Origin of the sequence: Pseudovibrio sp. Ad26, assembly GCF_001623285.1 — a bacterium.
GTDB lineage: Bacteria > Pseudomonadota > Alphaproteobacteria > Rhizobiales > Stappiaceae > Pseudovibrio > Pseudovibrio ascidiaceicola.
In genome coordinates, this window is sequence record NZ_LMCE01000049.1 from 57,672 (window position 1) to 115,342 (window position 57,671).

46 protein-coding genes (2 of these 46 cut by a window edge) are annotated in these 57,671 nt (G+C 52.3%); 21 read left to right on the plus strand and 25 right to left on the minus strand.

Features of this window, described 5'->3' with window-relative positions:
- On the plus strand, nt 1-598 hold the 3' portion of the coding sequence (locus PsAD26_RS09255; RefSeq protein WP_084403626.1) for a LysR family transcriptional regulator. The gene continues 326 nt to the left of window position 1, outside the view; 598 of the gene's 924 nt are visible here — the last part of the coding sequence; its start codon lies off the left edge, out of view; it ends in the stop codon at nt 596-598.
- Between the two features lie 81 nt (nt 599-679).
- Here the strand turns inward: PsAD26_RS09255 and PsAD26_RS09260 are convergent, their stop codons facing one another.
- Nucleotides 680-1,936, minus strand: a complete 1,257-nt coding sequence (locus PsAD26_RS09260; protein ID WP_063310163.1) for a hypothetical protein — start codon at nt 1,934-1,936, stop codon at nt 680-682.
- A gap of 1,030 nt (nt 1,937-2,966) precedes the next feature.
- Between PsAD26_RS09260 and PsAD26_RS09270 the strand changes: the two genes are divergently transcribed.
- Entirely contained in the window at nt 2,967-3,290 is a 324-nt protein-coding gene (locus PsAD26_RS09270; RefSeq protein ID WP_153041478.1) for a hypothetical protein, read from the plus strand.
- 685 nt (nt 3,291-3,975) lie between these two features.
- On the opposite strand, the gene PsAD26_RS09275 is transcribed toward PsAD26_RS09270, so the two are convergent.
- The 4 genes from PsAD26_RS09275 to PsAD26_RS09290 all read right to left on the minus strand — a co-directional run bounded on the left by PsAD26_RS09275 (nt 3,976) and on the right by PsAD26_RS09290 (nt 7,509).
- Nucleotides 3,976-5,304 carry a TRAP transporter large permease subunit gene (locus PsAD26_RS09275; protein ID WP_063310166.1) on the minus strand — a complete coding sequence of 443 codons (1,329 nt, stop codon included), beginning with the start codon at nt 5,302-5,304 and terminating at the stop codon, nt 3,976-3,978.
- On the minus strand, nt 5,301-5,840 hold the full coding sequence (locus tag PsAD26_RS09280) for a TRAP transporter small permease (RefSeq protein WP_063287755.1): 540 nt from the start codon (nt 5,838-5,840) through the stop codon (nt 5,301-5,303). Before PsAD26_RS09280 ends, PsAD26_RS09275 begins: the two co-directional genes overlap by 4 nt.
- Before the next feature lie 77 nt (nt 5,841-5,917).
- Nucleotides 5,918-6,937: a TRAP transporter substrate-binding protein gene (locus PsAD26_RS09285; RefSeq protein WP_063310167.1), complete on the minus strand. Its 1,020-nt coding sequence runs from the start codon at nt 6,935-6,937 to the stop codon at nt 5,918-5,920.
- 41 nt (nt 6,938-6,978) lie between these two features.
- The gene (locus PsAD26_RS09290; RefSeq protein WP_063310168.1) at nt 6,979-7,509 is read right to left on the minus strand and encodes a gluconokinase; all 531 of its coding nucleotides are present in this window, start codon (nt 7,507-7,509) and stop codon (nt 6,979-6,981) included.
- Nucleotides 7,510-7,619: 110 nt separating this feature from the next.
- On the opposite strand from PsAD26_RS09290, the gene PsAD26_RS09295 reads away from it, so the two are divergent.
- Nucleotides 7,620-8,618 carry a LacI family DNA-binding transcriptional regulator gene (locus tag PsAD26_RS09295; protein ID WP_063304559.1) on the plus strand — a complete coding sequence of 333 codons (999 nt, stop codon included), beginning with the start codon at nt 7,620-7,622 and terminating at the stop codon, nt 8,616-8,618.
- 27 nt (nt 8,619-8,645) lie between these two features.
- Here the strand turns inward: PsAD26_RS09295 and dld are convergent, their stop codons facing one another.
- From dld to PsAD26_RS09310, 3 genes are all read right to left on the minus strand, one after another.
- Nucleotides 8,646-10,331, minus strand: a complete 1,686-nt coding sequence (gene dld / locus PsAD26_RS09300; RefSeq protein WP_063310169.1) for a D-lactate dehydrogenase — start codon at nt 10,329-10,331, stop codon at nt 8,646-8,648.
- A 9-nt stretch (nt 10,332-10,340) separates the two neighbouring features.
- A complete protein-coding gene (locus tag PsAD26_RS09305; protein ID WP_063310170.1) occupies nt 10,341-12,407 on the minus strand; it encodes a TRAP transporter large permease subunit in 2,067 nt (688 codons plus the stop codon).
- Between the two features lie 102 nt (nt 12,408-12,509).
- Nucleotides 12,510-13,574: a TRAP transporter substrate-binding protein gene (locus tag PsAD26_RS09310; RefSeq protein ID WP_063310434.1), complete on the minus strand. Its 1,065-nt coding sequence runs from the start codon at nt 13,572-13,574 to the stop codon at nt 12,510-12,512.
- A gap of 339 nt (nt 13,575-13,913) precedes the next feature.
- Between PsAD26_RS09310 and PsAD26_RS09315 the strand changes: the two genes are divergently transcribed.
- Nucleotides 13,914-14,699, plus strand: coding sequence for a FadR/GntR family transcriptional regulator (locus tag PsAD26_RS09315; protein ID WP_063310171.1), 786 nt, complete (start codon nt 13,914-13,916; stop codon nt 14,697-14,699).
- 74 nt (nt 14,700-14,773) lie between these two features.
- Here PsAD26_RS09315 and PsAD26_RS09320 read toward each other — a convergent pair whose 3' ends face one another.
- Together PsAD26_RS09320 and PsAD26_RS09325 are read right to left on the minus strand one after the other, a co-directional pair.
- Nucleotides 14,774-15,259 carry a DUF2478 domain-containing protein gene (locus PsAD26_RS09320; protein WP_063299854.1) on the minus strand — a complete coding sequence of 162 codons (486 nt, stop codon included), beginning with the start codon at nt 15,257-15,259 and terminating at the stop codon, nt 14,774-14,776.
- Between the two features lie 191 nt (nt 15,260-15,450).
- Nucleotides 15,451-16,719 (minus strand): hypothetical protein, encoded by a 1,269-nt coding sequence (locus PsAD26_RS09325; RefSeq protein ID WP_063310172.1) that lies wholly within the window; start codon nt 16,717-16,719, stop codon nt 15,451-15,453.
- A gap of 266 nt (nt 16,720-16,985) precedes the next feature.
- Between PsAD26_RS09325 and PsAD26_RS09330 the strand changes: the two genes are divergently transcribed.
- The 5 genes from PsAD26_RS09330 to PsAD26_RS09350 all read left to right on the plus strand — a co-directional run bounded on the left by PsAD26_RS09330 (nt 16,986) and on the right by PsAD26_RS09350 (nt 22,001).
- Nucleotides 16,986-17,891: a ThiF family adenylyltransferase gene (locus PsAD26_RS09330; RefSeq protein WP_063310173.1), complete on the plus strand. Its 906-nt coding sequence runs from the start codon at nt 16,986-16,988 to the stop codon at nt 17,889-17,891.
- Between the two features lie 270 nt (nt 17,892-18,161).
- Complete coding sequence (locus PsAD26_RS09335) at nt 18,162-19,151, plus strand: ABC transporter substrate-binding protein (RefSeq protein WP_063306686.1); 990 nt, start codon at nt 18,162-18,164, stop codon at nt 19,149-19,151.
- A 90-nt stretch (nt 19,152-19,241) separates the two neighbouring features.
- Nucleotides 19,242-20,012, plus strand: coding sequence for an ABC transporter permease subunit (locus PsAD26_RS09340; protein ID WP_084403638.1), 771 nt, complete (start codon nt 19,242-19,244; stop codon nt 20,010-20,012).
- Nucleotides 20,002-20,814, plus strand: a complete 813-nt coding sequence (locus PsAD26_RS09345) for an ATP-binding cassette domain-containing protein (protein WP_063310174.1) — start codon at nt 20,002-20,004, stop codon at nt 20,812-20,814. The genes PsAD26_RS09340 and PsAD26_RS09345 overlap by 11 nt, the downstream gene beginning before the upstream one ends.
- The gene (locus PsAD26_RS09350; RefSeq protein WP_063310175.1) at nt 20,811-22,001 is read left to right on the plus strand and encodes an NnrS family protein; all 1,191 of its coding nucleotides are present in this window, start codon (nt 20,811-20,813) and stop codon (nt 21,999-22,001) included. The genes PsAD26_RS09345 and PsAD26_RS09350 overlap by 4 nt, the downstream gene beginning before the upstream one ends.
- Nucleotides 22,002-22,256: 255 nt before the next feature.
- Here PsAD26_RS09350 and PsAD26_RS09355 read toward each other — a convergent pair whose 3' ends face one another.
- Complete coding sequence (locus tag PsAD26_RS09355) at nt 22,257-24,854, minus strand: ATP-binding protein (protein ID WP_063310176.1); 2,598 nt, start codon at nt 24,852-24,854, stop codon at nt 22,257-22,259.
- Entirely contained in the window at nt 24,851-25,624 is a 774-nt protein-coding gene (locus tag PsAD26_RS09360) for a response regulator (RefSeq protein ID WP_063310177.1), read from the minus strand. Before PsAD26_RS09360 ends, PsAD26_RS09355 begins: the two co-directional genes overlap by 4 nt.
- Before the next feature lie 313 nt (nt 25,625-25,937).
- On the opposite strand from PsAD26_RS09360, the gene PsAD26_RS09365 reads away from it, so the two are divergent.
- From PsAD26_RS09365 to PsAD26_RS09380, 4 genes are all read left to right on the plus strand, one after another.
- On the plus strand, nt 25,938-26,960 hold the full coding sequence (locus PsAD26_RS09365; RefSeq protein WP_063287769.1) for an ABC transporter substrate-binding protein: 1,023 nt from the start codon (nt 25,938-25,940) through the stop codon (nt 26,958-26,960).
- Nucleotides 26,961-27,066: 106 nt separating this feature from the next.
- Complete coding sequence (locus PsAD26_RS09370) at nt 27,067-29,274, plus strand: iron ABC transporter permease (RefSeq protein ID WP_063310436.1); 2,208 nt, start codon at nt 27,067-27,069, stop codon at nt 29,272-29,274.
- Between the two features lie 23 nt (nt 29,275-29,297).
- Nucleotides 29,298-30,368 carry an ABC transporter ATP-binding protein gene (locus tag PsAD26_RS09375; RefSeq protein WP_063310178.1) on the plus strand — a complete coding sequence of 357 codons (1,071 nt, stop codon included), beginning with the start codon at nt 29,298-29,300 and terminating at the stop codon, nt 30,366-30,368.
- A 192-nt stretch (nt 30,369-30,560) separates the two neighbouring features.
- Nucleotides 30,561-31,652, plus strand: a complete 1,092-nt coding sequence (locus PsAD26_RS09380; protein WP_063310179.1) for a DUF2235 domain-containing protein — start codon at nt 30,561-30,563, stop codon at nt 31,650-31,652.
- A 53-nt stretch (nt 31,653-31,705) separates the two neighbouring features.
- On the opposite strand, the gene PsAD26_RS09385 is transcribed toward PsAD26_RS09380, so the two are convergent.
- From PsAD26_RS09385 to PsAD26_RS09415, 7 genes are all read right to left on the minus strand, one after another.
- On the minus strand, nt 31,706-32,311 hold the full coding sequence (locus PsAD26_RS09385) for a cytochrome b/b6 domain-containing protein (protein WP_063310180.1): 606 nt from the start codon (nt 32,309-32,311) through the stop codon (nt 31,706-31,708).
- A gap of 2 nt (nt 32,312-32,313) precedes the next feature.
- Nucleotides 32,314-32,775, minus strand: coding sequence for a cytochrome c (locus PsAD26_RS09390; RefSeq protein ID WP_063310181.1), 462 nt, complete (start codon nt 32,773-32,775; stop codon nt 32,314-32,316).
- Between the two features lie 266 nt (nt 32,776-33,041).
- Complete coding sequence (locus tag PsAD26_RS09395) at nt 33,042-33,758, minus strand: ATP-binding cassette domain-containing protein (protein WP_063310182.1); 717 nt, start codon at nt 33,756-33,758, stop codon at nt 33,042-33,044.
- Between the two features lie 11 nt (nt 33,759-33,769).
- Nucleotides 33,770-34,945: an FtsX-like permease family protein gene (locus PsAD26_RS09400; RefSeq protein WP_063310183.1), complete on the minus strand. Its 1,176-nt coding sequence runs from the start codon at nt 34,943-34,945 to the stop codon at nt 33,770-33,772.
- Complete coding sequence (locus PsAD26_RS09405) at nt 34,942-36,171, minus strand: HlyD family efflux transporter periplasmic adaptor subunit (protein WP_063310184.1); 1,230 nt, start codon at nt 36,169-36,171, stop codon at nt 34,942-34,944. Before PsAD26_RS09405 ends, PsAD26_RS09400 begins: the two co-directional genes overlap by 4 nt.
- 181 nt (nt 36,172-36,352) lie before the next feature.
- Nucleotides 36,353-38,032, minus strand: a complete 1,680-nt coding sequence (locus tag PsAD26_RS09410) for a methyl-accepting chemotaxis protein (protein WP_063310185.1) — start codon at nt 38,030-38,032, stop codon at nt 36,353-36,355.
- Nucleotides 38,033-38,043: 11 nt separating this feature from the next.
- Nucleotides 38,044-39,060 (minus strand): cytochrome c peroxidase, encoded by a 1,017-nt coding sequence (locus PsAD26_RS09415; RefSeq protein ID WP_063310186.1) that lies wholly within the window; start codon nt 39,058-39,060, stop codon nt 38,044-38,046.
- Nucleotides 39,061-39,611: 551 nt separating this feature from the next.
- On the opposite strand from PsAD26_RS09415, the gene PsAD26_RS09420 reads away from it, so the two are divergent.
- The 3 genes from PsAD26_RS09420 (at nt 39,612) to PsAD26_RS09430 (ending at nt 43,532) form a co-directional block, all read left to right on the plus strand.
- A complete protein-coding gene (locus PsAD26_RS09420; RefSeq protein ID WP_063310187.1) occupies nt 39,612-40,223 on the plus strand; it encodes a hypothetical protein in 612 nt (203 codons plus the stop codon).
- Between the two features lie 93 nt (nt 40,224-40,316).
- Nucleotides 40,317-42,338 (plus strand): autotransporter domain-containing protein, encoded by a 2,022-nt coding sequence (locus PsAD26_RS09425; RefSeq protein WP_208985600.1) that lies wholly within the window; start codon nt 40,317-40,319, stop codon nt 42,336-42,338.
- Nucleotides 42,339-42,431: 93 nt separating this feature from the next.
- Complete coding sequence (locus PsAD26_RS09430) at nt 42,432-43,532, plus strand: TIGR03032 family protein (RefSeq protein ID WP_063310188.1); 1,101 nt, start codon at nt 42,432-42,434, stop codon at nt 43,530-43,532.
- A gap of 55 nt (nt 43,533-43,587) precedes the next feature.
- Here PsAD26_RS09430 and PsAD26_RS09435 read toward each other — a convergent pair whose 3' ends face one another.
- The 5 genes from PsAD26_RS09435 to PsAD26_RS09455 are packed head-to-tail and all read right to left on the minus strand — an operon-like array spanning nt 43,588 to nt 50,433.
- Nucleotides 43,588-45,294 carry a dihydroxy-acid dehydratase gene (locus PsAD26_RS09435; protein WP_063310189.1) on the minus strand — a complete coding sequence of 569 codons (1,707 nt, stop codon included), beginning with the start codon at nt 45,292-45,294 and terminating at the stop codon, nt 43,588-43,590.
- Entirely contained in the window at nt 45,294-46,742 is a 1,449-nt protein-coding gene (locus PsAD26_RS09440; protein ID WP_063310190.1) for an NAD-dependent succinate-semialdehyde dehydrogenase, read from the minus strand. Before PsAD26_RS09440 ends, PsAD26_RS09435 begins: the two co-directional genes overlap by 1 nt.
- Before the next feature lie 2 nt (nt 46,743-46,744).
- Complete coding sequence (locus PsAD26_RS09445; protein ID WP_063310191.1) at nt 46,745-48,619, minus strand: thiamine pyrophosphate-dependent enzyme; 1,875 nt, start codon at nt 48,617-48,619, stop codon at nt 46,745-46,747.
- Between the two features lie 17 nt (nt 48,620-48,636).
- Nucleotides 48,637-49,704 carry a Gfo/Idh/MocA family oxidoreductase gene (locus tag PsAD26_RS09450; RefSeq protein ID WP_063304582.1) on the minus strand — a complete coding sequence of 356 codons (1,068 nt, stop codon included), beginning with the start codon at nt 49,702-49,704 and terminating at the stop codon, nt 48,637-48,639.
- 3 nt (nt 49,705-49,707) lie between these two features.
- The gene (locus PsAD26_RS09455) at nt 49,708-50,433 is read right to left on the minus strand and encodes an IclR family transcriptional regulator (RefSeq protein WP_057462437.1); all 726 of its coding nucleotides are present in this window, start codon (nt 50,431-50,433) and stop codon (nt 49,708-49,710) included.
- Between the two features lie 280 nt (nt 50,434-50,713).
- On the opposite strand from PsAD26_RS09455, the gene PsAD26_RS09460 reads away from it, so the two are divergent.
- From PsAD26_RS09460 to ugpC, 4 genes are all read left to right on the plus strand, one after another.
- Nucleotides 50,714-51,985 carry an extracellular solute-binding protein gene (locus PsAD26_RS09460; RefSeq protein WP_063310192.1) on the plus strand — a complete coding sequence of 424 codons (1,272 nt, stop codon included), beginning with the start codon at nt 50,714-50,716 and terminating at the stop codon, nt 51,983-51,985.
- Nucleotides 51,986-52,126: 141 nt separating this feature from the next.
- Nucleotides 52,127-53,008, plus strand: a complete 882-nt coding sequence (locus PsAD26_RS09465) for a sugar ABC transporter permease (protein WP_063310193.1) — start codon at nt 52,127-52,129, stop codon at nt 53,006-53,008.
- A complete protein-coding gene (locus PsAD26_RS09470; RefSeq protein ID WP_063310194.1) occupies nt 53,001-53,879 on the plus strand; it encodes a carbohydrate ABC transporter permease in 879 nt (292 codons plus the stop codon). Before PsAD26_RS09465 ends, PsAD26_RS09470 begins: the two co-directional genes overlap by 8 nt.
- 11 nt (nt 53,880-53,890) lie before the next feature.
- Nucleotides 53,891-54,946 carry a sn-glycerol-3-phosphate ABC transporter ATP-binding protein UgpC gene (ugpC, locus tag PsAD26_RS09475; protein WP_063306701.1) on the plus strand — a complete coding sequence of 352 codons (1,056 nt, stop codon included), beginning with the start codon at nt 53,891-53,893 and terminating at the stop codon, nt 54,944-54,946.
- A 6-nt stretch (nt 54,947-54,952) separates the two neighbouring features.
- On the opposite strand, the gene mbfA is transcribed toward ugpC, so the two are convergent.
- The gene (gene mbfA, locus PsAD26_RS09480; protein ID WP_193758278.1) at nt 54,953-55,903 is read right to left on the minus strand and encodes an iron exporter MbfA; all 951 of its coding nucleotides are present in this window, start codon (nt 55,901-55,903) and stop codon (nt 54,953-54,955) included.
- Between the two features lie 369 nt (nt 55,904-56,272).
- Between mbfA and PsAD26_RS09485 the strand changes: the two genes are divergently transcribed.
- Nucleotides 56,273-57,671: the 5' portion of a hypothetical protein gene (locus PsAD26_RS09485; RefSeq protein ID WP_063310195.1), read on the plus strand. The gene runs 905 nt beyond the window's last position; the window shows 1,399 of its 2,304 coding nt (coding positions 1-1,399); the start codon lies at nt 56,273-56,275; the stop codon falls past the right edge of the window.

Sequence of the window (57,671 nt, forward strand, 5' to 3'; positions counted from 1 at the left end):
CTTCAGTAATGCTATCCGGGCCGTGAGAGATCGTTGGCCAGATACTAATCTGATTGTTTCTGTGGGAGGACGGGATACTCAGATTTGGAAGCTGCGCAGAGGGGAAATTGACCTTGGAATAGGAACTCCTAAGCTGCCCCATCCAGATATTGAAAGTGTGGTTTTGACCACCTTGCGGATGGTGGGCATCATGCCAATTACGCATGAACTTGCAACTCAGAAGAAAGTTTCAGTGTCCGATTTTGGCAAGTACCCGAGCATTTTACCGTCAGAATCTACATTGTATGGTAAGCTCATTTTGAGAACCTTGGAGCATGTGGGTGTCGTTCCAGATACCAGGATCAGCGCGGATGCGCCGAGCCAACTGCCATTACTTGTAGATTCATTAGAATGCTTGAGCATTCTTGATATGATAACAGCCTTTCATCCACCTAAAGATGCCGCCATCAAAGTTTTGCCGTTAGATGTGTCCATGGACTACAACGTCTGCGTCAATCGGATCCAGGGCCGTGTTCTTACACCGCAAGCCGAGTTCTTAATTGAGAAACTTCGCGAAGGGTTGTCACAAGAAAAGCAGCGCATGGAGTGTCAGCTTTAAGGTTGCGGCCTGATTTTGTACATGAACTCAGTGATTTGAGTGGAAAGGCGGCGCAAGATAAAGACGCCGCCTTTAAGATACTTACCACTCAGCACAAGGCTCTAGGCAGAGTTGGTCATCTTCTCTGCAATAACCTGGAACGCATTGCGGACCGCCATAGCCAGTCGGAGGATTGGAGACGCAGGTATAATCTTTTGTAAAGGTGGTTCCTGTGCAATTTAAGCTCTCCAGACAACTCTCGGTTGTCTTTGTCAGGAATTGGAAAAGTGCGCGATTGCTGGCCTGCTTGTCTGGATTACAAATAGCAGTAAAGGTCTCTGTCACAGAACGAGATAGCGCCGTTTGGAAATTCTCTGACAATGCAAAACTCACCGATACCTGTTCGCTGACCTTTCCACCAGCGCCTAGAACCTCAAAACTCTCCTCTACAGATTCTGTGACCGTGGTCGACCAGTCTACCGTCGTAGACCAGGTATTAGTACGTGTGGTGCCGGTAGCAATAGTTTCCAAAATCGAGCATCCCTTACCGTTACAGGATCCAACTTTAGACCATTGCCCAAATGTACTGATTGCCGACGGTGCTACGGCCATCCAATAACAACGCTTGGTTTTGTGGATCGGATTAGTCCCAAATGTCTCATTGTTGCACGCATAGGTGTTGGTCGCTGCATGTACAAAGCGCCAATCAAATTTATCGTCGATACCATAGCGCATGAGAACTACATCCCCCACTTGGGGAGCGCAGCTTTGTCCTTGGGTAGCGCATTCTGTAAGTGTATCGTTTTCTGACAGTGTGTAGTATGCATTCTGGCTATACTGGCATACTTTGGTGGTGCCATCGCTTGGATTGTAATTGAAGTAGTCGTTAGTGCACGCGACTGACTGCTCACCGTTACCTGACATCACGGTGTACATCCACTTGTTGCCACTCCCATATCTAAACCAGTGCATCTTGCCTGTATAAGGCAGTTTGAACGTTTCGCCTTGGTTTGCGACGTCAACATAACTGTTTTCAGAGGCAACATTCAGTAAGTTAGTGGTAGTGTACGCGCACTTCTTGTTCTTACCGTCGGACGGATTACCCCAAAAATTATTACAGGAAATTCTATTTAAACCCTGGGTGAGGATGTAGGTGTAATTGTCTCCTTCACCGTATCGCATTGTGATGACGCCATCACTGTCAGGGTAGCAGTGTTTGCCTTCGTCAGCGCAGTTCACCCAACTCGGAGTGCCCGTTTGGTCTGCCTGTTGGGTAATAGGGGTGGCGTGTACGGAGATGGTGCCCAAGGTTTGAGTTACGAGCACAATGCTCGCAACAGTCAAAAAAGTTCGTAACACAGGGTAATCCTTTCAAGAAAACATGCTAACTGTAAAATGGCGCAAGCTACGTTTTGTAAGCACGAAGTAGGGTACGCCGTTCCAGTTTTTGAAGATCTGTTCAACTGAAGGGAGGGGACTGCTTATTTTTAAGAATAAGATCTAAATATCGCTGACCTTAAGTAAAACTACAATAAAATATATTCATATTGCATTAGTCACAATGCAAATAATTTTAATTCTGTATTGCTAAGAGTTATGCGTGAAATTATATAATTTAAAAATATTAATATACATAATCTTATGATAATATAGCTATTTGTTATTTAAATAAAAAATATATACTTAAAATGTAATGATTTTTACTATGGTATGATGAAATCGTGATTTAAAAACAAATAGAGAATATTTTGGGAGAAATGCCAAAGTAATATGTAGAGGCTCCTCAGAACTATAGATAGGGCCACTCCTGCAAGCGAAGTCATTGGGTACTTCTTCGTTTCTTGGCGACAAGGGGGTGTCATCAAGTTGCTAACTGGCATTTCTCCCAAGCCAAAGCTAATTGCTCAGGCTAATACTCTTCTCACTCCGATTAAATTTAGCAATAACAGAACCTGGATCTGTGCTTATCATTTTGATGTCATCGGTGATTAAGTATTTGAACAACAATATGCTTACAACGCAAAAAAGTTATGTGTCACTTTGCTTTAGGCTATACGGTAAAGTTTAAGGTTGAATGTTTTGGTGTTGAGCAAGGACTGCGTGACCGGAACGATGTGCCAAATGCTGGGCTTTGGCATTCAACAAAATTTGACAGAGACGATGCAGGTAACGCAGTTAAGGTCCTGGGGTTTGCAGCGGTTGAAACTTTTTATTCCCGATTTATGGACTGACTACAGAACACCATCAATCGCGTCCTGATGCCACCGAAGCGGGCTCTCTTTCTTTTACTCAGGACAGTCTGATTGAGGAAGGTGAAGCTCGGTCTGTACTGAAAGATGTGGTTTCAAATCCGCATTATAATGGCCGAGGCGTACACTCCAAGCGGCAAGTGACCGAAAAAGACAACCGAAACCCTTTTGGTGATGTGCGTAACGTCTTGGCGCAGCGTGCAAAAAATGAGTCAAAAGGCGATGCTGCATTTGCGATTATCGAGCTGGGCAAGCAATGTAAAACGGTCATCAGAGCTGAAAAACAGGGCAACTTAGACAGTTCAGTTCTGGGAAGGCTGCGTGAACTGGTTTCTAAGACCTATCATACACTCTCTAAATTCTCTGCTCATCACAGCACAAGTGCGCGAAAGCTGAAGCCTATGAGGTTTCATGAATTTTATCGCATGAAGTGTCTGAGTTTAAGCAGTTTGATCCTCCTTTGATGACTGAGCCCAAGCTAAAGAATTTGCATGAGTTAGAGTTGTTGAAGACCCACCTTACAGCAGGATTGGAATTAACTATTCCTGCTGACAGACGATCTAAAATGCCGCTAGACGATGTGTTGGTGAGTCTTTATTATTTGACTGGTTAACAGATTGAAGTGCGAGATGCTATTTCTCAGTTGAAAGAAAGTCAGGCAAAAAAGAAGCTTATCAATAAACTCATAGCGAGTAAGATCTCTCTTGGTTGCCTGTGGTAGAAGAAGCACTGCAAAATTTTGAGGCGACGCATCCGCGAGTTGTAAGCAGCTGGTGCCATGAGGCTGAATTGCATGCCAAAGTTAATTCAGAAATTGCGCAGAAGACTGGGAGAAAGTTGAGCATTTGCAGCCTGAGCTGGAACGTTTGTCTGAAGATCTAAAATCTATGCTCTCGTTGCTTGCTCCAGCTCCCTACCGACAGATCGTTTGAGTGCTTTGAGAGAGGACTATTCCAAGAAATTGGCACTGTAGATATGCTGCTTCGTGTAGAGCGGGAATGGGTGATCTAGCAAAAAGAAATAAGAGGGACTGCAGATAACAGACGATACAGCAGTGTGTGATTGCCTGAAGACTTTAGGCTTAAATAGTAAAAGAGCCTGCGGTGGCCGCCGCAGGCTCTTTCTTCAGCGTGGTTATTGTTGTTGTTCTTAGCTGACTGCAATCCCGGGGAAGATGATCAGCAGGGCCACGGCGACAATCTGGATCATGATGAACGGCAGTAGTGCCCTGAAGATTTCGCCCAGACTTATATCGGGCGGTGCCACACTCTTCAGATAGAAGGCTGCGGGGCCGAATGGTGGTGACAGGAAGCTGACCTGCATGTTCATGGCGAAGACAACACCAAACCAGATTGGGTCATAACCAAGCTGTGAAACGATTGGTACGAAGATCGGCATGGTAAGCAGTGCGATGCCAACCCAATCTAGGAACATGCCAAGCACAAACAGGATGAGCATCATGAATAGGATCACGATGGTTGGATCATCGGAGATACCTGTGATCAGGGCCTGAACAAAGCGGATACCGCCCATCAGGTTGAACACGCCGACCAGTGCAGAGGCCCCTACTCCAATCCAGACGATCATACCGACGGTTGAAAGTGTTTGTTTGGCCGCTCCCATGATGAGCTTGACTGAAAATTCACGGCGGATGATGGTTGAGATAGTTACACCGAGCACACCGATTGCAGAGGCCTCGGTCACACTTGCGATACCGCCATAGATGGAGCCGAGAACGAACACCACAACGAGGATTGGGAGGAACAAGCCTTTCAGGAGGCGCATTTTTTCCGCTATTGAGATCTCGCCAGCTTCCGGAATTGGTGCGACTTCTGGGTTGGAATAGGCGCGGAACAGAATATAGGCGGCGTACATGCCTGCAAGCATCAGGCCTGGGAAGAACGCTGCCGTGAACAGATCTCCAATGGAGACACTGGCGGTCAGACCATAGATGATCAGCACGATGGATGGCGGGATCATTGTACCCAGAGCGCCACCTGCACAGCACACGCCAATGGCAAGTTTGCGGTCGTAGCCGAGGCGCAGCATCTGTGGCAGGGCGATCACGCCAAGCAGAACAACCTCACCACCAATGATACCGGACATAGCCGCCAAAACAACAGCCACGAGAAGCGTCTGGATGGCGATGCCACCGCGCAGACGCCCGCCAACGAGGCGCATGGCGTCAAACAGGTCCTTGGCTATGCCCGATCGATCCAGGATCGCGGCCATGAGCACAAACATGGGAACGGAGACGAAAACGAAGGAATTCACAAAGCTGAAGATGCGGCTGACGATCAGCGGCACGGCGCCCGGGCCGAACCAGCCCAGTGCGAAAATGAGAGCAACAAGCAGTGTGACGAAAGCAAGAGGCATGCCTGTCAGCAGCAGCAGAAGCAATGAGCCGAACATCAGAACCGTAGCCAGCTCGATGCCCAGAGCTTTAAAATCCGGGATCAGGACGAGTAAATCGGTCATTTTTTCTTAGCGTAGTTGACGGCCAGAATTGCAAATTGCAGGCACATGAGAATAAGGATACCAAGCAAGAACAGCTTTAGCAGACCTGGTGTTGGCGGGTTCCATGCAGAGCCGGAGGTCTCCAGACGGAAATCGCCGGCGGGTGTCCAGATTGCGCGTTTTACAACGAGCCAGCCTGCCCAGGAGAACAAGGCGCTGGCGAGTGCACAGGCAATGGAGATAGCAACGTTAAAGACACGCCGAAGCTCGGGAGAGAGTGCATCGTAAATCAGAACCACACGGATGTGTTTGTTTGTCGATGCGCAGTAAAGACCACCAAACAGGAATGTTGTCGCCGTCAGGAAGATGACGGTTTCGTGGGCCCAAATGGTTGGTGAATTAAACAGATACCGCATAGCGACTTCAAAAATCAGAATTGCCGCAGACGATACGATTGCAAGTGAAAAGAGTGCGCTGAGTTTTGCTATTATGCGCCCGAACAGCCCCGCTTCAGGTATGGCTCTTTGGCCAGCGTCTTTTTCTTCGTGATCTGACATTCACCCTGCCTCCCCGCTAGGTACCGAACCGTCGGGGAATTTGACGGTCCGGTATGTTTCACGCGATTTAAATCAGCTTACTGAGCAAGCAGACCCTGCTCTTTCAGGTAAGCAGACAGTACCGCGTAAACGCGTTTTGCGTTATCAGATTTCGCAGCAACTTTTTCCCACTGAGAGCGTGCAATTGCACGGAACTTAGCACGCTCTTCTGCAGACCAATTGTGAACGGTGATGTTTGGATCTGCAATAGCTTCTGCCACTGCAACAGCATCACGCATGGATAGTTGAGCAGTAATGTCACGTGCGTAATCACGCACAGACATTTCCAGGATTGCCTGAATGTCGGCTGGCATGCTGTCCCATGTTTCTTTATTCATGGAAACTTCAACCAATGGCATGGAGTGGAAGCCTGGATACACCGGATGACCTGCTACAGCGTGCATGCCCTGCTGGTGGTTGGTTGAGAACACTGTGTAGTCTGCTGCGTCGATCACGCCTTTATCCAGCGCGGTGAACACTTCAGAACCAGGCAGGTTCACAGGTGCTGCGCCTGCTGCAGCGAATACGTTCTGTACCAGACCTTCTGGTGCACGCATTTTCAGACCCTTCAGGTCATCAACGCCGTCCAGAGGAACTTTGGAGATAAAGGCTTCGAGCCCCGGAGTGCTCGCGCCGATGAACTGAAGACCATATGGGTTCAGCAGTTCGTTCATCAGCTGCTTGCCGCCGCCGTACTCCATGAAGTTGAGCATTTCGGATGGAGAACCGTATGCGCCAACCGGGTTTGCGATCAGACCGAAGGCTGCATCTTTACCGGTGAAGTAAGAGGTGTCGGTGATGTGACCGTCAATGATGCCTGCTGCAACAGCGTCCTGAGTTTCAGTGTGCTGAACGATTGTGCCAACAGGCAGCATTTCAACATTAACGCGGTCGTTGGTAAGAACGCCAACACGTGCTGCCCAAGCCTGCTGAAGTTCAAAGTTTGGGTTACCAGCTGGGTCAGAAGACTGGAAACGCAGAGAATAATCTGCTGCAAGTGCCGTTGTGGCGGTGGATGCTGCAATGACTGCTGCAGCTGCAAATTTCAAAAACTTCATACTCACAGTACCTCCCTGAAGAGTATTCGATATTGGCGGCCTTAGGCCACAGTTTCCGGCATGATCTGGCGCAAAGTTTGATTGATGATGTCAGTTTTAGCGCCACTCACGTCGACGTTGATGTGCAGCTCGTCCAAAGACGGAGGCTGCAAAATTTCTAACTGGCTATCCAACAGCTCAAGTGGCATGAAATGATCCTGCCGATTGAGCATTCTTTCGCGAATGATATCTTTTGATCCTGAAAGGAAGATAAAACAGGCATGAGGCAAATAAGTGCGGATGATGTCGCGGTAAGACCGCTTAAGGGCGGAACACGCAACAACAACTGCAGGTGTTGCTTCTTGTTTGTTTAAGTCAACGATCGCTTGCGAAAGATCATTCAGCCAAGGTCGGCGCATATCATCCGTTAGCGGATGCCCCCGACCCATTGCTTCAATATTGCCTTCAGGATGAAAATCATCGGCCTCGACATAGGTCGCCGGTAAACACGTAGCCAAAGCGCGTGCCACTGAAGTTTTGCCGACGCCACAAACACCCATGACGACAAATACTGATTTTTTATAGTCTTCCACGGCCCTAATTTTCCTCCTAAGAGAATTTGATCATAAATGATTGCGCAATCATTTTGCAAGAGGTATCTGAAATATCTACAAAGGCGCTCAGGAATAGGGAGAATTTTTTGATGCCAAAACCAACGCTTGTAGATGTTGGACGAGAAGCTGGCGTTAGTGCAATCACAGTTTCCCGCGCACTTCGCTCACCGGAAAAGGTGTCTGAGGCATTGCGTGCGAAAGTTGAAATTGCTGTGAAAAAACTTGGCTATGTGCCAAACCAGTCTGCTTCTACTCTTGCGTCAAATAAGTCCAGCTCCATCGTGGTTATGGTCCCTTCCATCTCGAACAACGTGTTTACTGATGTGCTTGGCGGAATCAGCGATGCGTTGCACGGATCGCGCTTTAATATGCAGATCGGTTACACCAATTACGACTCGCAGGAAGAAGAACGCATCCTGCGATCATTCCTGAACCCTACTCCCTCCGGCGTGATCATTTCTGGTCTTGAGCAAACTGACGAAACCAGGCAAATGCTTGAAAATGCAGGTGTTCCCGTCGTGCAGATTATGGACATCAGCCCGAAACCCATCGATATGATTGTTGGTTTCTCACATGATCAGGCCGCAGAGACGGCGACGCAACATCTGATCGATTCGGGTTACAAAAACATCGGCTTCATTGGTGCGCAAATGGACCCGCGTTCTCTGAAACGTCTGGCTGGCTTCAAAAAAGCAATCAAAGACAATGGCGAGTTACGTGAGCAGTGCATTGCGGTGACGAACGAGCCTTCCAACGTGCGGTTGGGTGCAACCCTGCTGGATAAGCTCACCTCGCAGTTTCCCGAGTGCGATGCAGTTTTTTGCAACAACGATGACTTGTCTGTGGGTGTGCTGTTTGAATGTCAGCGACGCGGCATCAAGGTTCCTGAAGAGCTTGGCATTTGCGGTTTTAATGATCTGGGCATCTCATCCGAGACCGTTCCAAGCATCACCTCGGTGACCACTCCGCTGCGAGAGATCGGTCGTCTTGCCGGTGCAATGGTGATTGGCGAGGAAGGTGCACCTTCGACTCCGATTGTTGATTTGAGCTACACAATCTCCGCACGCGAAAGCACAAAAAGAACATAAGCCAGAGTGGTCACTCTGGCCTTTTAATCAGTGGTAGTGTTTGCAACGGGATGTTTTACCAAGACCCGGATTGAAGCTGTTTGTGGGGTCTATGGACTTATAGAACTCGACCAGATCGGGTTTCGCTTTATAGATGTGTCCGACATTGTGTTCCGCCGGATATTCCGCGCCGCGTGTGTCTAAAATCTCAAGCATCTCTTGCTTGAGGGCAGCTACATCCACACCTTTTTTCACGATGTAATCCTGATGTAGCACATGGCACATGAAGTGGCCATAATAGAGCCGGTGGATCAGCTTGTCTTCGATATGTGCGGGTAATTGCTCAAACCAGCTTCGATCATCCCGGCGCAATGCGATGTCCAGCGCAAGAATGTCTTCCGCAGCATCTTCGTGCACTGCTTTGTAACGGATTGCAGCACCTGCCGCAGCAAAGCGGTGAAGTGCAGCCATCTTGCCCTCCTTCGCATCACAGGCGAAAAAGTCACCTGAGCGTGATGCAAAGAAGTCCTTCAGGAAAGTTCCCGCTTCATCGATGCCTTCATCGCTCATCTTTAGGATGAGATGGTGTTCATAATCTCTGCGGTACTGGCTCATGCGTTTTGGCAGAACATCCGGCCAAACCTCCGCAAATACTTGCATAAAGCGATCTGTCAGGTTTTTGGGCAGGAAGCTGATTTTGTTCAGATAAGCATCCACGGCACCCTTTAGGGCAAAGAAGGTTGGTAGGCGATCTGTGCCGAGGTGGTTGATCATCACCACGGTGTCTTTGCCGTACTTCTCTGAGATGTCATAGGCTTCGCGGTGCATGTACTCCGCTGAAATCGGAAGGCTCGCAAAGTGCGACAGGATATGGCGGCGCAGTTCAGTCAGTTCTGCCGGATCATTGGTGCCGATGTAGAAAGTCTTTTCAGCACCCGCTTTGGGGAACGTATCCAGACGAACAGCAAATACGCCAAGCTTACCTGCGCAGCCGCTGGCCTCATAAAGACGGCGTTTATCCGCATTAAAACGCGCTGGTGTGGCAGCATCCACATCGCGAACACGGCTGTGGTATTCGCTGTCTGATGCTTTCTGGTTGGTGTCATTCACATCAGCTGGAACGTAATTGCCACTTTCCAGATTGCTCAGAATCTCCTCAGCTGAGTTGCCAAGTTCAATACCAAGATGGTTGACGAGAACCAGTTCGCCATCCGCATTGAGTTGAGCGAATAAAGAAAGCTCGGTGTAGGATGGGCCGCGCTCAATGAGCGATCCGCCAGAGTTATTGCATACACCACCAATGATAGAGGCACCAATGCAGGACGAGCCGATCACTGAATGTGGCTGGCGGCCCAGTGGAGCCAGCATTTTCTCCAGATCAAACAAAGTAGAGCCGGGAAAGCTGATGATTTGCTTGCCGTCATCCAGGGCCTGAATCTGTGTCATCCGGTTGGTGTTGATGAGCACCACATCGCGCTCATACGTACCCTTGGGCGTAGACCCTTCCGTCAGTCCTGTGTTCGCAGCTTGCATGATGACGATCTTGTCTGCTGCAACACAGGCTTCCAGTATCTTCCATTGCTCCAACAGTGTGCCGGGACGCACAACTGCAATCGCCTCCCCTTCTCCAGAGCGGAACCCTTTACGGAAACGCTCTGTCTTTTTTGGGTCACTGAGAACGTGGCGAGTGCCCACGATACTCTCAAACTGCTTGATCAGGTCTGCGTTGTTCATCTCGGCATCCTAATAGGCGACGGATGGCAGCCATGTGGCCAATGGAGGCAGGAAGTACACCAGCATCAGGCCCAGCAACTGCAGCAGCACGAACGGAATGATACCGCGGTAGATGTCTGTCAGCTTGATCTCCGGTGGGCACACACCTTTGAGGTAGAACAAGGCGAAGCCAACGGGGGGTGTCAGGAACGAGGTTTGCAGGGTCACAGCCACAAGGATCACGAACCAGATCAGTGCAGGCTCATCAATCACACCGTAGCCACCAATGTCGAGGCCAAGGCCGTTGATGATTGGACGCATTAGAGGCAGCACGATCAGGGTGATCTCAATCCAATCCAGCACGAAGCCGAGCAGGAACACGATGAACAGGATGAACAGGACTGTTCCGTTGGCACCAAAGCCGGTGGAAGCCACCATCTCTTCGATCAGTGCATCACCGCCCATTTCACGCAGGACGTAAGAGAAGATGGTGGCGCCAAGGAAGATGGCAAAGATGTAAGCAGTGGTGTTGAAGGTGGACTTCAGAACGTTGACCAGCTTGCGGAATGTGAGCTTGCGATAGCCGAGGGCCAGCACAGTCGCACCCAGCGCGCCGATGCCGGAAGCTTCCGTTGGTGTGGTCAGGCCAGCGAAGATAGAACCCAGCACGGCAAGGATCAGCAGCAAGGTTGGCAGCGCTGCAATCATTACGTCTTTGATGGCGTGCCAGTCTGGTGCCTTCGCACCTTCAGGTACTGGAGCCGCATCCCGTTTGATCAGGGCAATCACGAAGATGTACACGAGGTAGAGCATACCGATGATGACGCCAGGGAACACCGCCGCCATGAACAGATCACCAACGGACAGTGCCATCTGGTCTGCCATGATCACCAGCATGATGGAAGGCGGAATGAGGATGCCCAATGTACCGGATGCAGACACCACGCCCGCAGCTAGTGACTTAGAGTATTTCTGCTGCATCATGGACGGCAGAGAGAGTACACCGAGCAGCACAACAGAGGCACCGATGATGCCGGTGGAGGCAGCAAGGATGATGCCGATGAGCGTTACTGTGATTGCGAGACCACCACGCACTGTACCGAACAGCTTCTGCATGGAGGTCATCAAGCGCTCGGCCACGCCGCTTTCGTCCAGCATCAGACCCATGAAGATGAACATAGGTAGAGCGACAAGAACAGCGTTGGACATGGTCGCGTATACACGGTTCACGGTAGCGCCCAGTGTCAGATAGTCGAGACCGGTGAAAGTGCTCTCAAGGCCAGTCCAGGCCATATGGTCGTTGTCGAACAGATAAGCCAGACCGCAATAGGCGATGCCGACACCTGCCAGAACCCAGGCAACTGGGTAACCGGAGAAGAGCAGCGCAATAAAGCTCAGGAACATCGCGATGACGAGTTTCTCTTCAGTGGTCTCGACGAGGAAAGACAAGCCATACGCAACAATAGCAAAGCCAAGGAATGCGAGGAGGATCAGGCGGATGCCCTTCCCTTTCCGCTCGCTCTCACTGTCGACCCAGATTGCATGAACGTCGTGAATAAGGCGGGCGAGTGCTGCAACTCCCAGCAGAACAAAGCTTAGCGGGATCACCGCTTTGAGTGCCCAACGCGCAGGCAGGCCAGTTGGGCTGGAGGAGCGTTCGCTCACGCGGAAACTGTCGTAGAAATAGTCATAGCCCTGATCCACCATGAGGTAGATAAAAGGAACTAAAAGCGCAGAAATGCCGATGATTTCAATGAAGCGCTGTGTCCGCGGGCTCAGCTGCATGTGCAGCAGATCCACACGTACATGACTGTCTGTAACCAGTGCGTAGGAGATGCCCACCATGGTCACCAGACCGTAGATATGCCACTGAAGTTCATCAAGCTTAGGGAAGTTGTAGTTAAACAGATAACGCATTGTTACCTGAGTGACGATTGCAAGGATCAGTAGCAGGTTGGCCCACATTACAACGTGGCCAACGCCTTTTACAAAGTGATCCAGTGCAACGGCTATGGGTTGTGTGTCAGTGTCTTCGTGCTCGAGAATTTCTTCAAAGAGCTCAATTGGATCTGAAGTGTCCTGAGGATTTTGTATCATAGCATTCACTCTTGCAGGTCAACGCCGCAACTATCTGGTCTGGAAGGCTGAGGCCAATAGTAGAAATGGGAGCGGCAAAGAAAAGCCGCTCCCAAGTTTTTATTACTTACGCGGCAGGAACGCGTTTTCTTTCCAGATTTTGTAGTTATCGCGGAACTGGTTCAGGTCAGTCAGAACCTTTGCGAAGAATGCATCGTTTGCAGCTTCTTCCTGAGCAACGTCGTTCCATGTTGAACGGAACACGTCGAGCATTTCAGGAGACCACTGCTTGATCTGAACGCCGTTGTTGTTGACGTTGTCGAGCAGAGCTTCGTGCTGGATTGCTTCACCTTCAGCGAAACTGTCGGTGACAGATGCCTTACATGCGTTCTCAATGATCGCTTTGTGAGTGTCGCTTGCTTTGTTCCAAACATCTTTGTTGATCAGCAGTTCAAAGACGGTCGCCTGCTGATGCCAACCTGGGAAGTAATTATACTTTACCAGTTTGTGGAAGCCGAGGCGTGCGTCAATGGCAGGCATGGAGAATTCGGTCGCGTCAATCGCGCCTTTCTCAAGCGCCGGGAAGATTTCACCGCCTGGCAGCAGGGATGTTGCAACGCCGAGCTTCTGCATGACTTTACCGCCAAGGCCGAAGAAGCGCATTTTCAGGCCCTTCAGGTCTTCAGGAGAGTTGATCTCCTTAGCGAACCAGCCGGATGTCTCTGGAGCGATGATCGCACATGGCAGAACTTTTACGTTGTAGCCAGCCTGATCGTACATTTCCTGATACAGAGACAGGCCGTTGCCGTAGTAGAGCCAAGCCGCGTATTCACCAGCTTCCGGGCCAAAAGGAACGGCTGAGAACAGTGGAGCTGCAGGAATTTTACCAGCCCAATAGCCAGCTGTTGTGTAGCCGGAATTGATTTTGCCTGAAGAAACAGCGTCGAGAATTTCAAATGGTGGAACCAGCTTGCCCGGCTCATACACCTTCATTTTGATGGTGCCGCCAGACATCAGCTTCAGCTGGTCAGCGACACGAGGAATTGGGCTTCCCAAGCCTGGCAGAGAGGTTGAGAAGGCAATTGGCGTCTTCAGCAGCAGCTTGTCGGCTGCGTTTGCGATAGGAGCTGCGAGCACAGATGCAGCTACAGAGGCGGCGAGAGCAAGGCTTAAGACAGATTTTTTCATGTTTCCTCCAAATGGCATTCGGCTGCTAAACGCGCTTTTGCGCTGTCCTCCCAAGCAGCTGATTAATGGTAAATAATATTGACCTCTGAAATAAATCAAGAAATATATTTTGCAGTTTTAGCCGTTTTTCGGGCTTGACACGCGGGTAAATACTAATGGTGTGGATGCGTAGGATTGTTGGGTTTGCATACCTAAGGGGTAGAAAATTCGCTGTAAAACAACGTATTAGTGCGTAATACATGCTTTGATATATCAATATTGTGGCTCTCGGCGCTCTTCCCCTTGAATTGGAAAATAAAATCGACCAATATTGGAATTGTGACCGGCAGGAAGTGTAAAATGGTGTCTGTAGATTATCTTTTTGAGCCTATCGACCACGATACAGTGGTGGATTCTGTAACTGAGCAGATTGAGGGACTCATTTTGGCCGGCGTGCTGAAAGAGGGGACTAAGCTGCCCTCTGAAAGAGATATTTCTGAGCGTATGGGTGTCTCTCGTCCGAAGGTTCGTGAAGCGCTCAAACGGCTGGAAGATTCCAATCTCATTGCTATTCGTCACGGTGAAGGTTCATTCATAGCGCCACTCATCAGTGCAGCTATGAGCCCTGCGTTGATCAATCTGATCAGCCGCAATCAGACTGCCTTTTATGACTACCTTGAATATCGGCGCGTTCAAGAGGGATTTGCGGCTCGTCTGGCCGCTGAGCGTGCAACCAAACTGGATCTTGAGCGACTTGAGGCTATTCTCGTAAACCTACGGGAAGCGCAGTCCAATGGGGACGATATTGCTTCAAAGAAGAATGATATTGCGTTCCATTTGGCGATTGTGGATGCAGGTCACAACGCCATGCTTATTCATATGATGTCTTCCATCTATGAGCTGACGCAGAAGGGTGTCTTCTATAATCGCGAGTTCTTGCGCTCGATTGATGGAACTGGGGAGCAACTGTTAGACCAGCACGAGGAGATCGGCAGGGCTATCTTCACGCGAAATGGTGCAAAGGCTGAAGAGGCGGCGCATCGGCACATTGATTTCGTGGAGACATCTTTCCGCCTTGGGCAGGATCAACAGCGCCGTGAGCTTATTTCCTTAAAACTCTTTGCGTTGCAAAGAGGTGAAGAATAATTACCACTCTTACGTATTGGGAATAGAGAGGATCATTCGCAAAGGCCATGGCGAATGATCCGCGTTATCAATGCCTAGCGATTCTCAACCCAAGCTGTGAGATCAGCAACGTTTGGCTCAACAAATTCCGCCATACCGCCGGAGAATTCTTTAAAAGCGTCGATATTGATATGGTTGGTGCCAACGAGAACGGACGCTCCGCTCTCTAGCGCCTTCACGATCAAATCCCGAAATCCGCTGCCATTGGCCTCTTGCTCACCAAACTTGTTAAGGATGAACACGTCAAACGGTTCGTTGATCCGCTGAGTAACTTCGCCTGCAGCTTGCGCGAGGGCTGATGTGTCCAGTCGGCAGCCGGAAGACTCCTTGCCAAGGGATTGAGTGATGGAGATTTGTGGCCCGTCTGGCAGGACCAGGACGTCCATATCGCAGCGATGGCGATCTTCGTTGACCGTATCTGCCTGCACAATACCGCAAGTCCGTATGCCGTTTTCCCGAAGTTTCTCGGAAAGCTCTGTCAGCACCAGTTTCCCTTTTGGTAGGGTGTAAGCAATTCTCATCTGGGGTCTTCCTTGCGCTTCTGTTTTTTCAGCTATGTGAAAACTCTCATATCAAACTGTAATAATACTGGTTTGATCTACGCAAGGTTACCCCTGCGGCGAATGCGCACAATTATTATGAGGAATGTGTTTTTGCGCATTTACGCAAGAGAGGACAGCCCGATTTCTTGTGGTTTAGGTGGCTCTTCACCCTACCCTACATGAGTAAACTGATCCTCTTGATAGTTGGGCGCTTTGTGGAGTGTATCTTCTTTTGAAGATGGCGTCGTCTGCTCGTTTGTCAGCATAGCCATAATGCCAGGCGATGATGTTGGGTCGTATCGAACTGTAGCATCTAACTCTCCTGTGAGGGTTATAGACTGAATCCGAACTGGCTCTGTCTGCTGATCTTGTCGGAGAAGCTGGAGTTCTTTCCCTTCGAGTAATTCATATGGCCTTTCTGCTGTAAGGTGGATCCGATCCTCCTCTATGCGGCGGACGATGATGGGTGTCCTGTTGCCAGTACTCGACCGGATGATGCCCGTTGTGTTTGCGTCAATGAGCGCTGTTGCCTTTGAAAGTTTGTGACGAGCGAAAACTTGGTCGTAGTTACTGGAGGAATAGTGGCGGCGAAGCAGTTCGAAGTCTTCTTGCGTGATTGAATTTGCGCCTTGAATTGGTCCATGCAGGAGGTGATTAAGGTTTTCTGGTCGCCAGCGATTGCCGTTGTAGGTTGTGACGGCTGTGCTGAGGCTGCGAAAGGTGTTGAACTCGTATTCCATGTAATATTTGAACACGTTTCGTTCGTCTGGGACGCCTTTGTACATCGCGGCGTAGTCTTGGTGCATTTCCGTGAAATTGAGATAAGCTCCTGTCGCTGTTGTGCCGTTTACGTAGTCAAACGCGTCAATCACCTCCTCACTAAGTCTGCGAAAGAGCAGCAGTGCCTCATAGAAAACCATGTGTTTGGGAGTCGAGGCCATCACGAGATCGTGGACACCCAAATCTTCGCGGGCAACTTGAAACATGTACTTCAGTAGAGCGTGAATGAGTGCGCCATCCTGAGAGCGATGGTTAGGATGAATGGTCAATGAGGATGCTTCGGCAATCCGGCGGTTCCAGCGTTGAATGTGTTTGAGTGAAAAAATCTGCTCCACGGGGAGTTCTTCAAGAGATTTGATGATGATGGTGGTGGTGCCAATGACGGTATCACCCTGCTTTGCGATGAGGGTGTAGCAGGATGGGAGCACATAAAACGGGGTGAACCGATAACCGCTTCCGTCCTCCTTCATGTAACCTACTTGAGTGTAGGACTCGTAGAGCAGTCTGCATACCTGAGAGAGTTCATCGGGTGTATCTGCAAGCTTGAAAATGACATTCTCAGGCGGTGTGTTTTGCAATCTTACTCTTCTTCTGTGAATGGAAAAACGACGTGCTTTCGTGGCGTTTTGGGTCGGTTTTGACCTAATTGTATTGCTCATGCTCAATAACCTTTACTTGAACAATGTCGTGCAAGGGAGAATAAAAATCGATATTACGTAAAGTTATAATTCTGTAATGACTGGATTGATTCGAATAGAGCAAAAATATTATTAACGTTAATATTGTAATTAATATTGACATATACTTAGTATGTGGCAAATCATCTTGTTTAGGTTGTGTAATAAATTTGTATGCAATCGATAAATATTTGTACGCGTGTGGTTTTATTGTTCACGCTAACTAAAAATTTTATTGGTGGAGGAAGATGTTGACTGTTTTAGCTACATCTCAAGCACAAAGGCCTTCAGCGGACGCATGTGCAGGCTTTTCATATGATGCTGCTTTTTCCCGCAACATTGGCTGGGTAACGCCAGAGGAGCAACAAACTCTGCGTGGTAAGCGTGTTGCGATTGCTGGTATGGGCGGTGTAGGCGGCATTCATGCCGTCACATTAGCGCGATTGGGAATTGGTGCGTTCAGCGTGGCTGATTTTGATCACTTTGATATCGTCAATTTTAACCGTCAGATTGGAGCCACTGTCAGCACCCTGCAAGAGCCTAAGGTTTCAGTGATGGCTGAACAGGTGCGTAATATTAATCCAGAGGTGGATCTGCGGGCTTTTCCGGATGGTGTAACCGATGAGAACATAGATGCCTTTTTGGAAGGCGTTGATATGTTTGTCGATGGCTTCGACTTCTTTGTGCTGGGTATGCGCAGAAAGGTTTTTGCAAAGTGTCGCGAACTCGGGATTCCAGCGGTTACGGCTGCTCCGCTTGGTATGGGCACTGCTTATCTGTGTTTTACTCCGGATGGCATGAGCTTTGAGGACTATTTCCAGTTTGAAGGGGAAGACGAGTTACATCAGTACTTCAAGTTTTTGTTGGGTTTGGCACCAAGCGCGTTGCATCGCCATTCACTGGTGGACACCTCTCAACTGAACCTGAAGGAGGAGCGTGGCCCATCGACTGCTGCGGGTTGCCAGTTGGCTGCTGGGGTGGTTGGAGCGCAAGCCATTAAGCTGCTGCTGGGTCGCGGGCCATTGAAGCCAGCGCCGTGGTATCATCACTTTGACGCCTATGAGGGTAAGTTCGTGACCAAGCGCCTCCCCTCCGGAAATGGCAACTTCTTCCAAAAGCTGAGACTCAAAAAGACCATGCAACAGTTTACCTAGTTTCTGCATAATTGCAGGAACATAGGTGCGTGGGAGGCTTTCCCTTACAAAGAGAGATTGTGCGATTTCGGGCAAGTCGCACAACGCTCCCGCGCATCTTGGAGCCTTTAGGCAGGGTTTCACATCTTAAATTGCTTTAATATGAGTTTAATCTTCAGGTTATTGACTTTTGTCAAATAAGCGAAGGAGTGATCGTGATCTACAGTAATTGCAATTCATTCGCATTTGCGAGCTGTTCGCTTTCTATCCCGTTTCGATGGAAACTCAAAAATGATCACACGTCGTTCTTTTCTTTCGCACACTGCAGGGTTTACCGCTGCAGCATCTCTGGGTAGTACGCTGCCATTTGTGGCTCAAGCGGCCAATCCGGCGCTGGCTCTGCATGGCCCGCCAGTGGGGCCATCGGTGGTGTTGTCTTACATTGCTAACAAAGGTTTGCTTTCTGACTTTACAGAGAAAGTAGATTTCTCCGTTTACAAGTCACCAGATGTCCTGCGCGCTGGTTTCGTTTCCGGTGACTGGAAATTGGCGGGCACCCCGTCTTATGTTGCAGCGAACCTTGCCAACAAAGGCCTTCCCGTGAAGATGCTGAACATCATGACCTGGGGCATGCTTTATGTGCTCAGCTATGATGGTTCTGTGAAGTCCCCTGCGGATCTGGCCGGTGAGAAAATCGGCATGTTCTTCCGAAATGATATGCCGGACCTGGTGTTTGGCCGTGTCATGGAGCAAAACGGGCTGACTGAGGGCAAAGACTACTCCTTGCACTATGTCAGCACCCCGTTTGAAGCATTACAGCTTCTGCTCTCAGGTCGCATCAAGCATTGCGTTCTGCCAGAGCCGGCTGCGACAGCGGGTATGGTCAAAGGCAAAAAGATGGGCAAGTCGATCCATCGTTCCATCGATTTGGCCAGTGAATGGTCGTCTGTGACGGGTGGCGAAGGTCGCTTCCCGATGGCAGGCATGATGGTGCATGATGACTTGCTCAATGCGCAGCCAGAGCTGATTGAAGGCTTCCACAAAGCCTGTGTCACCGGCACTGAGTGGGTGAAGGCAAACCCCAAGGAAGCGGCGGCTGTTGCATCTGAAAGCATCACATTGCCAGCACCCGTGATCGCTAAGTCCATTCCGCATACGCACCTGACAGCAGAACGTGCCAAAGACATTCAGGCCGAGTTGGAGCAGTTCTACTCCATTCTGGCGGAAAAGAACCCATCCATCATTGGCGGAAAACTGCCAAACGCAGACTTCTATCTGTAGCGAAGCAGGCTTGGCAGGCTGCGCAAAGGTTACGGTCACCTGGTCTGCTGAGCCCAACACACAACGAGAACATACCTGATGATCCATCACATGCTATCGACGTTAATGAGTAAACTTTGGAGTGGTTGGGGCACACTTGCCGGGGTATTTCTCATTTTCGCGCTATGGCAAGTCGGTTTTGAGACCTTCGGGTCTTTGGTGTTGCCTGCGCCATTGGAAGCATTGAGCCGGTTGGTGGATCTTGTCGCTTTGCCATCCGGGCTCGAATACATTCTGATCACAGCCAAGCGAGCCTTTGCTGGTTTTCTGCTTGCGAGCGCTTTCGGTATTTTCTTCGGTTTGATAGCCGGTTGGTCCAATACACTGTCGCTGCTTTGTAAACCGTTCATCACTGTGGCCCTTGGGGTGCCGCCAATTGCATGGATAGTGCTCGCGCTGCTTTGGTTTGGTGGCGATGATGGCACGCCGATCTTTACAGTGTTCATTTCCACGATCCCGCTCATTTTTGCAGGAGCTCTGCAAGGCGTGCGGATGCGGGAGAGGGAGCTGGATGAGATGGCACAGAGTTTTCATGTGCCGCTGGTTCAGCGGTTCTGGCAGGTGCAGGCACCGCAAATCGTCTCCTACCTCTTTCCGGCATGGGCAACAGCGTTGGGGTTGAGCTGGAAAGTTGTGGTGATGGCAGAACTTCTCTCCAGTACGCGTGGCATTGGTGCTGGCCTTGCTGAAGCACGCGTCAACATCGATACCGCGTCCACTATGGCGTGGATCGTTGTGGTTGTTGGTCTGTTGCTGGTCATCGAAGGTATGTTGCTCAACCCGGTGAAAGATTATGTGGAGGGTTGGAAGCATGCTGAATGATACAGCTCCCCTGCTCTCCGTCGTGCCAAGTGGCGCAGCAGACACAAAGCCAACCGTTTTATCTGTCTCAGTGGAAGACCACCGCTATCATCCTTTGCAGCAAACACTGGCGCCGAGTGCGCTGGAGCTGAAAAAAGGGGAAGTAGTCAGTATCATCGGCCCATCTGGATGTGGGAAGTCGACTTTTCTACGCATCGCAGCTGGGTTGATTGAGGCAAGTTCCGGGAAGATCTCAAGCGCTGCAGATCGAACGGCGATCCTGTTTCAGGAGCACCGGTTGTTGCCATGGAAGAGCCTTCTGAACAATATCAGCTTTGGTCTTCAGGGACAAAAGTTCTCCAAGTTCCAGCGTATGAAGAAGGCACGGGCCGTCGCTTATGCCATGGGTTTCACTGAGGATGATCTGATCAAGTATCCCTCAGAGCTCTCCGGTGGCATGCGTCAGCGTGGCGCGTTGGCGCGTGCGCTCGCAGTAGAACCTGATTTGCTGTTTTTAGATGAGCCGTTTAGCGCTCTCGACATTGGCCGCCGCCGCGATCTTTACCGGTTGGTGTTGCATGAAGTTGATGAGAAACAGTGTTCCGTTCTGATGGTCACTCACGATGTGACAGAGGCTTTGGCTTTGAGCGACCGTGTTTTGGTCATGGCGCCGGATCCGGGTCATTTTGCCAAGGAATATGAAGTGCCACTGGCTCGCTCCGAGCGTACGCGTCGAAACCTTTTGGAACTTGAAGCCAGCTTGCTGGCAGATGATCGGATTGCGCAGCTGTTCAACATGAGCAATTGGGAGCAACTCGTATGACTGAGCTTTCCCATGTGCCTGCACAACAGGTTTCTTTTTTTGATGCTCCAGTGTTTTCTGAAGGGTTCCGCGTCTTCTTTCCACTGTCAGCGCTTTATGCGGTGTTCTCCATCGTCGTATGGGGGCTTGTGCTTGCTGATGTGTTGCCAGTTCCGCTGGATGCAGATCCTCTCCTCTTCCATCAATATGAGATGTTCTTTGGCTTTTTCACAGGGGCGATGGCAGGCTTTTTGACCACTGCTGTCCCCTCCTGGTCAAACACACCAAAAATTGCAGGCGCACAATTGGCGGGGCTTGGCGCGCTTTGGCTGGCGGGCCGCGTTGCTTTCTGGATGCTTGGCGTGCTTTCGCCAACTGTTGTCTTTGCAGTTCAGGCTCTCCTTCCTGCAGCATTACTGATTGTTATTTTGCCAAGGCTCTGGCGTGCCAAGATGCGCCATCTCATGTGGCCGGTGCTTCTGCTTTGCGTGGCGCAGCTTGTTTGCTTTTGGGAGTACACGCAGATTGGCGTTCTTAATCAGGGGCTTGCGATTGCGGAGGGGGCGTTTGTCCTGATGGTCCTCACCGCGCTTGCACCTGTTTCCATGGTGATTGTGAATGATGCTTTGTCCACGCGAGATGATGGCGCCGTTTTTGTTCCGCGCCCACCAATGAGGCGTGCAGCGCTGTTCTGCATCTCTGCGTTTACTCTTGCCAAGGTGCTGGGTGTTTCTGATGCGTTGCAAGGATGGCTGGCGCTGGCGTCTGCCTGTGCAGTGCTCAACATCCTGCAGGACTGGCATATGGCTGGCGCTTTACGAACTTCCTTCGCAAAAGCGCTTTATCTGGTTTACTGGTTCTTTGGAGTTGGCTTTGCCTTGGAGGCTGGCGGATTGCTTGGACTGCTGTCAGCTGGCTCTTATGTTTCCGGTCAGCATATGATCTTCATCGGCGGTTTATCTCTGGCGACCTTTATGGTTTTGACCATCGCGGGACTGCGGCATGCGGGATATTCGCTGAAGCTTTCCAAGCTGCTTGGAGCCGCGATCCTCTCCCTCATAAGCGCTTGTCTGGTCCGTTCGCTCGGCCCACTGCTTCTCCCAGATCTGGATGTAATGCCACTGGCCTGGAGCCTGTTTGCGCTCGCTTTCACTCTTTACCTGATCCATTTCCTGCCCGTGGTTCTCCGCGAAAACTTCGTAGAATAAAGGCGACTGACTATGCTTTCTTTATCAAGATTGTTTGAACCGAAGAAAACCGACCTTTCTGAAGGCCTCGCTTCGCATGCCCTTGAACCTGAGTGCGGCGCAGCGGCATTAGCTGGCAAGGGTTGCAGTATGAAAGACAGAGAGTTTTGTCATGATGCTCGGTGTTATGCTCTTTCGCAGGCTTGTCATGCAGGTTGTGATCAACATCAATTCATTGATGCGCTTTGGGCAGAGAACAGGCACTGATGCAAAGCCTTAGTCAGCAGCCTCAAACTGCTTTATCTGGCTGAGCAAAGCTTCGGCCAGTTGCTCCTTGCTGTAAGGCTTAGCCAGTCGTGTAATCCGCTCCAAACTCTGTGTTTGTGGTTCCAGTGCTTTGGGGAAACGGCCTGAGGTGACGACCACTTTTTGGTCTGCGCAGGCTTTGATGCTGGCTTCAGCCAGATCCCATCCGATTTTGCCATCTTCAAGCTGAACATCCGTGAAAAGAATGTCAAACTTGGTTCCGTTCTCGATAAGGACCTTGGCAGAGCCGTAGCTGTTGGCTTCGATGCAGATTAGCTCCATCTCCTGCAGCATAGTCTTGGCGCGTAATAGAGTTTGCAGATCATCCTCAACCACCAGAATGCGGCGAGGCTGGTCAAATGTGATCGCGGTGTTGGGTACAAAATCTTCCATTGGAGCCTGCGGAATGACGAGGGTTACTGTTGTCCCCTCCTTCTTCTCGCTGGTGATACCCATTTCCCCACCAGATTGCTTAATGAAGCCGAAAACCATACTCAACCCAAGCCCAGATCCTGCAGAGGTGCGTCGGGTAGTGAAGAAGGGCTCATAAACATGCTCCAACGTTTCCTGATCCATACCGCACCCATCATCAGTCACACTGATGGAAACGCTCTCGGACCCATTGACGACGACGTGAATAGAGATGGTGCCTGCATCAGAAATGGCATGGGAGCTATTGATGCAAAGGTTCAGCAGAGCGCTTTCCAGTTGGCCGGGATCGATGCGCACATAGGTTGTGCCCTCCGGTAAATCTGTCGTCAGGATAATCCGCTCATCGATGCTCAAGGAAATGATCTCAGCCACACTCTTAATGAGATGGTTGATCTCAACGACCTCTGGCTCAAGGTGCTGTTTGCGGGCGAAGGCAAGCAAGCGCTGTGTCAGGTTGGTGGCCATCTCTACTGCGCTGTGAATGCGCTGGATGTTACCTTTCAGATCAATGAGTTTTGAGCTTTTACGCTCAATTATTCCGACACTGCCAGAGATGCTGGTCAGGATGTTGTTGAAGTCATGGGCCACTTCACCCGTCAGCTGCCCAAGGCTTTCCAGCTTTTGTTTTTGTTGCGCCTGTTCCTGAACAAAACGACGGTCCGTTGCATCAGAAAATGACCAGACTGCACCACCTTCAGGTAGCGGGCTTTTGCGCACTTCGATCAGGATACCGTCATCATCTATCAGTTCTGCAAAGCGAAAGCGCGTGCCATGTGGGCGGACGTTTTCATCCTTCCATCTGAACCCTGAATTCTGGATGAGCACACGAATGTCTTTGGCCGTATCGATCTCCGCCTCACTGATGCGAAGCGTTTCTGCCAGACGCGGGTTCCAGGCCGTCATATCATGGGCATCGTTGGTCAGAACCAGCCCTTCAGCAATGCAGTTAAAGGTGGTCTCGAACAGCTCTGTCTTACGCTGCAACTGGCCATAAATGCGGCGCAACCGGATGGAGTTAGCGCGGAAAATGCGGAAAGAGTGCAACAGCCGTGTGATCTCATCATCCTGCCGTGCAGGACGTGGGAGTACGGTGGTGTGATTGCCCTTTGCCAGACTGGACATGGCATGGGAGATGCGGTTGATGTTTTTGGTTACATATCCGGCGATGTAATGTGCCGACATTAAAGCCAGCAGAATACTTGCGATGCCTGTGAGCAGAACAACAAGCTGTGCGCTGGAGATGTAGGAGGATGTTTCCTGTCTTTGCTTGGCGATTTCGTTGCCGGACAGACGTACGAATTCAGCCACCAGCTGGTTGATCAATTGCGCGCTGGATTTGATTTTGAAAAGTGCGTTGCGAGCTTCCAGTTGTCCCGCCATCGCCAGATGACGAATGGCATAAAGGCCTGCGTTGTCCTCTGCGATTGTCTTCAGCGCTGCAACGGCTTCCTGAACCTCAAGGGCAGATATGCCCTCCAGATCAGCCATTTGCAGATGATAGCGGCGACGCAGCTCGCCCAGACTGAGGAAATCGGTCACATGAGCTGCGGAAATCAGCAGATTCGCTGCTTGCCCAATCCCCTGCCACGCCTCACGTTCCTCTGCATTCTGGTAGAACGTAGAGGAATTTTTGACTGCGACGCGCTCCATCTTAGTGAGATCAACAAGCAGGGTGCGGACCTGATCCTCAGACTCGCTGATTTGCTGAGCTGCGTTGACCAGCACAGCCACCTGAGAGCGCATGAGTGAGAGGTTTTGCTGCACTTGCGGCAGAAAACGCCCAAGACTGCCCTGTTGTCGTGCAAGTGGGAAATTGTCTCGATATTGCTGTTCTGCCTTACTCAGCTCAACAAGCAAGCGAGAGCCTTCATTTTCGATCTGATAGACCGAGGAAAGATTCAGGATGAAGGGAGCTGAACTCACCAGACCTGCTGATTTATTAGCCAGTTGGAGTGAGCTTGCGATTGCTTCAATGGTTTTTTGGTAGTGCCCAACGAGTTTCACGTTGGCTTGGTCCAGCCAATACCAAGCGATCGACCCTGCAAACAGTGTTGCAAAAGTCAGCAGTGTGATGGCTGCCAGCAAACGTGTTTTGATGGAAAGCAGAGCTTTCAAGCGTTGAGGCAGAAGGGTCATGGCAGATCTACAGCGGCTTCATCCAGTGCGAAGACATAGCCTTTGCCGCGGCGGGTCTGCAAAAAGACGGGCTTGGATGGATTGGCCTCAATCTTCCGGCGCAAACGCAGGATCAAAACATCGACGGTGCGGTCCATATAGCGGGAAAGATCGCCCCCTAGATACTCCAGCAGTTCTACGCGATCAATCGGGCGGTTCGGGTTCTCTATGAGAAACTCCAGAAGGCGTAACTCAGAGTTTGTCAGGCTAATTTCCCGTAGGTTCTTGTCCAGTAACCGCCGCTCATCGCAGATGAAAGAGAGTTCACCGAGAGGAATGATCCCAGCGTTGGGAGTTTGAGGTGCAGCGAGCGCGACTGTGGGCTCCGGTTCTGCAGGAACGTTGCGCTTGTAACGGCGCAGAACGGCACGAATGCGAGCGATCAGTTCGCGTGGATTGAACGGCTTCATCAGAAAGTCATCCGCACCCGTTTCCAGTCCGACGATCTTGTCTACTTCATCACCTGTGCCGGTGAGTAGGATGATAGGAAAATCGTAGGATGTTCGCAGGCGTTGAGCGAGCATCATGCCGCTTTCACCATCCAACTTCAAATCTATGATTGCCAGATCAAGGCTTTTCAGCTCTTTGAGCGCGATAAGCTCTTTGCTTCCGTGGCATGGCAGTGCCTGAAACCCGTATTCATGCAGCAGTTCCTGCAAGACCTCGCGAATAGCCGGGTCGTCATCAACGACAGCTACCTTTGAGGGTGACCCATCCCAACTCTCGGTCATTTAAGTAACCTTCCTCGCAACCCGTACCATGCTCCCAGACGCATACTTGGAGGTCGTTTTTGATTTTCTTCAGATTGCGGCGACAATGCACGGGAAAGTGCCTTGTCATCAATAATTCTAATATTTCATATGTAACTCATTTCTGTAATAAATGTAACATTTAAAATATATATCTGCTAAATAGGAACATACTTAACTGTAAATCATAAGCACTCCTGTGATGTTTCATGTAATTTTCTAATCAAGTTATGGGATTATGTGGGTGTACTTGTAAGTTGTTACACCTACATGCGTTTAGACTTGGGAGAAGATAATGAAAAACGCTCTTTTAGGTGGTCTTGCTGCTGTGGGCCTCCTTGCTGCACTTCCAGCAACAGCTTCTGCTGAAGAACTCAACATGGTCTGCGGTGCTGAGCAGGACTGGTGTGAGTTGATGGCACGCGGTTTTGAGGATGAAACCGGTAACGAAGTACTGATGGTTCGCAAAAGCACTGGCGAAACACTCGCTCAGGTACGTGCAGAAGCAAGCAACCCTAAGATTGACGTATGGTGGGGTGGTACTGGCGATCCACACCTGATCGCTGCATTTGAGGGCCTGACACAGGATCCGGGCGTTGACACCAGTGACCTGTTGGGTTGGGCATCTAACATGCACAAAATCTCAAACGGCGGCACTGTTGGCATCTACGCTGGCGCGCTCGGCATTGCATATAACGCCGAAGTTCTGGAAGAGCGCGGCCTGCCTGCACCAGCTTGCTGGAAAGACCTGACAAATCCTGCCTACACTGGTGAAATTCAGGTTGCTAACCCGAACAGCTCCGGCACGGCTTACACTGAGCTCGCAACCTTCGTTCAGCTGTTTGGTGAAGATGAAGCCTACCGTCTGTTGACTGAAATCGGCAAGAACGTGAACCAGTACACAAAGTCCGGTTCCGCACCAAGTAAAGCTGCAGCTCGCGGTGAAACAACCATCTCCATCGGCTTTATGCATGACATGGTGAAACTGGCTGGCTCCGGCTTCCCGCTGAAAATCGTAGCGCCTTGTGAAGGCACTGGTTACGAAGTTGGTGCTGTGAGCGTGATCAAAGGTGCAAAGCATCCTGAACTGGCGAAGCAGTTTGTAGAATATGCTCTGCGTCCAGACGTTCAGTCCCGTTCTGTTGAAGTGAAGTCTTTCCAGGTTCCTTCCAACTCCAAAGCATCCGTTGCTCCTGAGTCCCCAGATCTCGCAAGCATCAAGCTGATCGACTACGACTTTGCGACATATGGTGAGCGTTCCACTCGTGAGCGTCTGCTGAAGCGCTGGAACGAAGAAGTTAAAAACGCTTCTCACTAAGTAAATCGAGCGTTGAAGGGCGGACTTATTCTCTGTCCGCCCTTCACCCTATATGCGTTGCATCGTATTCGTGCTTGCGCCAATACAAAACTCTCGGATCAACATCATGCGAAAGACAATTGCGCTCTGGTTCGCCGCCGGAATAGTGGGATTTTGCATATTTCCCTGGTACTCAGTAGAAAGCGGCTTTTGGTCTTTTCGCTGGTTGTTCAGCGAATTCCTTAGCGAAGACGCCGCACCTGCCCTCTTCCAAGCTCTGCTTTATGGCCGCTGGTGGTTTGTTCCATTAGCATTGGCATTCGTCGGCATAGGTCTGTCGTTTGCTTTGCTGGAAGACGAACGAACCCGGGCAAAGGCCCTTGTTATTCTGTCTATGACAGGCCTTGCTCTGTTGTTTGCGCAGGGCTTTGCAATTGGCAGAGTCGGACCAGAGCTATTCATTGATACTCTCAACTTCGGCTCAGCTGCAGCAGGTCAGGTTGGCTTTGGCTCTGGGGCGATGATAACCGCCGGTGCTCTCCTCTTTATCCTCACCACCAGCATTTCTGGTCTTGGTCAGGGCCGCGGTGATGCGTTCATCGTTGGCAGCATCGGCCTCATTATTGCTCTGGTGACCACCTTCGTTTTCTATCCGGTTTCCCAGATCCTGATCCGCGCGTTTGAAGCAAGTGATGGAGGTATTGACATTGCCTTGTTCTTCACACGCTTCTTCTCCAGTGATATCTGGAGCCTTGCCTGCCTTGCTGGTGGCAAAACCTGTGGTCCGGCCTGGAACTCTGTTTTCCTCGCAGTGCTCACCGGTGCTGGTACAACCCTTCTCGGCCTTGCCTTTGCGCTGGTCGCGACCAAAACCGCGTTTCCTGCGAAAAAGCTGCTGCGCATTCTCACCATTATTCCAATCATCACTCCTCCCTTTGTGATTGGTCTGGCGCTGATCCTCATGTTCGGCCGTGCTGGTGTAGTGACAGATGTGCTGCATGATGTTTTTGACATCTCGAAAAGCCGTTGGCTCTACGGTTTCTCAGGCATTTATCTCGCGCAGCTGCTTTCCTTTACGCCGATTGCCTTCCTCGTGCTCATCGGTGTGGTTGAGGGCGTCAGCCCTTCCATGGAAGAAGCCTCTCAAACCCTCAACGCTACTCAGTGGCAGACCTTCAAGAACGTCACATGGCCTCTGATGCGTCCGGGTTTGGCGAATGCCTTCCTGCTTGGCTTCATTGAAAGTATCGCCGACTTCGGCAACCCGCTGGTGCTGGGGGGCAACTTCAACGTCCTGTCTACTGAGATCTACTTCGCCATTGTTGGTGCTGTGGCTGACCCATCCAGAGCGGCTGTTCTGGCTGTTGTCTTGCTCATGCTCACCCTGTCTGCCTTTGTGGCGCAGCGCTTGTGGCTCGGCAAAAAATCCTATGCGACTGTTACAGGCAAGGCTGACTCCGGCCAGCATTCGCCGCTGAACTCTGCGCTTAAATGGACATGCTACGGCTTTGCATTGCCATGGGCAGCGTTCACAGCCGTCGTCTATTCCATGATCGTATTCGGCAGCTTCGTGAAGCTTTGGGGTTATGATAACACCTTCACGCTGGATCACTACATTCGGGCATTCTCTGTCAGCTTTAACAACGGTATCCGCTGGACGGGTGTGGCGTGGGACAGTTACTTCACCACGCTGACCATCTCCACCATTGCAGCACCACTTACTGCTGTTGTTGGCCTGCTCACCGCTTACCTGCTGGTGCGTCAGAAGTTTGCTGGCAAGAACCTGTTTGAGTTCAGCACAATGCTCAGCTTTGCAATTCCGGGCACTGTGATTGGTGTGGCTTACATCATGGCCTTCAACACACCACCAATCGAGCTAACCGGCACAAGCATCATCCTGATCATTGTGTTCGTATTCCGCAACATGCCTGTGGGTGTTCGTGGTGGTATCGCGGCTATGTCTCAGCTGGATAAGAGCCTTGATGAAGCCTCCATCACGCTTGGAGCAAACAGCTTCACCACTGTTCGCAAGGTGATCCTGCCTTTGATGGGGCCAGCGATCCTTGCAGCTCTGGCGTATAGCTTCGTTCGTGCCATCACGTCTGTGAGTGCGGTGATCTTCCTGGTGAGTGCGCGTCACAACATGGCAACCTCGTTCATCGTGGGCCGTGTTGAACATGGTGAGTACGGCATCGCGATTGCGTACTCCTCTGTGCTGATCATCACCATGCTCGTGGCAATCCTGCTGCTGCAGGTCGTCATTGGACAGCGCAAGCTGCGTCGTCAGAACCGTCTGCAAACCTCAAACAAAAACAAAGAGCTGGCTTCAGCTTAATCCTAGAGTTTCTGGAGTAAATCATGTCTATTATGCAAAAAGCAGGCTCTGTACAGTTCCGGGATGTCGTCAAAAAATACGGTTCTGTCACCGCACTGAAGCCTCTCAACCTGGAAATCCAGCAGGGTGAGCTTGTCACTCTGCTCGGCCCAAGTGGTTGCGGAAAAACCACCACTCTGCGTCTCATCGCCGGGTTGGAAGCCGCAACTGAAGGCACCATCTACATCGGTGGTAAGAATGTCACTCACCTGACCGCAACGTACCGCAATGTGTCCATGGTGTTCCAATCCTACGCACTCTTCCCGCATATGAGCGTGGTCGACAACGTGTCCTACGGCCTGCGCGTCAATAAGGTGCCTGCCAAGGAAGCCAAAGCCAAAGCAGAAGAAGGCTTGGCGATGGTTGGTCTGGCTGGTTACGGCGAGCGCCTGCCAAGTGAGCTTTCCGGTGGTCAGCAGCAGCGCGTGGCAGTTGCTCGCGCTGTTGTGCTGGAACCGGAAGTGCTGTTGCTCGATGAACCGCTTTCCAACCTTGATGCGAAACTGCGTCGTCACGTGCGTGAAGAGATCCGCGAAATTCAGCAGAAGCTTGGTCTGACCGCTGTCTATGTGACGCACGATCAGGAAGAAGCGATGGCTGTTTCTGACCGCATCATCGTGATGAACAAAGCGGAGATTGCACAGTCTGGTACTCCGCGAGAGCTCTACAACCAGCCGAATTCCGCGTTTATTGCGGACTTTATTGGTGATGCAAACGTGGTGGATTGTGAGATTGCAGGTTTCAGTGAAGGGACAGTTTCACTGAAAGTTGGTGGGGCTTCTGTTGTTCTGCCTTACTCCGGACCGGCATGTCAGCATGGTAAGCTGGCGATCCGTCCAGAAGGCATCACTGTGACACAAGATGGGACCAATGGCATCGCTGCGGGCATTGCTTACGCAGCTTATCTCGGCAACCAGATCCAGTACTCCCTCAACACCGGATTTGGCAAGCTGTTCGCCATTGATCACAATCTGAGTGCAACGGTTATTCCAACAGGCGCAGAAGCCTTCATCCATCTCAAAGAAGAGGGGCTGGCCTTTTTGCCAGAAGCATAAGGGCTAGGACGGCCACCTCCATCCGAACCCTCTCTTCTAAAACAGAAGCCCGGAGATCCCCCTCTCCGGGTTTCTTTTTGTCTGGCTCATGAGAATGTGTGGGGTGCATGAGGTGTAGGTGCTCGCATAAGCTGTACTTACCTGCGTTTGCTGATTAAGTTTAAGTGACACTGCAGTTTTGGGAGGTAGGCCATGGTGAAGAACATAGTGGTGTTTTCAGACGGAACTGGTCAGGAGGGCGGCGAAGGCCCGGACACGAACGTCTATAAGCTCTTTAGAATCTGCGAAAACAGAACCAAACGACAAGTGCTGTTTTATGATCGCGGATTGGGGACGAAGGCGCACCGCTCTCGTATTACGCGTTTACTGGGCAATGCCACCGGGCTTGGTATCAGCAAGAACCTGATGGAATGCTATCAGTTTATCTTCGAGAATTATCAGGCCAAGGATAAGATCTACCTGTTCGGCTTCAGCCGCGGCGCCACCACCGTGCGTAGCCTTGCAGGTTTCATCGAGATGTTCGGCATCCTACCCAAATCCCGACCAGAACTGATCGCCAAAGCCTACAAGATTTACCAGATCAGTGATTGTCATGTGCGAAAAGCCAAAGCACAGGAATTTCGCGAAAAGCACCACAATATGTGGGCAGACATTGAGTTTATCGGCGTGTGGGATACGGTCGCAGCGCTTGGGCTGCCTTGGAAACCCCTTTCCGCAGCAATCAACAAACTGCCCGGCTTCAAACATGAGTTCCATGACCTGACATTGCCTGCAGCGGTGAAGAATGCTTACCACGCTTTATCCATCGATGATGAACGTGAAGTGTTTCACCCTGTTTTGTGGAATGAGAGTACCGCGCCAAATCAGATCATGCAGCAGACCTGGTTTGCAGGTGTGCACACTGATGTTGGTGGAGGTTATGAGGACACCCGGCTTTCAGACATCACATTCAATTGGATGCTGGAGCACGCAGAACGGAACGGCTTGCGCATTCATGAAAGCAGTCGCAAAGCGCTGGTTGCCAAATTAAATCCGGATGAGACAGGCACGATCCATAATCCGCGTGAAGGCATCTTTGAGTACATCTACAAAGTGAAGCAAAGAATGTGGCCGCGGTTGGATCTGAACGCACGAGAACGCGGGCAGCCGCACGTTCATCCGAGTGTTCTTAAGCGAGCGAACAATCCGGAGATCAGCTACAAACCCTGGATGATAGAAAATAACCCGATTGAGGAACCGCCGATCAAACGGACGGCGAAAGCGCGGGAAACTGAAACCTCTTAGGCAAAGAAAAGCCGGAGCAGATGTTGCTGCTCCGGTCTGATTTATTGCGAAGATCACTTGGCTTTTCGATAGCCTGTGATCATTGGGGTGACAAGATCTTCCCGCTTCCACAAACGGTAGAAGAAGATCGCTGCCACGTGCAGAACCACCAGAATGAGCGTTGCACGGGCTAATATGCCATGCCACGCCAATGCAGTGCGGGCGCTGTCTATCCCCGCCCACGAGGCCAATGGCCCAACATTGATGTAGTCCTCCGGATCTGCGAACAGTCCCAGTGCCGCCTGCGCTCCAATCACTCCAAGCAAAAGGAAAACGAACAGGCCGCCAAGCGGGTTATGTCCCTTCCAGTTGCTTGCCTGCCGTTTTGGCAGTTTTGCGATGTAGGAGAACAGCGTTTTGGGGCTGTAAACAAAGCTTGAGAAACGAGCTGTCTCTGAGCCAATGAAACCCCAGACCAGTCGGAACACAATGAGGGCGAGCACTGCATAGCCAAACCAGAAATGCAGCGTCATAACGTCTGGCCCAAACTTGCCCAAACCCCACGCGGCGGCAACACTGCCCGCGAAAAGCCAATGGAACAGGCGCAGTGGCAGGTCCCAAACAGAGGCTCCTGTTTTCTTCTGCGTTTCCAAGGAATGATCAGTGCTCGCAACCGTCATTTTTAGAAGTCCTTCGCGCGGAATTCTTTGTGGCAGCCTTTGCAGGTGCCGCCAAGTTTGCCGAGTGCTTTGCCCAATGCAGGACGACCTTCGCCAGCGACATCATTCAATGCAACAAGTGCCTGATAGAATTCTTTTCCCTTGGCCTGATAGCCAGCCATGTCTTCCCAGATCACCGGAAGGGCGCGGGTTTTGCCCGGCAGATCGACGTTGGATGTGCCTGGAGTGTACAGGCCAGCTGCATTGTAGCTAGCAACAGTCATCATGTTGCCAGAAGCCGCTTTTGCTTTTTCAACACTGTACTCAACTTCGCCTTTTGCCATGGCTGCCAGTGTGCCCATATCATGCCCAAGCAGGGTGAAGTAAGCGCGGCGGGCTTCTACGACGTCGTCTTTGGTTGTGTCTGCTGCAAAAGCCGAAGTTGCAGTCATAGCGACCAGCGCAGTGATCAATAGTTTACGCATGGATTTCTCCGTGTTTGGTGATTGCCTAGTATTTGATGGGGGTGTTTTTGTTTTGATTGTTCTATCTGAAATAAATCTTCTGGCGCCGCATTGGCTGCCATTGTCTATTTCTTGTCTTTGCATAGTCTAGTTATGTATATACCCGTATAAGAATGATTTGAGCTTGCTAGAGGTTAGAATAGTTGAGCCAACTATCGCTTCAACGGGAATGTTGTAATAGTTTGTCGCAAGGTGTAACGGGCGCTTGCATGTATTCGTTTGTGAGATCATGCAGGTACAGCTTCCTCAACCAGATGCCCCTCATCCATGGTCAGAATACGATCCGCCAATTGCAGGATACGGTTGTCATGAGTGACCATCACCGTGGTGATGCCACGCTTCTCTCCCAGCTCTTTGAGCAGCTTGACCACTGTCAGCCCGGTGTCCTTGTCCAGAGCAGCAGTCGGCTCATCTGCAAAGATGATATCTGGTGAGGAAACCAGTGCGCGCGCGATAGCAACGCGTTGTTTCTGTCCGCCGGAAAGATGGGCGGGCAGATAATCACTGCGATCTTCCAGGCCCAGAATGCTGAGCATATGCCGTGCAGCCTTCTCTTGCTGTGCCGCATCAACTGTTGCCTTTACGCCGTTTTGGTGAACCTGCAGCCCCATCAGTACGTTCTGGGTCGCCGTCAGGCTTTCGTGCAAATTATGCGCCTGAAAGATAAAGCCAAGGCGTCGCCGCAACATGATCTTCATTGTCTCGTCCGCGCTATGTAGTTCATGACCTAGCAAGGCGAGCTGGCCCTTCTGGACATCACGGAGGCAACCCATGAGCGTTAGCAGGGTGGTTTTGCCGGACCCGGACGGCCCCATCAGCACGGTTAGACTGCCTTTTTCGATCTCGAAGTTAACATCGAAGATAGCCTGCTTACGGGCTTCTCCTTCGCCAAACCAATGGTTGAGACTGGAAACACTGATTGGAGCATGTGGTGTGTATGTCATCATCAGCTCCGCTAAAACAGGTCAGCTGGATCAGCATGTGCCAATCGACGCGTTGCAATGGTGCCGGAAAGTGCGCAGGCGGCTAGCGTGCCGAGGAAAACAATGAGCGCTCGTGCCAATGTGAGTCCCACCGGGAGGCCGGATTTCAATGCCAGCATCTTGTAAATGCCCATGGCAGCAAACACACCGGGGAAAAACCCAAGCACAGCAAGGACCATGGCTTCCTCAAAGATGATGCTGAGGAAGAAACCTTCACTGAACCCCATTGCCTTGAAGGTGGCATATTCCTTCAGATGATCGGCCACATCAGTGCTGAGAACCTGATACACGATGACGATGCCCACCAGCACACCGATGATAGTGCCAAACCCGAAGATGATGCCGACTGGCTTTTCTGAGGTCTGGTAGGCTTGTTCATCTGATGCCGCCTTGGCGAAACTGCGGATTTTCAGGGTATCTGTCGGCAATACCTGCTTCAGCAGTTCAACCGCTCGCTCAACAGAAGCGCCTTCTTGCACCTTCAGCAATATGTGGTCTGGGGCACCGGAACTGCGGGAGGGTGACAGCCGAAGGACGCTCTGGTCAGACATCACCAGATTACCATCGGCACTAAAGCCAGCACCAATCTGCAAGGTGCCGATCAGTTTGATCTGGCGGTTGTTCATCTCAAACACAGCAGGTGTTTCCGGTGAGAGGGAGTTGAAAAACTCCTCTGTTCCACCACGTGTTTTGCGGTCCACCAGTGCAGTATCGGGCAAAGCCAGCTGCAAAAACTGAGGACGCAGCACAGGAGCCATGAAGTCAATGGCCTCAATGGGAAGTCCAACCAGTTGCAAACCGGCGACCTGGTCTTTCTGTACCCGCCAATCCACCTTGGCGATATAAACAGGAGCTGCTGCTGCAATTTCCGGCAGGGTCAGCGCTTGCAGCATGTGCACTCGGGCAACATTGCCACCTTCGGTGAGAGACTTAGCATCAGACGCAGAAATCAGAATGTCCGCCTCAAACAGCTCATAGGGTTGCAAAGTAGAGCCAGTTAGAGCCCCCATCATGCCAAGTTGTACGAACACCAATACGTTGGCGAAGGCGACACCAGCGAGCGCAGCGGCGAAACGGCCTTTGTTGTGCGTCAGTTGCAGCCAGCCAATGGGCAACCGGCCCAGCACCCATGTGAGAAACCGGGTCACTTGGATGCCTCGTCGATTGCTGGCTGGAAGTAACCGAGGATCTCCAGATTGGTGAGGTTGGCTGCCAGTTCAGATGACGTCTCGTCCAACGTCACAACAACTGTCACCACACGCGCATCCGTGTTTGCGGCTGGATCGACACTAATGATGTTCTGTCGCCCAACGATCAATCCAATCTCAGTCAGCGTCCCGCGTAGTTCCTGTGTCAGGGCTTCAGCCCGCAGAATGACGGCATCGCCGATGTTCAAACGCCCAATCTGGTTCTGGTAAATCTCCATTTCCGCTGTCATTTCGCGGGTGTTGCCAAACTCAATGAGACCAGCAGAAGATGGGCGTTCACCAGGCTGCACCAACAGGTCCAGAACGGTGCCATCAAACGGTGCACGGACAACGGATTTCTCGAGATTTACTTCAGCAGTGCGCAAAGCGATTGCAGCGGAGTGCAACTTACGCTTGGCGAGTTCGACATCAGCCTGAGAGATATCGGCTGAACCGCTGTAGCGCTGCAAGGTTGCGACCTTGCGGGCCACATCCAGCAATGCACTTTCAGCCTCCGCTTCTGCGCGGTCCAACTGAGCCTGGGTGACGACTTTGCGGGCGAACAGCGACTTGGTACGCTCCAGTTCCGCCTGTGCCAGATCTGCGTTGGTTTTGGAACGGTTCAGATCGGCCTCATTTTCCACCTGACTGGCAGTGATGGAAAGCTGTACTTGTCGGAGAGATGCCTCAGAAACCGCGATTTCCGCCTTGGCCGCCTCCACACTGGCTTCCAGCGAAGGGCGGTTGTCCAACGAGGCGAGCACGGTGCCCGTCTCAACCCAATCACCGACTGAGACTGGCAACTCCGCAATGCGGGCATCCCCTGCCCCGTATGGCAAGGCGATGGTTGAAACACCGTCTCGTGGGATCAGCTTACCAAGTGCCACCACAGCGCCAGCTTCCAGCGCTTTAATGTCGTCTTCGGTCACTGTTGTGTTGATTGGAACTGCAATTTTCTGATTGCTTCCACCACCCGGCTCCAGCCCCGTCATCTCGTAAAACAGGCGCAGGCCAGCAGGTTGGAAATACATGCCCATGACGCCACCAGTGAACATGATGGCGATGAAGACAGGGACAAACAGAATAATCCGTTTGAACGGCAAGCCCTTGCGAGCATTGCCGGAAATAGACGAAATGCCAGTGTCTTCCAAAGGCAAATCTTTGTTTGGCGCATTGTGATGGGTCACAGGACCACCTCTGCTGTGACTTATTAATTATTACTTTCTAATATTCTAATATGAAAATCACGCAACCCAAAAATTGTACGGATTTGTAACACAGGTGGAATTTGCGTTTTGGGTGCGATGGGTGGACTTGGAGGTGGACCTGAACTGCCTTTTACAGCAGTTCAGGTTTTACGCGGCTCGCTTAAGCTCGGACAGCCTGTTGGGTGTCTTCTTCTGCTATGCGGGTGAGGAAGGTGTCTACTTCGGCGGAGAGGTCGTTGGTGACCTGCTCCAGCAAGGCTGAGGACTTGTTGGCTGCTCCGGCTTCAGTGGTTGTTTCGTTGATTGCGCCGCTGACAGAAACAACGTTGCTGGCGGCCAATGCTGTTCCGTCGGATGCTGCCTGAACTGCCTGGGCGATCTCTGCGGTTGCCATTTGCTGCTGTTCAACGGCATCAGAGATTGAGGAGGTCAGCTCGCTGATTTCTTTTACTGCCGCTGTGATAGAGCCAATGGCTTCGACTGTGCTGCGCGTGGAGCTCTGAATACCGTTGATCTGCGCCGAAATCTCCTCGGTGGCGTGCGCTGTCTGGCTTGCCAGAGTTTTCACCTCTGTTGCTACCACCGCAAAGCCCTTGCCCGCGTCCCCTGCCCGCGCAGCCTCAATGGTTGCGTTGAGCGCCAACAGGTTGGTTTGCTCGGCGATGTCGCGGATGAGGTTGAGAACGGTGCCAATTTGCTCAGCGGACTTTGCAAGGGCAATGACTTCATTGTCCGTGGTCTGCGCGATTTCAGAGGTAGACGTCACCAGCGTGTTGGCGCGAGTGGATTGGCTGGAGATCTTTTGGATAGAAACAGACAGCTCCTCCGCTGCCGCTGCAACGGTCTCCACGTTTTGTGACGCGCTGGCAGAGGCTTCGCCTGCGCTGTTGGCCTGCTGGGTTGCCTGATTGGCCACATCGAACAAGCGCTCAGAGGAACTGCGCATTTCCATAGACTGGTTGGAAAGCATGGATACATTGCGTTCCAGAACCACGCGGAACTGTTCGACAACCTCTTCTTTTTGTTGTTGGCGCGATTGCTCGCGGGAGCGCTCTGTTTTGGCGCGCTGTTCCAGCTCACGGCGGGCGATTGCGTTCTCTCGGAACACCATGACCGCGTCCTGCATCTTGCCGATTTCGTCTTTGCGGGCGGCAAGGTTGAGGTCCACATCAACCGCACCGGAGGCAAGCTCATCCATCTTGGAGGTGAGCGAGACGATTGGTTTGCTGAGACTGTTGGCGAGCCAGAGAGCAAAGCCAAGACCACCAAGACCTGCGATCAACGCAAAGCTGAGGGAAATGATGTTCAGCCGCCGTGCATCCGCATTGGCCTGTGCAAGCGCTGACTGACTGGCGGTAACGGTGGATGATACAATCGCGTTGATGGAAGCCCGAAGTGCCTGATTGTGGCGCTCGATCTTTTCTTTGGTCGGGATCATGCGGGATGGTGTAATACCCAGCAGGATAGCCGCATCTTTACTCCAGTTTTTAAAGCTGGTCTGTGCTGAGAGAACGGCCTGCCGCATTTCGTCATTGAGCGCGACCTCTAGCGTCTCCTCAATATCCATGCCCAGAGATGCGTTGATGTCTTTAAACTCACGGCGAAACTCTTCGGGCTCAATGAACGTGGTCATGGCGAGTGCTGTATCAACCACCTCTTTGGCGTGCTCAAAGTCGTTGACAATGGTGAAGGAAAGGCGCTGCGCTTCCAGTGCTTTTAGCGTCACACGGCCAAGGTTTTCACGGCCTTCAGCTGCCTGCCAGACAAGGAATGCCATCAGTGCCATAGCGACGACAATGAGGCTGAGGATCGGAATGAAGATTTTACTGCGAATAGTCATGGATCCGGCCCTTAGTTCGGCAGTGTTGGCATTGGCGTTTCAGTACGCTCGGCGGTCAGCGAAACAAGGAATGCCTTGAGGTCCTGAACTTCCCGTTCAGACAGATCAAGCGGGCGCACATGCTCGGACCTGGATGGACGCTCGATGCCGCCAGCATTGTAATGGGCGATCATGGTTTCCAGATCAGGAATACTGCCATTGTGGGTGAACGGGGCGCGGTACGTCAGGTTGCGCAGGCCCGGGGTTTTGAAAGCGAACTGGGCTTTGGGGTTGTCTTCTTCATAAAGCCCGCGGCCAATGTCTTCTGTCGGCGTGCCAATGTCGTGGAACTTGTTGTCCGTAAAGTTCCAACCCGTATGGCAGACTGCACAGTCACCTTTGCCGTTAAACAGCTCAAACCCGCGTTTGGCGGAGGCAGAAATAGCATTTTCCTCACCTTCAACCCAACGGTCAAACGGAGACCAGCCGGAAACAACCGTGCGTTCATAAGTGGCGATTGCGGTCAGCACAGTGTCACGTGTGATGCCGTCCTGTGGGAAGACGAGACCAAACCACTTGTTGTAACCGGGGATCTCGTCAAGAATCTCAACGATGGTGTCAAACTTGCCGTCCATCTCTTCCGGATTGGTGATTGGTCCGGCAGCTTGCTCTTCCAACGTTTCGGCGCGGCCATCCCAAAACATCGGGGCAACCCAGGCGGCGTTGAGGACTGTTGGAGCCTGACGGCCAAGATGAGTGTTAGCGGAACCAACGGCGGTCGGAACGGGCACTTCGTAACCGAAGGACGGGTTGTGGCAGCTGACGCAGTTGATGTTTTTATTACCAGACAAGCGAGGATCGAAGAACAGCATCTTCCCAAGCGTTGCCATCTGCGGAGAATACGGGGCGTTCTCTGGAAATGGAATTTCCAACGGTCGGCGATATTGCTCTTTCAGCGAATTGATGTCTGCAGCACTCAAGGGAGATGAGGCCAGCCCCAACACAACGGCAACAGATACATAGCCTGCAACTCTTCCTAGAAATGACATGATGCTCTCCCCTAAGCAAATACAAGGGAGATCCCCTAGCTGAGCAAGGGTTAATGAATGCCTTATCGATTGTTTTGATTAGGCACCTTCACTGATATGTGATGATAGTTTAGATAGCTTTCCACTGATGACTCTAAAAACTGCGGTTCTACAGTAAGTTACGAAGCATTGATTGCCTGCAAAACGCGTATTGAACTGACGTGATAGTGTCTCAGGAGCGTTCTCAATATGCTCAGCGCATGCGTGAAGGAGTAAGTTCTACAGCTTGACTCCGCTAAGAATCTCTTATGTCCCTCGTCAGTTGAATCCAGCTGAACCAGTGCCCCCACTTTTCAAAGCTTGTGACAAGAGTGTGCCTCGCTACTGTCCCTTCTTAACTCTTTGTTAACGAAATCGCTTGTCTGCGCTTATAAGGCATCCACTCGCAGTTCAGGTGAACCTGTTGACGTGTATCTGTTTGGCATAGTTGCACACTGCCAGACGAAAGAGACCAGTACTCGGCGTATCTCGAGAGATTTAAGTGCCTTAGTTTTTGTAGTCTGAGGGTTTAAATGAGCGGCGGCGTCACATCTTTCAAGCCGGCACGGTTGTTGTGTTCTGGTGGCTTCTATCAATCTCTTCTTCTTTCCACGGCCATCATTGTGCTGCCGAGCGTGGCAATCATGCCAGTGCGCGCGCAATCTGTGTCACCCCAACCCCAATGTTCCATCAACGGATCAACAGTAACCTGTTCGGGAGACTTGTCGGTTGGGGCCAACATCCAGGGCGGCGCGGGTGGTGCCTACACCAATCTGATCATCGAAAACGTCACGACAAACATCACGCCCTCTTTTTTTCTTCCAGGCATTTTATTTGAGTCCAACGGCGATATCACGATCAACAGTGATACAGGTGACTTTATCATCTCGACAGATGGCCGGAACGCGATTGAGGTGGACCCAGATGGTGGGGATGTCTCCCTCACGCACACCGGTGGTATTCAGACGATAAGCCAATACGCCTCTGGTGTTGAGGTGAGGGACGCTGATGCAGTAACAATCACCCATACCGGCGATATTACAACGGATGGCTATTACAGCCGAGGTATTGAAGCTGTTTTGTCTGAAGAGATTACGATCACCCATACTGGTGATATTGCCACGACTGGCAATATGTATGCTTAAGGGATCTATGCGACCACGCAAGGTGGTAGTACAGGTGCCATAACCATCACGCAGACCGGTAATGTCGATACAGCGGACACATCAAGTACAGCCTTGTTTGCACGTTCTGATGGGACGGGAGATGTTAGCATCACGCATGTTGGAACGTTGACCACTGCTGGTAACGACTCGCGCGGTATTTTTGCACGCGCTCGCGGCGTTGGGGCTGTCACGATTGACCAGAGCGGTACCATTACAACGGGTGGCGACACAGCACACGGCATCATGGTGTACTCAGAGAACACCGCCACTGTAACTCATAGCGGAACGATCAACGCCAATGGCACAAGCTCGGATGGGATACTGATTTCAGATGGCCTTGCACCTGCGAGTACCTTTCAGGTCAACCTGACCAACAGCACCATCAATGCACAGTCGTTTGGCATCAATATTCAAACAGTCGGTGACACCACCTTTTCCCTGTCAGGCACCAATGCAATCTCTGGCGTGGCTGATGACATTAAGGGTGGCACAGGTGACGATACGATCAACAATTCCGGCACGCTCACGTCAACCAATGGCATCGACTTAGACGCCGGAACGAACGCCTTTAACAATCTGAGTGGTGCGACTTTCAACTCAGGAACTTCCGTTGTTCTCGGTGCAGGTAATGCGCTTACCAATGCAGGCCTTATCTCTCCCGGAGGAGAAAGCGGTATTGAGATTACCACGATTACTGGTGACTTCGTAAATGAGACTACTGGTTCGATGCTCGTTACATTCGATTCCAGCATGAGCAACTGGGATGTACTGGATATCTCGGGCTCTGCAAATTTGCAGGGAGGTGTTGTTTCCACCACTGGTGCCACTTTTACTGCAGGGAGCACATTTACGATTCTGGAAGTGCTCGGTGGAGTTACAGGCACTTTTGATAGCGTTGAAGATACGTTATTTATTGATTGGAGTTTGTCTTATGGCGCAAACTTCGTGAACCTGACAGCCACTGCCATTGCTGATAATTTTTGCGGCTTTGCTAGCAATGAAAATCAGCGATCTGTGGCTTGTATCGGTTTGGACAGCTTGCCGCTTTCAGACCCCTTACCGCAGGCTTTGCTTGGGCTTTCCAACGGCGCTGAGGCGCGTGCAGCTTATGATGATCTTTCCGGCGAAATCTATGCCTCCATTCAAGGTGCGCTGGTAGAGAACAGTTATCGCCGGATGGCATTGATCAACAACCGTATCCGCAATGCTGATGCATCGCTTGGCTCCATATCCGCAGCTTTTGCGCCTGAGGATCCGACGGATCTGGAAGCAGATCGGCGGAACGACTTCTGGGGTATTGGTTACGGTGCATGGTCCAACACGTTTGGCACCAGCGATACGGCGTCATTAGATAACAGTTTGGGCGGTTTGCTGTTCGGGTATGATCGGGAGTTTGCCGAGGAAACGCTTGCAGGCGTGCTTGGCGGGTATGGCCGCACAAATGTGAAGCAGGATGCCCGCTCCTCCAGCGGCTCAGCAACCACATGGTCTATTGGTATTTATGGGGAGACAGTAGCCAAGGATATCGGCTTTGTTCTGGCAGGCATCTACAATTGGCACTTCCTTGAAGGCGCGCGAACGGTGGATTTCTCGACCATTAATGAACGTGAGCACAGCAGCTATAAAGGCCGCGGCTGGCAGTTTTATGCTGAGGCGAACTATGAGGTTCCTGTCATGGATGCGTTCGCGTTTGAGCCGTTCCTAGGGGTCTCATACATCGACGTGCACACGGATGGCTTCGCAGAGGATGGCGGAACTGCTGCCTTAACCAAGCAGGGTGGCAGCTTTGACAGCACCTTCACCAATCTGGGTGTGCGGGGTGTTTATAATGTCCATGACTGGTTCAACGTCAATGCATCCCTCAGCTGGCGCCATGCCTATGGGGATACAGATCCTTCCGCCTTGTTAGCCTTTGCGGGCAGCACTGCCTTCGGGGTGGATGGTGCGCCCATCTCTCAAGATGCGTTTGAGCTGGAAGTCGGCCTCGATGCACGTGCCACAGAAAACCTCTTCGTGAATGCGGAGTACAACGGTCAGTTTGGCGACAATGCAACCATCCATGTCATCGAGTTAGATTTTACGATCAAGTTCTAAGCCTCGGAATTTTCGAACCCTCATAACTCGCTGAGGCCCATCCTGTGGGATGAGCCTATAGTTTCAAACAAGAATGAAGTGAAAGGGGACGAGATGACAGGTTCAGCAAACAACCCTGCGCAAACGACAGAGGCTGTAGAGCGGTTGGAGCCCGATGACATTTCGTGCTCTCGCGGTATGGCCACATGGCTCAGCACTCATCAGGTTTCGCTTGCCATCTCCTCCTATCAAACAGGGCAGCTGTTTCTTGTTGGGGTCAAACCCAGCGGAGGCATCCACTTTCACGCCATCGGCACAGGTCGTGCCATGGGCCTTTGGGCAGAGCCGCAACGGTTGATTCTGGGTACCGCCAATCAGGTGATCCGGTTTGAGAATATTCTGGAGGACGATCAACGCGTCGGGAATGCAGACAAGTATTATGTACCTCGTGTGGCGCATACGACGGGTGATCTGGATATTCATGACATCGTGGTCACAGACGACGGTGGTATAGTGTTCGCAAACACCATGTACTCCTGCTTGTCGACCTTGCATCCCATCCACTCCTTTGCCCCTTGGTGGACACCCGACTTCATCTCCAAACACGCAGCTGAAGACCGGTGTCATCTCAATGGCATTGCGCTTAAGGGTGGCAAACCCGCTTATGTAACCATGGTCAGCCGGGCGGATGTGATCAATGGTTGGCGGGATCGCCGGGATGAAGGCGGTTGTCTGATCGACATTGCCAGCAATGAGGTCATCACTGAAAAACTCTCCATGCCGCATTCGCCGCGTTGGCATAAGGGCGAGCTCTGGGTGATTAACTCAGGCACGGGTCATCTAGGGGTGATTGATCTTGCAAGCGGCGCATTCCAGCCACGGTGCTTCCTGCCGGGGTTCGCTCGCGGATTGGCGTTTCACAACAACCACGCCATCGTTGGCCTCTCGCTACCCCGTGATGGCTCATTCAAAGGTCTGCCGTTGGATGAGGAGTTGAGGAAGCGTGATGCAGACCCATGGTGCGGCGTGCAGGTCATCAACCTTGCCACAGGGGATGTGGTGGAATGGATCCGGTTTAGAGGGGTGGTGAAGGAAATGCTGGATGTTTGCACTTTGCCGGGAGTTCGATTGCCGTCCGGCGCCTCGCCGACGTCCTCAGAAATGAGTAGCCTGCGCACAATTGCCAGTGTTTCAAAGCAAGTGGAGACTGCGTGATTCCGCGCTGAGGAGTGAGCAGAGGTTCCCTGCTCACTCGCATTTATGATTGCTCTCAGACCTTCTGCAGAAAGTCGAAGTCGCAGCCCTTGGTCGCTGGCAGTACCGTGTTGTGATAAAGCTGCTTGTAGCCGCGGGCTGGTTCCGGGTTTGGCGAGGTGAAGGCCGCGCGGCGACGCTCCAATTCTTCCTCTGAAACCAACAGATCGATGCTCTTACTCTTCGCAGAGAGGCGAATGCGGTCGCCGTTTTGCACCAGAGCCAATGGCCCACCCAAATCAGCTTCCGGGGTTACATGCAAAACGATTGTGCCAAACGCCGTGCCGCTCATGCGGGCATCAGAAATACGCACCATATCTTTCACGCCAGCGCGGGCTAGTTTTTTCGGGATTGGCAGATATCCTGCCTCTGGCATACCGGAGGGACTGCGCGGCCCTGCGTTCTGCAGCACCATCACGTCATCCGCATTGATATCCAGATCAGGGTCATCAATGCGGTTGGCGAGATCTTCCAGAGAAGAGAACACAACTGCCCTGCCCTCATGCTCGAGCAGCTCAGGTGTTGCGGCAGCACGTTTCAGGATCGCGCCTTCTGGTGCCAGTGAGCCACTCAGCGCGATCAGGCCACCTTGTGGGTCTACCGGATTGTCAGCAGTGCGGATCACGTTGTGGTCGATCGGGTCGGCCTTTGGTGCATCCAAACGCTCGCCAAGGCTTACGCCCTCAATGTTGATCGGGCTGCGGTGCACCTTATCTTTGATCGCGTCCAGAACACCATCCAAACCACCTGCGGAATGGAAGTCTTCCATATAGCCCTGACCAACCGGCTTCAGGTCCACCACCACGGGTGTCTCATCGGAAAGCTGGTTCATGCGGTCCAGTGAGATGTCGATGCCAAGGCGGCCAGCGACAGCTGTCAGATGGATGATTGCGTTGGTAGAACCTGAAACGGCAAGCAAAACGCGCAGGGCATTCTCAACCGCTTCACGGGTCATGATTTTGTCTGGCGTCAGGGCGTTTTCTGAGAGAGCCATTTTGGCGGCAAGAACGCCTGTCTCTTCAGAATTACGCAGACGGTCTGCATGGACAGCAGGGATGCCAGCAGAACCTGGAAGGATCATGCCAAGGGTTTCTGCAATCACAGCCATCGAACTGGCGGTGCCCATCACGGCGCAGGTGCCAGCGGTGGTTGCCAGTCGACCTTCGATCTGGTTGATCTCTGGCTCATCCACGGTGCCCGCACGGTATTGCGCCCAAAAGCGGCGGCAATCGGTGCATGCGCCAAGGCGCTCGCCCTTGTGGCGGCCAGTCATCATGGGGCCAGCCACAACCATGGTGGCCGGTTTGCCAGCAGAAGCAGCGCCCATAAGCAAAGCGGGAACGGTCTTGTCACATCCGCCCATTAGCACAACGGAATCCATTGGCTGTGCGGTGATCATCTCTTCCACGGCCATGGCCATCAGGTTGCGATAGACCATGGAGGTTGGGCTCAGGAACACCTCGCCCAGAGACATGATCGGGAACGGCACCGGCAGTGCGCCGGAGGCCAATACGCCACGCTTGATGGCTTCCAGCATCTCGGGGAAATGCCGATGGCAGTTGTTGAACCCGCTCTCGGTGTAACAGATGCCGACGATTGGTTTATCGAGGCTGGCATCCGTGTAGCCCATGGACTTGGCGAAGGATCGGCGCAGGTAGCGGGCAAAGCCCTTGTCGCCATAGTTTGTCAGGCCGTTTTCCAGCCCCTGTACTTTTTTGCTCATCAGATATCTCGGGAGATTAGCAGGTGGCGGGTGTATTTCGGGACGAGGTAATCCATGATGCCGAGCGAGCCACCCTCACGACCAAAGCCGCTTTCCTTGTTGCCGCCGAATGGTGCTTCTGCGGTTGCCAGCAGGGTTTCGTTGATGCCAACCATCCCTGCTTCCAGCCGATCAGCGGTTTTGAGTGCCAAAGCGCTGTCATAGGAGAACACATAGGCTGCCAGACCAAACGGCGTGTTGTTCGCGCGTTCAATCACGTCTTCCACATCATCAAAGGTGGAGATCGGCGCGACAGGGGCGAATGGCTCCTCGATCATAATCAAAGCATTATCCGGCACGTTCATCAGAACTGTTGGCTCAAGGAAGCTGCCATCTGGCAAGTTTGCTGGCTGGTTTCCACCTGCAAGCAGGTCCGCGCCTTTGGCGATGGCATCTTCAGTCAGGCGCAGCGCATGGTCCACAGCACGTTGACGGATGAGTGGGCCAGTCGTGACGCCCTCTTCCAAACCATCGCCGACCACCAGAGACTTTGCGTAGCGAGCGAACTCTTCTGCGAACTCTTTCGCGATGGAAGAGTGCACGTAAAAGCGGCTTGGTGAAATGCAGACCTGCCCGCAATTGCGGAATTTGGTAGCGGCCAGCTTCTGGGCCGCTGCAACCGGGTCAAAGTCCTTATGGATGACCACAGGGGCATGACCGCCCAGTTCCATGGTGACTTTCTTCATGCCATCCGCGCACTGGCGCATCACATCCTTGCCCACTGGCACGGAACCGGTAAGCGATACCTTGCGGATCTCTGATGTGTTGATCAATGCAGGCGCAAGCGTACGGCTGTCGCCTGTCAGGATAGCCAGAGCTCCCGGCATCAGGCCAGCATCCATCAGCGCCTGACCAATGGCAAAGCACGGGCCAGCGGCTTCTGAAGCTGGGCGTGCAATGACCGTACAGCCAGCCGCCAGAGCTGCCGCGATTTTGCGGGCAGGCAGGAGTGCCGGGAAGTTCCAGGCGGATAGCGCCAGAGATGGCCCGACTGGCTGATAGTTCACAGTTAGCCGTTCATCTGCATTTCGGCCCGGAATGGTTTGGCCGTAGATACGCTTGGCCTCTTCCGCCTGCCACTCAAACTGGTCTGCTGCCGCGCCGGTCTCTCCAATGGATTCTGCCAGCGGTTTGCCTGTTTCCAACGACATCACACGGGCAATGTCCTGCGTCCGTTCGCGGATCAGGTCAGCAGCCTTGCGCAGAACCTTGGCGCGTTCCCAGGCTGGAACCGCAGCCCATTTTGGGAATGTATCCTTCGCCAGCTTCAGGGCTGTGGCAATGTCATCTGCACTTGCAGCGGCAATGGTGCCGATGGTTTTGCCGGTCACCGGACTATGCACATCACGGGTGTCGCCATTGCTGGCGGGTACCCAGTTTCCATCAATAAGAAGTTTCGCATCTGTCATGATTAAATGCTCATTTTCAAGTATTTATCCTGAACGTCCTTGCACCAGTTGCCAACGTTCCAATTGCCATAAGCGCCCATGCCGCCCACCGGGTTTTCGCCGTGATAAACAGGCACATGCACCACGCTGAGGCCCTTGTGTGCTCTGGCTTTCTCCAGCGCTTCACTCAAATCTTCCGCACAGTGCCCGCCAGATATGGCAAACACGCCGTCGACCGCGTTTGCCATGGCGATGTAATCGACAGCCACACCATCATTGGTGCGGTAGTCGTTGCCATACTGGGCGAGCTGAAGGTGACTGATGGCGGCCATGCGGCGGTTGTCGAAGATCAGAACAGTGCCGTGAACACCATGCTCCACGCCGTCGATCAGCACTTGCGGGTTCATCATGAAAGAGCCATCTCCCGTGAAGGCGACAGAGTATTTCCCCTCCTCCGCTATGCCGCCTGCGATGAGCGCAGAGACGGCAAAGCCCATGTAAGAGGCTCCGGTTTCGGTGATGGTCTCGCCGACACGGTCATCTTCAACAACCTGAAAGCCATTGGCCTGCACGTCGCCCGCATCAAAGAGCTTGATGGCGCCATGCTTTTTGCAAAAGTCAGATGCAGCTTTGATGGCTTGCGGCTGGGTCATCACTCCGCCCTGCCAAACCTCGTCATTGACCGCGCCTGCTGCATAAAGGTCTGCCTTGAACGCAGTCCATTCGCCCTTTTTGGCAGCACAGTCCTTCAACCAGTCAGCTTTGTTGCCAACGCCAGTTTTGCTTAGCTCAGCAAGCAACAGTTTCACCACTTCGCCAATGTCACCATTCAGAGCAGTGGTGTGGGCGTAGTGCTGCACATCCATCGGGTCAGCGTTGATGTTGATGACGTGTTTTGCTTTTGGCCAACCCATGCCCGAGCAATCGCTCTGGCAAACAGCACGTGAGCCTATGGCGACCAGCAGCTCGGCTTCCTGCATGGCATGGTTGCCGCTGATAGAGCCTTTGGAACCACCCACATGCATGTTCTGCGGGTGTGAATCTGGCAGGATGCCGAGTGAGCCCGGAGCCTCGACAACCACCGCACCGGATGCTTCCGCCAGGGATCGCAGTTCCTCGGCAAATGGACGGGAGCCGCCGCCTGCCTTGATGGCGATCTTGCTGGTGGATTTCAGCAGTTCCACCGCCTCCAGCAGGTTATGGTCCACCGCTGGAATGGTCGGTTCATAGGTTGGAACAGTCGGCAGACTGTCCAGCCGGATGTCCAGTTTCTGTGGTTGGGTGTTGAGCGGCAGGTTCAGGTAGAACGGTGCCGCTTTGAATGGATGGTAGACACAGCTGGCACCCATGCGCAAAGCACTGCGCAGGGCCTCCGGCGTATGCAGCGTGTAGGCCTGTGACATGGCCGAGGTGATCTGTTGGAAGAGACCCTGCTGCGGTTTTGGCACCTGCTGCATGTTGTAACCTTCGCCATAGGTCGTCTCATCACCATAGATGTGATAGAGGCCAATGCCGTTGGAGGCGGCTGCTAAAGAACCCGCCATAGCCTGCAAAGCACCCGGCCCGATGGACGTGACAACCGCGCAAACCTCGCCATAAACCCAGCGTAACGCTGTGCCTGCATGGGCCATTTCCACCTCGTTGCGGAACTGCCATGTGCGCACAAGGCCAGCGTCCTCGTAAACGCGCAGCACTTCGCCCAGCTCGGTAGAGCCATGGCCGAAGATTGCCAGATACTTGGTGACGCCCTGACGCATCAGGCCCAGAACCAGCGCCTCAGAAAGCGTCATGGTCACTTGTTCAGCAAAATGGCCTGCAGCGATGGCAGCTTCCAGCCCGCCTTGGGCTTGAAGCCAGTTGGCGCGCTCCTGCATGCTGCCCGGAACAGATAAAGACATCTCTGTACTCCCGCCGCTTAGAAGCTGATCGTCTGGCCAGTGCGTGCAGACTCTTCTGCCGCCAGCGCAAAACTTAAGACATCGCGGCCCTGCCGTGCTGTCAGGATCGGGTCGCCGCCCTCAGTGATCGCATCAAGGTAGTGGCGTGTGGAGTTGACGAAGCTCTGTTCCCAGCCCGCGTAGATATCGCGATACTCGGTGACGTTGCCTTCGCGGTAATGAATCAGCGGCGCAGGGTCACCAATGGAGCCGTGACCGCAGTTGATCCAGAGAACGCCTTGGGTTCCGGTGATCTCGACCCGGTCATCCTGTGCGTAGTGTTTGGTCGCGATTTCCAGCTCTGGAGAGTAAACCACCTCCAGATTGCCGATCTTGTTGCCGGGGAAACGGAAGGAAACCATGGACGGAGCATCCAGATAGATGCCTTTGAAGACTTCGGTCTGACCGATAAAGGCGTGCACGTCAGACGGCATGCCCATGAAGTGCCAGGCAAGCGCGAATTTGTGGTGTCCGTCATCAAACACCAGCGGGCCGCCGCCAGCCATGTCTTTCATCTGCCGCCATGCGTTGGCTGCTGCAGGCACCTTCCAGGCGGTTTTACTCTTGCCGGGGTTCGACTTGATGCGAATGGAAATCGGGTCTCCAATCGCGCCTGCATCCACCAGTTCTTTGGCTTTCAGGACAGGGGGATGGAAGATGAAGTTTTCGAAGATCTTGAAAGGGCGGTCATAGCTTTCAGCGGCTTCAACAAGAATGTCAGCCTCTTCCATGTTCATGCACATGGGTTTTTGAAGCGAAACCATCTTACCAGCTGCGATGGCATCCAGTGCGGCTTGCAAATGCAAATGGTGTGGCAGCAGGATTTCTACCAGATCGATATCTGGGCGGGCCAGTAGCTCTCTGTAATCATCGCTGATGATCGGGTCATCAACGCCCCATGCCTCTGCCTGAGACTGGGCCTGCTTTACGTTTTGATCACACAAGGCAACAATATTGCCTTTCGGGTTCTGCTTATACTCAATGGCATGCAAATCCGAAATACGACCTGTGCCCAGAATGGCAACGCGAACCGGCTGGTTCCCCATCCTTTACTCCCTCATAAAACACATTTTCTGAACAAGCGCGCCAAGCTCCTCAAAGCGCTTGTCATCAATTCGAACTGTCGGTCCTGAAACGCCGATCGCGGCGATCATTACCCCATGCTCATCAAAAACCGGTCCCGCAACGCAGCGGATGCCGGAGGTAAATTCTTCGTCGTCAATCGCGTAGCCACGATCTCTGCTTTTGGAGATTTCTGCTGCAAGGGCGGTGTGGTCCGTCAGGGTCACAGGGGTGAACTGCTTCAGCTCCTGCTCTGCCTGCGCATCACCAAACGCCAGAAAGGCCTTGCCAAGGGCGGTGCAATGCAATGGTCCCAACGATCCGATGGGATGATCGACCTTGAGCGGAAGCTCAGAATCGATTTTATCCACATACCAGACCTGTGAACTTGCCAGCACAGCCATGTGAGAGCATTCGCCCGTCTCGCGGGTGAGCTGCTTCAGGATAGGCTGCCACTGCTGGCGAACGGCAACAATGGCCTCCGCCGTTGGCCCAGACCCTTGAGAACCTGTCATTTTCTCGCTTGCTGCGTAACGCCTGTCAGTCCCTTGCGTGGCGTAACCGCATGCAACCAAAGTACGCAGAATATGCGTCGCATTGGACTTGTCGACACCAAGGTAACTCGCGATATCCGTAAGCCGCAGAGGTTTAGCCTGCTGGGCAAGATAGTCGAGCGTCTGAAGTCCACGGGATAGCGATTGTAAAAGGCGCAACGTCAATCTCCATTCACACACTGGAAAAAGTTGGAATATGGACAACTAATTACACAAAGTTAAACATAGGGCAACAAAATTCCAGCATCTGGACTCAGAATTGACACAGGTTTTACAGGAGTGCAAGGGGCAGTATACGTATTTTTGTACAAAATAAGCTTGACATTTTACGAAATGCGCGGCGAAATGGGGCATATATTCAGTTTTGTTGCACATAAGGCAACTTATTGACGAAATGAATTTGTGAAACATATGAAAACTCTTGGGAGGGGATTGAAATATGAATAAGCGCAGAAGGCAACTTTTGCTTGCTGCGGTGCTTGCGCCCGTTATGGCGACAGCATCCACGGTTCCATCATTTGCAGCGGACGAAGTCACCATTTCTCACTACTTCACCGGTGAGCTGGGCCAGAAAGGCCTGAAGGACATTCTGAAGGGCTTTAAAGCCAAGTCCGGTATCACCGTTAAAGACAGCCCAATCGGTCATGAAGATTTCAAGACCGGCATTCTGGTGCGCGCGGCGGGCAACGCACTGCCAGATGTTTTCTCATACTGGGCTGGCGCACGAACGCAGTTTGTCATTGATGCGGGTGATCTGCGCCCAATCGACGGCATGTGGAACAAAGCCGGTCTGGACAACGTTGTCGCCAAGTCTGTTGCGGACGGTGCAACCAAGTATGACGGCGAGCGCTATCTGGTGCCATTCGGTTACCACTACTCCGGTCTGTTCTTTAACAAAGCTGTTATGGAAAAGGCTGGCATCACGGAAGCCCCAAAGACATGGGAAGAATTCCTCGCAGCCTGTGAGAAGCTGAAGGCAAACGGCGTGACCCCTATCGCGCTTGGTTCTAAAAACCGCTGGCCTGCTCAGTTCTGGTTTGACTATCTGATCCTTCGCACCGCGGGCCCTGACTACCGCGCAAAACTGATGAACGGCACAGCCTCTTATGCCGATCCTGAAGTGAAAAAGGCGATGGGTCTTTGGAAGAGCATGGTCGACAAAGGCTACTTTGTTGAAAATGCAAACGCAGACAGCTGGACTGATGCTTCTGACAAAGTTGCTCGCGGTGATGCAGCTATGACCCTCATGGGCACATGGATCACCGGTTACTGGAACTCTATTGGCCTGAAGCCGGGTGAAGACTATGACTTCTACCCCTTCCCGGAAGTGACGGCTGGCGTTCCAAATGCAGTCGTTGGTCCGGTGGACGGTCTGGTGATCTCCGCAAATGCGAAGAACCCGGAAGGGGCTGAGCAGCTGCTTGAGTATCTGGTGTCTGATCCGGAAGCACAGGCGAAATGGGCTAACATTCAGGGCGCTCTGTCTGCCAACGTGAATGTTGCAAAGTCCAACTACAACGCTGTGATGCTCAAAGCGCTCGACACCATCGACGCTGCGCAGACCTTTGCGTTTAACTATGACCTGTCCACGCCTCCACCAGTGGCGGAAGTTGGTCTGTCCATGTTCGCACGCTTCATGGATGACCCATCCAAAGTGGATACTATTCTCGATGAAACACAGGCCAGCGCTGCAAGCGCGTTTGCCGAATAATCATCGCATTTAAAACAGAGCCGGTCGCAACATGTTTGCGGTCGGCTTGCCTCTATAGCTTCACGCATTCTCCCAACAAACCATGCTGGTTCAGGGAGACGAACATGCACCACTGCGAGGCAGGCTTTTTCTGAGACGGGTATGAATCAAAGCAACACATTCTGGCGCGTTGCCCTTTTGGCGCTCCCCCTCAGCGTTTTCGCGCTGATCATCATCTGGCCGCTCCTAAGCTCGTTTTATTACGGCTTTACCAACTGGAACGGTTTCAGTGACAATTATGATTTCGTTGGCTTTGAGAATTTCGGAAAGCTGTTTTCCGATCGCCTCTTCATGTCTGCGGCAATAAACACGATTATCTGGATGGCCATTGCGGTGGTGCTTCCAACTGTTCTTGGCCTCTCGCTGGCGCTGCTCATCGACAGTCATGTGCCCGGTGGCCCGATCTTCAAAACCATCTTCTATCTGCCAATCTGTCTGTCCGCCGTTGTGGTTGGGCAGGTCTGGGTGTGGATCTATCAACCTGACTGGGGCCTGCTGAATTCTATTATTGAGTACGTCACCAACGGTCGCTTCAACTACGCATGGTTGGCGAAGCCGGATAGCGCGCTCTACTCCGTGATTGTTGCGTGGTCCTGGCAAGCGACCGGCCTGTCCATGGTGATCTACCTCGCAGGCTTGACGGCTATTCCCGGTGATCTGCTGGAAGTGTGCGAGTTGGAAGGCGCGACCACGTGGCAACGCATTCGCCACGTTATTCTGCCGCTGCTGACACCGGCCACCGTGGTTGTTGTTGCGCTGAGCGTGATCAACTCGCTGAAGGGCTTTGACATTCTGTACATCATGACAGGCGGTGGGCCGTTCAATAGCTCCGATACGCTGGCCATGCATATGTATAACGAGAGCTTCAAGAAGTACCTGATGGGCTATGGCAGTGCCATTTCCGTCGTACTGTTCCTTGTCGCGCTGACCATCATTCGCCTCTATTTCAAACAGCTTAAAAAGGTGGACGAAATCTATGGCTGATACGGCTAGTCTGGGCAGCGCCAGCGGCGATTATATTGCGCTGAAGCGGTTCAATCCGTGGCCTGTTGTCATCTTCATCTGCCTGTTTACGCTGGCAATCCTGTTTCTGGCGCCTACCTTCGGTGTGCTGTTGTCCTCCGTCAAAACCACGCGGGATATTGCGCTTGGCGACCTGTGGGCCATTCCCAGCAGCATGTATTGGGGCAACTACATTGAGGTGCTGAGCAATCCGGCGGTGCATGGCTACATGCTCAACACGTTCCTCGTGGCTGCACCTGCAACGGCGTTTTCCATCGGGCTTGGCACGCTGGCGGGTTATGTATTCTCCAAGCTGCCCTTCAAAGGCAGCGACCTGGTGTTTTTGCTGGTGGTGTCCGGCATGTTCTTCCCGCCGCAGGTCATTCTGATCCCGCTGTTCCGCCTGTTCAACCTGATGGGGCTGATTGATACGCTGTGGCCGATGATTATCGTGCACACGGCGCTGGGGATCCCGATCTGTACGTTGCTGATGCGCAACTTCTTCGCCACCGTGCCAAACCCGTTGCGCGAGGCGGCGATTTTGGAAGGGGCGAATGAGTGGCAGGTGCTGACCAAAATTGCACTGCCCATCAGCCTGCCAGCCATCGCGGTGTTGGCGACGCTTCAATTCACCTGGATCTGGAACGATTTCCTCTGGCCGTTGATCTTCACCCAATCTGACGAGAAACGCACCATCATGCTGGGGCTCGTGTTCATGAAGGGCCAATACTCCGTTGCTTGGGGCATTCAGGGCGCCATGTCGCTGATCGCCAGCCTGCCAACGCTGATCGTATTCCTGTTCTTCCAGCGCTACTTCATCAAAGGCATGACCATGGGTGCCGTGAAAGGATAATCGGGGACATTATGAGTAGTTTGTCACTGAAAAACATAAGGAAGTCATTCGGAGATCTGGAGATCATCCATGGGGTGGATCTTGAGGTCGAAAAGGGTGAGTTCATTGTCTTTGTCGGGCCATCCGGGTGCGGCAAGTCCACCATGCTGCGGATGATTTCAGGTCTCGAGGATGTGACCTCCGGCCAGATCAACATCGCTGATAAAGACGTCACCCGCGCCCATCCGTCTAAGCGTGAAATTGCGATGGTGTTCCAATCCTACGCGCTGTTCCCGCACATGACGGTGTCTGAGAACATCAGCTTTGGCTTGCGTCTTGGCAAAATGGCGAAGGATGAGGTGGCTCGCCGTGTGAGCACTGTGGCGGAGACTTTACAGATCAGTCATCTGCTGGAGCGCTATCCGCGTCAGCTTTCCGGTGGTCAGCGTCAGCGTGTGGCGATTGGCCGTGCGATCATCCGCAATCCGCAGGTGTTCCTGTTTGATGAGCCGCTGTCCAATCTGGATGCTGCCCTGCGCGTACAGATGCGTCTGGAGATCGCTCGTTTGCACAAGCGTTTGGGTGCGACGATCATCTACGTGACCCACGACCAGACCGAGGCGATGACCCTTGCGGACCGGATTGTGGTGTTCAACCATGGTGTGATTGAGCAGGTCGGGCGTCCGATTGATCTATATGAGCGTCCGGCGAATAAGTTCGTGGCCGGGTTCCTCGGAGCTCCTTCCATGAACTTCATCGGGGCGACTGCGCAACAAGGTGCAATTCAGCTGGATGGCTTCAACATCAATGATGCACAAAGGGCTGAAGCAAATGGAGCGATCATGCTTGGCATCCGTCCGGAGCACATGAGCATCACCAACACAGAGGCCTGTGATTTCTCTGCGAAGGTAGAACTGGTTGAGGAACTTGGGTCAGAGTCTCTCGCCTACCTGCAAACCAGCTTCTCCTCCGACCCACTCACCATGCGGGTGGATCATTCCATCACTGTGCGAGAAGGAGATATGTTGCCGGTTTCCGTCAATCGTGAATTCCTGCATGTGTTCGCAGAAGGTGGCGCGTCCCTGTAGGGGCGTCTAACCACCGCCGATAATGACACCGGCGGCAAACACCAGTGAGCCGCCGAGAACAACCTGAAACGTCGCCCGCAAGAGCGGCGTTTCCATGTATTTGCTCTGGATCCACGCAATCGCACAGAGCTCAACCGCCACAACGAAAAACGCGATGAACGTGGCCACCCAGAAATCACTGAGTAGATACGGGATGGTATGACCCAGCCCACCAAGAGCTGTCATCACGCCAGAGGCTACACCGCGCAAGGCAGGTGAACCTCGTCCGGAAATCTGCCCGTCATCCGAGACCGCCTCCGTAAAGCCCATGGAAATACCCGCGCCGATGGAGGCTGCAAGGCCAACAAGAAACGTGGTCCATGTGTTGCCTGTTGCAAAGGCTGTGGCGAAAACAGGGGCCAGAGTGGAGACGGAGCCATCCATTAACCCGGCAAGACCGGGCTGGATCAGGGTCAGGATCAGTTTGCGGTGTGCGGTTTCTTCCTCCTGCTCTCCCGTTGAGGCCAGATGGGTTTGTGACAAGTTGCGGGCTTTGTTCTGGTGATCCGCTTCCACCGCTGCCAGGTCGCCCAGCAAGCGGCGGGTATCTGCATCTGTGCTCTTCTTCTCTGCATTCTCGTAGAATGTGCGCGAGGCCGTCTCCATGTTCTCGGAGATATGGCGGATCTGATCGAGCGTCAGCTGGGTGGAGAGCCAGAGTGGGCTTCGGGCATAAAACCCGGAAACATGTTCGCGGCGGATCAGAGGAATGGTGTCGCCGAAGCGTTTTTGATGCAGTTCGATCAACGCAATCCGGTGCTGGTCTTCTTCATTGGCCATATCGGCAAAGACGGCGGCGGTTCCCGGATAGTCATCCTGCAGTCGTTTTGCAAAGCCCCGATAGATGCGGGCGTCATCTTCTTCTGACGAGATGGCAAGCGCCAGCACCTGCTGCTCGCTCAGGTCAGAAAATCGCATGCGTGACGCCAGATACAACATCCATGAACTTTCTAGTTTGCAATTTCGCGCAGATCCTAAGCAGATTTCATTGCAAACAGGCGGTTTCAGTCTCTCAAATAAACCGCAAATTTGAACAGGCTGGCGTGGCAAACCGGGAGAATTGAGCACCCGCTCACTGATTGCGCTATCAGCAGATGTGATTGATGTTTTTGAGAAAACGTGATCGGTATTGTCGGTTTAAATGCTTAGACCGCTTGCATTTGAGCAGACCGGTTTAATCAGTCTTAACTTATTATACTAAAGTCTATTCCGTGCCTTAAAATAAACGGATAGGAGGAGCACAACTTTATTAGCCAATAACAAAACTTAGTTAGCAGGAGACGTGTCATGCCTGTAAATAAGTTGAATGCTGAACAGCACGATTGGGCCAAGGCAGTCTACCAGAACATGCATTGGAACTTCCCCGAGGAAGATGGGGACGAAACCAACCGTACAGCAAGAACCTCAAACGAGCAGGTCAATGGCGTTCATGGTAATCATGACCAACGCAATGGAACTGCCGACCCGGATTTGAGCGACTATGTCGTCGTCGACACCCCACCTCCAGAACGGCCCGCTGGCGCAAAGCCAATGCCGGTCCATGCTGTCTTTGAGGAAATTGGCCTGCCGGAATCCGAAACGCTTCGTGAGCGGTTAGACCGCTTGCGCACCTTCCAGCAGAAGAAAGAGGATTTCTTAAAAGACCCTCTCGCAACAGCTTATGCTGACCCTTCAGCCGCCAAATGGGAACATCATGTGAAAGATGTTCTGGGCATGCCTCAGGAAAAAGCTGATGAGATGGTCAAGCAGCAGTTCACCCGTGATCTGAAGAAGGAACTGAGGGAAGAGTCCCGGAGTGTCACCAAGGAAATTTTTGACAGCCAGGCAGATGATCCCCGCTTCAATGAATTCCTGCAGAATGCTGCCAACTCCAACCCTAAGCAGCTGACCCCGGCCCACCGCGAAATGCTGGTGTTTATGAGCCAGAATATGGTCAAGCTTGGGAATGCACTCGTCAAAGATGTCAATGAGCTGTACCGCCAGCATGCCTTCGGCAAAGCTATGAGCGACACCATCGACAATGCGAAGGAAAACGCGGTTTCTGACAGTGAACGACAAAAGCTGGAAGAAATTGAACAGGAAGTTGTTGAATACCGCATGGCTGTTGTCCGGCAGCTGGGTATGGCGCTGAACACCACAAACGACGTTCAGTCTGCCATCAGTTTTGGCCAGACCGTGGATTCTGCCGTTGATGAGTTGGCAGAGCAGAACGACCGCGCCCTGAATGCAGCCTCCGGCCTTGCGAAGATGGCCAAGAACATGGTCAACGACCATCTTGCCCAAACCAACAGCCCTCGTAAGACCATGAACTGGGTTGCCACCCAGCCATGGGCAAAGCTCGTTGATATCGACATCACCACCAAGGGTGAGTTCTTCAACATTGAAGCGCAGCTGCGTGACAGCGCTGCGGGAAACGAAGACACTGATGGTTTGGATATCGACAGCAACACCGATCTGGCACAGCGAAATCTGTCGAAAGAAAAGCTCATGGCAAATCCTGAGCTGATCTTCAACGGCTTGCGCTCACCTGAAATGATGGCCGCCCTGACCACCAAGGTTACGGGTGAAGCCAGCAATGATGATTTGCCATTTGTTGAAAAGCCAAGTGATCTGGCAATGAACTGGGGTGAAACCCTCGCCCGCGCACAGGAAAATGGCCGGGACATCAGCGATCAGCTGCCTGATT

What these genes read in the sequence shown, in the direction of transcription:
- PsAD26_RS09315 (WP_063310171.1), top strand. Translation starts at nt 13,914, where the DNA reads ATGGTGTCTGTAGATTATCTTTTTGAGCCTATCGACCACGATACAGTG.
- dld (WP_063310169.1), bottom strand. Translation starts at nt 10,331, where the DNA reads ATGAACAACGCAGACCTGATCAAGCAGTTTGAGAGTATCGTGGGCACT.
- PsAD26_RS09365 (WP_063287769.1), top strand. Translation starts at nt 25,938, where the DNA reads ATGAAAAACGCTCTTTTAGGTGGTCTTGCTGCTGTGGGCCTCCTTGCT.
- PsAD26_RS09295 (WP_063304559.1), top strand. Translation starts at nt 7,620, where the DNA reads ATGCCAAAACCAACGCTTGTAGATGTTGGACGAGAAGCTGGCGTTAGT.
- PsAD26_RS09380 (WP_063310179.1), top strand. Translation starts at nt 30,561, where the DNA reads ATGGTGAAGAACATAGTGGTGTTTTCAGACGGAACTGGTCAGGAGGGC.
- PsAD26_RS09305 (WP_063310170.1), bottom strand. Translation starts at nt 12,407, where the DNA reads ATGATACAAAATCCTCAGGACACTTCAGATCCAATTGAGCTCTTTGAA.
- PsAD26_RS09330 (WP_063310173.1), top strand. Translation starts at nt 16,986, where the DNA reads ATGTTGACTGTTTTAGCTACATCTCAAGCACAAAGGCCTTCAGCGGAC.
- PsAD26_RS09360 (WP_063310177.1), bottom strand. Translation starts at nt 25,624, where the DNA reads ATGACCGAGAGTTGGGATGGGTCACCCTCAAAGGTAGCTGTCGTTGAT.
- PsAD26_RS09470 (WP_063310194.1), top strand. Translation starts at nt 53,001, where the DNA reads ATGGCTGATACGGCTAGTCTGGGCAGCGCCAGCGGCGATTATATTGCG.
- PsAD26_RS09440 (WP_063310190.1), bottom strand. Translation starts at nt 46,742, where the DNA reads ATGACAGATGCGAAACTTCTTATTGATGGAAACTGGGTACCCGCCAGC.
- PsAD26_RS09350 (WP_063310175.1), top strand. Translation starts at nt 20,811, where the DNA reads ATGACTGAGCTTTCCCATGTGCCTGCACAACAGGTTTCTTTTTTTGAT.
- PsAD26_RS09280 (WP_063287755.1), bottom strand. Translation starts at nt 5,840, where the DNA reads ATGTCAGATCACGAAGAAAAAGACGCTGGCCAAAGAGCCATACCTGAA.
- ugpC (WP_063306701.1), top strand. Translation starts at nt 53,891, where the DNA reads ATGAGTAGTTTGTCACTGAAAAACATAAGGAAGTCATTCGGAGATCTG.
- PsAD26_RS09335 (WP_063306686.1), top strand. Translation starts at nt 18,162, where the DNA reads ATGATCACACGTCGTTCTTTTCTTTCGCACACTGCAGGGTTTACCGCT.
- PsAD26_RS09410 (WP_063310185.1), bottom strand. Translation starts at nt 38,032, where the DNA reads ATGACTATTCGCAGTAAAATCTTCATTCCGATCCTCAGCCTCATTGTC.
- PsAD26_RS09460 (WP_063310192.1), top strand. Translation starts at nt 50,714, where the DNA reads ATGAATAAGCGCAGAAGGCAACTTTTGCTTGCTGCGGTGCTTGCGCCC.
- PsAD26_RS09445 (WP_063310191.1), bottom strand. Translation starts at nt 48,619, where the DNA reads ATGTCTTTATCTGTTCCGGGCAGCATGCAGGAGCGCGCCAACTGGCTT.
- PsAD26_RS09450 (WP_063304582.1), bottom strand. Translation starts at nt 49,704, where the DNA reads ATGGGGAACCAGCCGGTTCGCGTTGCCATTCTGGGCACAGGTCGTATT.
- PsAD26_RS09465 (WP_063310193.1), top strand. Translation starts at nt 52,127, where the DNA reads ATGAATCAAAGCAACACATTCTGGCGCGTTGCCCTTTTGGCGCTCCCC.
- PsAD26_RS09370 (WP_063310436.1), top strand. Translation starts at nt 27,067, where the DNA reads ATGCGAAAGACAATTGCGCTCTGGTTCGCCGCCGGAATAGTGGGATTT.
- PsAD26_RS09415 (WP_063310186.1), bottom strand. Translation starts at nt 39,060, where the DNA reads ATGTCATTTCTAGGAAGAGTTGCAGGCTATGTATCTGTTGCCGTTGTG.
- PsAD26_RS09310 (WP_063310434.1), bottom strand. Translation starts at nt 13,574, where the DNA reads ATGAAAAAATCTGTCTTAAGCCTTGCTCTCGCCGCCTCTGTAGCTGCA.
- PsAD26_RS09375 (WP_063310178.1), top strand. Translation starts at nt 29,298, where the DNA reads ATGTCTATTATGCAAAAAGCAGGCTCTGTACAGTTCCGGGATGTCGTC.
- PsAD26_RS09345 (WP_063310174.1), top strand. Translation starts at nt 20,002, where the DNA reads ATGCTGAATGATACAGCTCCCCTGCTCTCCGTCGTGCCAAGTGGCGCA.
- PsAD26_RS09355 (WP_063310176.1), bottom strand. Translation starts at nt 24,854, where the DNA reads ATGACCCTTCTGCCTCAACGCTTGAAAGCTCTGCTTTCCATCAAAACA.
- PsAD26_RS09435 (WP_063310189.1), bottom strand. Translation starts at nt 45,294, where the DNA reads ATGAGCAAAAAAGTACAGGGGCTGGAAAACGGCCTGACAAACTATGGC.
- PsAD26_RS09420 (WP_063310187.1), top strand. Translation starts at nt 39,612, where the DNA reads ATGAGCGGCGGCGTCACATCTTTCAAGCCGGCACGGTTGTTGTGTTCT.
- PsAD26_RS09385 (WP_063310180.1), bottom strand. Translation starts at nt 32,311, where the DNA reads ATGACGGTTGCGAGCACTGATCATTCCTTGGAAACGCAGAAGAAAACA.
- mbfA (WP_193758278.1), bottom strand. Translation starts at nt 55,903, where the DNA reads ATGCGATTTTCTGACCTGAGCGAGCAGCAGGTGCTGGCGCTTGCCATC.
- PsAD26_RS09395 (WP_063310182.1), bottom strand. Translation starts at nt 33,758, where the DNA reads ATGACATACACACCACATGCTCCAATCAGTGTTTCCAGTCTCAACCAT.
- PsAD26_RS09320 (WP_063299854.1), bottom strand. Translation starts at nt 15,259, where the DNA reads ATGAGAATTGCTTACACCCTACCAAAAGGGAAACTGGTGCTGACAGAG.
- PsAD26_RS09390 (WP_063310181.1), bottom strand. Translation starts at nt 32,775, where the DNA reads ATGCGTAAACTATTGATCACTGCGCTGGTCGCTATGACTGCAACTTCG.
- PsAD26_RS09340 (WP_084403638.1), top strand. Translation starts at nt 19,242, where the DNA reads ATGCTATCGACGTTAATGAGTAAACTTTGGAGTGGTTGGGGCACACTT.
- PsAD26_RS09430 (WP_063310188.1), top strand. Translation starts at nt 42,432, where the DNA reads ATGACAGGTTCAGCAAACAACCCTGCGCAAACGACAGAGGCTGTAGAG.
- PsAD26_RS09325 (WP_063310172.1), bottom strand. Translation starts at nt 16,719, where the DNA reads ATGAGCAATACAATTAGGTCAAAACCGACCCAAAACGCCACGAAAGCA.
- PsAD26_RS09285 (WP_063310167.1), bottom strand. Translation starts at nt 6,937, where the DNA reads ATGAAGTTTTTGAAATTTGCAGCTGCAGCAGTCATTGCAGCATCCACC.
- PsAD26_RS09275 (WP_063310166.1), bottom strand. Translation starts at nt 5,304, where the DNA reads ATGACCGATTTACTCGTCCTGATCCCGGATTTTAAAGCTCTGGGCATC.